The organism is Phaeobacter sp. B1627 (assembly GCF_006265095.1).
In the GTDB taxonomy this organism is placed as follows: Bacteria; Pseudomonadota; Alphaproteobacteria; order Rhodobacterales; family Rhodobacteraceae; genus Epibacterium.
The window spans coordinates 1-57671 of record NZ_VCNK01000033.1 but is presented as its reverse complement, the minus strand read 5'-3'; the positions used below and the strand labels follow the sequence as shown (position 1 = coordinate 57671).

The following is a 57671-nucleotide window of genomic DNA, read 5'->3' as shown; positions in this document are numbered from 1 at the left end:
ACATTCTGAAGATCGTAGAGATAGTTCACCATCGCACCGCCGGACTGGGCCCGGCCTTTGTCGGAGGTATCCGCATCCGCGTGAACCTTGTGGACGATGGCGCCATTGCCAAGGTGGAAGCGGGCGACCGGATCATAGGGCAGGCCGCCGGGGCGTTTGGCGTTGAGCAGGTAATGCGCGGCCAGCGCGCGCAGGGTCTCGGGCGTGGCATCGGGGCCGGTGATATCGCGATCCAGACCCTCGGACTGCGCCCATTTGACCAGACCCGGAATCGGCGAGAGGGTGACGAAGGTCGCCAGTCCCGGCAGTTCCGCTGCGAGGTCAGAGGCCACCTGCTTGATCAGGGAATTGCCAAAGGAGATGCTGGCCAGCCCGGTCTGACAGTTGGAGATCGAATAGAAGGTCGCGGTATCGGCCTCGGCGGCGGGCATTGCCGTGCGGTCCTGCGCGAGCAGCGCCTGCACGGAGCCGGGAATGCCTCTGGTCAGGGCCACCTCGACGAAAATCAACGGCTCATCCGGCATTGAGGGGTGGAAGAAGGCAAAACAGCGCCGGTCCTCCGGTTCCAGCCTGCGGCGCAGGTCGTCCCAGCTGTCGATGGCATGCACCGCCTCATAGGCGATGATCTTTTCGAGGATATGCGCGGGGCTTTCCCAGTTGATCGGGCGCAGCACCAGAAAGCCCCGGTTGAACCAGCTGAGGAAGAGGTGGCGGAAGTCGATATCCAACGCCTCCAGTTCCGGCTCGCCCCGGCCCAGCCGCAGCAGATCCGCGCGCATCCGCACCAATGCGCCGGTGGCGTTCGGCAGCCGGTTGAGGCGACGCACCAGTTCCTGACGGCGGGGTTCCGAGGCGGCCATAAAGGCCCGATAGGAGGCGCGAGACGGATTTTTCTCATATGTATCAAGTGTTTGCCTTACCTCGTCCGGGGCGATATTCATCTCGCTTGCCAGATGCCGAAAGAACGCCAGCTTGCCGTCATCGTCAAGGGTTTTGAACCGGGCGAGGATTTCGCCCGCCAGCGCCAGCCCCGAGGTCTCCCCGGCGGAGCCGACCAGCGCATCGGCCAGCTCCTCCAGCGGGCGCCCGTCGGAAGCGGCGGACTGCACGGTGCGGTGGCGGCGTTCGAAAACGGTGGAAAGGAGTTCCGCCAGAATGCTCATATCGCGGCTCCCATCACCAGGTTCGGAAGCCAGGTCGCCAGTCCGGGCATCAGGCACAGCAGCACGATGGCCAGGATCATGCAGGCCACGAAGGGCAGGGAGCCGGTGAGGATCGTGCGCAGCGAGATATCCGGTGCGATGCCGTTGATGACATAGAGGTTGAGCCCGACAGGAGGCGAGATCAGCCCGATTTCCATGTTGATGGTCAGCACCACGGCGAACCAGATCGGGTCAAACCCGGCGGTGGTGATGATCGGCAACAGGATCGGCGCCGCCATCAGGATCACCGCAACCGGCGGCAGGAAGAAGCCCGCGATCAGCAAAAAGACATTCACCGCCCCCATCAGGACCCAGCGGTTCACATCCAGCGTGCCGATCCATTCGGCAATGGACTGGGTGATGAACAGCGACGACAGCATATAGGAAAACACACCGGCGGCGGCGATGATGAAGAGGATCATCACGCTCTCCTTGGTGCTGTCACGCAGCACAACCCACAGATCGCGCGGGTTCCAGAGCTTGTAGATGATCACCGCGATCAGCAGGCACAGCAGTGCGCCGACGGCGGCGGTTTCCGATGGTGTGGCGATGCCGCCGTACATGGCATAGAGCACGCCGAAGATGATCGCCAGGAACGGCAGCACGCGGGGCAGGATCTCGAACCGTTCGGCCCAGCTGTAGCTGCCCGAGGCCAGCAGCGCCGAATTGCCCGACCGCCAGGTGGAATAGAGCGACCAGGCCATGAACAGGCCCACCAGCAGCAGCCCCGGCAGGACTCCGGCCAGGAACAGACGCCCGATCGAGGTCTCGGTGGCGATGCCGTAGACGATCATGGTGACCGAGGGCGGGATCAGGATGCCAAGGGTGCCGCCGGCCGCGATGGAGCCCGCCGCGACCCCGTCCGGGTAGCCGCGTTTGCGCATCTCGGGGATGCCCATCTTGCCGATGGCTGCACAGGTCGCAGGCGAGGAGCCGGACATGGCGGCGAACAGGGCGCAGGCCCCGAGGTTGGAGATCAGCAGGCCGCCGGGCAGGCGGGTCAGCCAGCGCTCCAGCGCCTCATAGAGATCGGCGCCGGCCCGGGTGGAGGCAATCGAGGCCCCCATGATGATGAACATCGGGATCGACAGCAGCGCAAAATTGTCGAGTTTGCCAAAGAGGATCTCCGGCATCAGCTCCAGCGCGCGGGGGCCGTCAAAGAGGATCAGGAACCCTGCGGAGACGATCAGCAGGCCAATGGCCACCGAGACGCCGGAAAACAGGACAAGGATAGTGACGACGGCAACGATGCCGCCCAGCAGAAGCGGGTCCATGTCCGTTACTCCAGACCAAAGGGTTTATCGGTGCCCGTCAGCAGGGCGATGAAATCGGCAATCAGCTGCAGCAGCAACAGGCCGAAACCGACGGGAATGGAGAGGTAGGGGATCCACAGGCGGACGCCCCAGACGGTATCGGACCGCCAGCCGCGATCCATCGCGTAGTGCCAGTATTCATAGCCGTACCACAGCATGATCGCCATGATGGTGATCGACAGGACGGAGGTGAAAACCGCCAGCACGAACCGCGCCCGCGAGGGCAGGGACAGCGGCACCAGATCGACATTCACGTGGCCCCGGAGCCGCTGCACATAGGGCAGCCCCACGAGGGTGGCCGCGATCACCAGATAGATCACGGCCTCGGTCTGCCAGATGGTGGAGCCGTTCAGCACGAAGCGGATGATGATCATCTGGCAGGTGATGGCAACGGCTGCGACGATCATGGCGGCCGAGCACCAGCCCGCCAGGGTGGAAAGGGCCGCAACAAAGCGGAGAAAGGGGTTGTTGCCCGTATGGGCTATAGCTGCCGAACTGTGGCTTGCCATCTTCGCCTCCAGAAATTTATGGGTCAGAGGATCGGGAAAAGCGGAGCGGCGCGGGGGCCGCTCCGGGATTTGCCGCAGTGAGGGGTCGGTCGGATTGCGTCAGGGGCGCGGGGGCCGGTCTGACGCACTCCGGTCACTCCACTGCCAACGCGAGGTCAAGAAGCGCCTGGCCGTCATTCACATCCTCGACGAACTGCTTGTAGGACGTCTCTTTCGCCAGCTCGCGCCAGGCTTCGAAATCGGCAGAGGACATCTCGGCGATTTCGACACCTGCATCGGCAAAGACCTTGGCAGAGGCCGCGTCTTCCTTTTTGGCCTCTTCCAGATAGAAGGCCTGGGCCTTTTCGGACGCGGCCAGCAGGGCGGCTTGTTGCGCGTCATTCAGACCCTCGAACGCGGTCTTGTTGATCAGCATCGGCTGATACATGAACCACAGCGCGACATCGCCTGCGGGTGTGTAGCAGCTGACCTGCTCGTAGATCCGGTAGGACACGAAGGAGGACGACGAGGTATTGGCGGCCTGCAGGACGCCGGTCTGCATGGCGTTGTAGATCTCGGACGAGGCCATGGAGGCGATCGATGCGCCGGCCCCTGCCAGCATCTGCTCAAAGGACTTGCCAGCCGCGCGGGTCTGCAGACCCGCGACGTCTTCGGGGGCGGTGATGCATTTGTCCTTGCCTGCAAAACCACCGGCGAGATAGCCGTGGACCAGCACCATGACGTCATCCTCGGCCATCTTGGCCTCGAGCGCTTCCATGAAGGGCGAGTCGGACAGGCGGGCGGCGTGGTCGTGGTTTTTCACCAGACCGGGCATCAGTGTCAGGTTGTAGGCGGGCTGCTGACCACCGGCATAAGAGAGCGGCAGCACCGTCATGTCGAGCTGGCCTCGGCTCAGCGGTTTGTACTGCTCGCGCGGTTTGAACAGCGATTTGGAGCCGAAAATCCGGATCGACAGGTCAACGTCAGCCGCGGCAACATCGTCCGCAACCATCTGGGCCACTTTGTGGCGGATGTCATTGTTGGACCATTGATGAGACAGGCGGAGCTCGGTGGCGCTGGCCATGGACCCGGCAGCCGTCATCGCAAGGCCCGCAATCGCGGCCTTCAGAAATCTATTCATGGTATCCTCCCTTTTGGTCCCCCGGGCTGGCCGGAGGTGCCGTAAGGGTAGGCGTCAGGTGTTTTTTAAGTCAATACTTTTGTATACAAGAATAGGTCTCTTGAATTTCAGGGGTGGGGAGGTAATGATCATTCTCCATGGAACACCGCCGCGCAGACACCATTGCCGAAGAATTGGAGGAGCTGATTTTCAGCGGCGTCTACGCCGATGGGGATCGCCTCGACGAGGTCCGTCTGGCTGAACACTTCGGCGTGTCGCGGACCCCGCTTCGGGAGGCGCTCCAGAGGCTCGCGCTTTCCGGCTTGGTGGAGCTGATTCCCCGTCGCGGCGCCTTTGTGCGCCAGCCCGGGCCGGTGGAGCTTTTGGAAATGTTCGAGGTCATGGCGGAGCTGGAGGCGGTCTGTGCCCGCCTTGCCGCGCGCCGGATTTCGGATACCGCCCTGACCGAGCTGCGTGCCGCTAATGAGAGCTGCCAGCAGGCGGTAGAGGCCCGCGACGCGGATGCGTATTATTTCGAGAACGAACGCTTCCACAGCATCATATATCAACAATCGGGCAACAGTTTCCTGGCGCAGGAAGCGGCGAAGCTGCACAAACGGCTGCAGCCGTTTCGCCGTCAGCAGCTCCGGTTTCGCGGTCGCATGGCGCAATCCATGGCCGAGCATGAAGAGATCGTGCGGGCGCTGGAAAACGGCGCGGCCAACCCTGCCGCAGAGGCGCTGCGCAATCACGTGGCGGTTCAGGGCGAGAAATTCCACCAGCTGATGGCCTCGCTGAAGAGCGCCGCCGAATAGGGCGCGGATGTCGACCCGGAGTGCCGCATGGGTTGCGGCGGATGGGAATACGGACGTCGGCGTGGTGAGGTCCTGATTGGCCGGTTGGCTGGCGGCTCTCGGTCTGCATTTCGGGCCGCCCGTTGCCGGGTCTTTTTGTTGGCGCAAACTTGTTGGCGCAAACATTTTTGCGAGCTGGGCGCGATCCGCCTCGGTTGGGGCTGAGAAAAATTGGATAGGTTATATGACCTGAGCGGGTCCGGGTCGGCTCCTGTGGTTCCGGCGCAGTTGCGTGGGACAAATTGTCCACCTACCGCAGATTACCACTGATAAGCCGGACTTTTTTCCACGGGGTTGGGTCCTCATATGAATATGAAAAATTGAATGCATGGGCGCATATTTATCGAAAAAATGATTGTTGGCAGAATTTTCTTACCAATTTTTTCTTTTCGCGCTACCGTGCCCCTGTCAGCCGCAGATCCTGGAGGAGACTGATCTGCCGGCCCGACAAAAACAGGGAGGAACTTCATGAAAAAACTGATCACCAACCGTCGTGCGGCGTTGCGCACGCTTGCGGGGGCAGGGGCCGCCACCGTGGCCGCGCCCTATCTGGCGACCGCGCAGGGCCAGACCAAGACCTGGAAGATCCAGACCAGCTGGCCGGGCGGCGCCGGGCTGCAGATCTTCAAGGAGTGGTGCGCCACAATCGAAGAAAAGACCGGCGGCGAGCTGGCCTTTCAACCCTTTGGCGCCAATGATGTCGTTGGGGATTTTCAGCTCTATGACGCGGTGAAAAACGGCGTTCTGGAGGCGGTGAACCCCTTCACCATCTACGCGCAGGGGATCATTCCGGCGGCGACATTCCTGACCTCGATCCCGCTGGGTCTGCGCAATCCGCACGAATTTGACGTGTTCTACTATGGTCTGGGCGGGATCGATATCGCGCGCGAACTCTATGCCGCTCAGGGGCTGCATTTTGTCGGACCGGTGCATCATGGACCGAACATCATCCACTCCAAGGTGCCGATCCGGTCGATCGATGATTTCGCGGGCCGCAAGATGCGCCTGCCGGGCGGAATGGTTGCGGAAATCTTCAACGCCATCGGCGCCGAGACCACGGTTCTGCCGGGCTCGGAGATCTTCCCGGCGCTGGAGAAGGGCACCATTGACGTGGCCGACTATGTGGGTCCGGCGGTGAACTATGCGCTCGGGTTCAGCCAGGTGACGGATTATATCGTCATGGGCCCTCCGGGTTTCATGTCGCTGTATCAGCCGGTCGACATCATGGATATCACCGTCGGCCGCGCCGCCTGGGATGCGCTGTCACCGCAGATGCAGCAGTTCGTCGAGATGGAAACCCACGTCTACTCCGACATGCACCACGCCGCGATTCAATCCGCCGACCAGGAGGCCTGGCAGAAATTCGAGGCCGACGGCACCGAGGTCACCCGCCTCAGCCAGGACGATGTGGAGCTGATGACCGAAGTGGCCGTACCGATCTGGTTCGACTATGCCAACCGCGATCCGAATGCGGCGCGGGTGTTCAAGATCCAGTTGGACTACATGCTGTCGGGCTCGCTCGGCTATGTGGATCCGGCGCTGATCGAGGGGCTCGAGCTGAAGCTCTGAGGTCCCGGCCCGGAAACGGGCGACCACCATTGACCTTGCCGCCCGACGCCTGCGCGCGTCGGGCGGTCTTTGACACATACCCAGAAAGAGGATCCCAATGCCGGGTCTCAGCTTCACGCTGCCGCATTGGCTGTATTGGGTCGGGCTGATCGTCTTCCCGATCGTGGCGATGGTGCTTTCGCGCCGTCCACAGCCAAAAGAGCGGCGCTACACTCTTGCGCTGGCCTATATGATTGCCGTCACCGGCGGCATCATCGGTCTGCATCGCTTCTATCTGAAAAACCTCCTCGGGATCGTCTATCTCCCGATCTTCCTGTTTGTGCTCTATGCCAATGGCCAGACCCATGACGCGCGGACCGTGCTGTCAAACCATGCCAACCAGATCCGCGTCGCGGAACGGGTGCTGGAGCGCGAGGTCGGCCGGGTCGAGGACGCCCGCGCCGGGCTGTCCGATCTGGAGGCCCGGGTGACGGCCGCCGAGGCAGGCTCCTTTGCGCAGAAGAGTGCGGAAAAGCGTCTGCAGCGGGCGCAGGACACCATTGAAAAGGGCGAGGCGCGGCTGATCGAGGCCCGCCAGACCATGGAGCAGGTGACACCGCTGCGCGATGCCGCCGCCGCCACACGGGCGTTCTGGCAAAATGCTGCGGCCTATGCGTTTTATGCCATCCTCATCCTGCTGGCGGTGGATCTGGTTCTGTTGCCGGGACTGGTGGCGCGGGCCAATGCCGCATTGCCCCCCCATGAGGAGATCAGCGAAGCCGAACAGGCGCTGCTGGCGGCCGAAGCGGCTGACCGGCCGAAACAGGATCACGAATACGCCGAGAACTGGATCGACCGCCTGTCGCTGTTCTGCGGCGAGTATGTCGCCTATTGGGCGGTGATCGCGGTCTTTGTCTACTACTACGAGGTGATCGCGCGCTATGTCTTCGGCTCGCCCACCAACTGGGCGCATGAGGCGATGTATCTGATGTTCGGGATGCAATATCTGATCTCCGGCTCCTACGCGATGATGACCGAGAGCCATGTGCGGGTAGACATCTTCTACGCGCCACTGTCGCGGCCGAAAAAGGCCTGGGTGGATTTGCTGACCTCGATCTTCTTCTTCATCTTTGCGGGCACTCTTCTTGTGACCTCGTGGATCTTTGCGATGGATGCCATTGCGGTGCCGTCGGGCAATGCGGTCATTTCCGCTTGGGCGCGCGATGAGATCGGGTTTGGCCAGATGATCGCGTCGTTGAACGCGGGACAATGGACCGATCCGAACGTCCGCTGGGGCGAAATCAGCTTTAATGAATGGGAGGTCCCGCTGTGGCCGATGAAATGGGTCATGGTGATGGGCGGGGTGCTGCTGGTGCTGCAAGGCGTATCGAAACTGTCGAAAGACATCCGTGAAATCGCACGGGGGAACTGAGCATGGGAATTGATATTGGTATCGAGCTTCTCACGCTCATTATGTTCGGCAGCCTTCTGGCGCTGTTGATGGCAGGTCTGCCGCTGGCCTTTGTGACCGGTGGTCTGGCCTGTGTGTTCCTGTTCGTACTGGGCGATGCGCGGGCGCTGAATATCGTGCCCAGCCGGATCTTTCCGCTGATGACGAACTATCAGCTCTCGGCGATCCCGCTGTTCATCTTCATGGCCGCCATGCTCGAGAGGGCAGGGATCATCAACGATATGTTCGATGTGATCTACAAGGTGCTTGGCGGCGTGAAGGGCGGGCTGGCCTCGGCCACGATCATTGCCTCGACGATCCTTGCGGCGATGGTCGGTGTGATCGGCGCGGCGGTGGTCACCATGGGCATCATCGCCCTGCCAGCGATGCTGAAGCGCCACTATGATCCGAAGATCGCGATGGGGTCGATCATGGCGGGCGGCACGCTCGGCATCCTGATCCCGCCGTCGATCCTGGCGATCATCTACGCGGTGGTGGCCGAGCAGTCGGTGGGCGAATTGTTCATCGGCGCGGTGATCCCGGGCCTGCTGCTGTCGGGGATGTATATCTTCTACGTCACCGCCCGCTGCTACATCAATCCCGACCTCGGCCCGGCGATCCCGGTGGAGGAACGTATCTCCAACCGTGAAAAGGCGCGGCTGGTCGGCAAGATGACAGCGCCGATCACCCTGGTCGTCGTGGTTCTCGGCATCATCTTTTCCGGCATCGCAACGCCGGTCGAGGCCGCGGGCATCGGCACCTTTGGCGCCTTTGTGGTGGCGGCAATCCATCGCAAGCTGGACTGGCCCACGGTGCGTGAGGCCTGCATCACCACGCTGAAGGCCTCGGCCATGGTGATCTGGATCATGTTCGGCGCGACGATCTTTGTCGGGCTCTATGTCCTGGAGGGCGGGCAGCAGTTCGTGCAGGACGCGCTGGCGGCAACCGGGCTAGGCCCCTGGGGGATCCTGATCCTGATGCAGATCCTGCTGGTGGTCCTTGGCATGTTCCTCGACTGGGTGGGGATCTTGCTGTTGTGCGTGCCGATCTTCGTGCCGATCATCAAGGCCCTCGGGGCGCAGGCCTTCGGGCTGGAAACACCAGAGGATCTGGTGCTGTGGTTCGGGGTGCTCTACCTCGTCAACATGCAGATGAGCTTTCTGTCGCCGCCCTTCGGCTATGCGTTGTTCTATCTGCGCGGGGTTGCCCCGCCGGAAATCCCGATGACCGATATCTTCAAGGCGGCGCTGCCGTTCCTGGGGCTGCAGATCTTCGGGCTGGTGCTGTGTATGGTCTTCCCGGAGATCATCACCTGGCTGCCGAGGCTGGTCTACGGCTGACCTGACCTGGGTGAGTTGACCGCGAAAGACAGGAGGGCGCATCCCGGGTGGGTGCGCCTTTTCCGTGGCCGCAGAAGATTTCAAAACCGGGGCTTCATTTCATGATTGACGTTTGCGACCGGTAAGTTAGAGAAGGCGCACATCACCTGTGGGGCAGGTTTCAGGCCGACGGGACAAAGGATGCCTCAATAGCTCAGCTGGTAGAGCAGGTCCTTCGTAAGGACAAGGTCGGGGGTTCGAGTCCCTCTTGAGGCACCACAAAACGCACTGAAGCGCAGCGGAATGCAGGGGGCACACGGCCTTGGCGCGGGGCGCGTCTCAATGGGCGATACGCAACAGATCCGACCCTAGGGCAGGTGAAACACCTCCTGCAGTTCGGCCCACCATTCCCCTTCCGCACGGCTCTGCAGAGGCGCCTGCATCGGGCCGCAGATCTTCCACCACTCCTGTGTCACCGGATCCTCGGCGATCGCGGCGGCGTCTGCCTCAAAATCCGTGCCGAGGTATTCCCAGTAGCTGAACATCAGCATCTCCGGCTCGCGCAGGAAGATGCTGTAGTTGGTAATATGGGACTCCCGGAGGCGCTGCAGGACCTGAGGCCAGACCTCGGCATGCAAACGCAGATACTCTGCGCGGTGTTCAGGCTTCAGGCCGATGACATGGGCCATGCGTTGCATGTTACTCTCCGATCTCCAGATCATAGGCGCGGATTGCTGTTCCAGCAAAAATATCGGCGCGCTCGGTCGCGCTGAGCGCGCTGCAGAGGTCCTGTGCGACCTCCAGCCAGCCAGCATAGGCCCCGGCCAACTCCAGCACCGGCCAATCGCTGCCCCACATCAGGCGGCTGGCACCGAACATGTCGAGCGCCTGGTCAAACACCTGCCGCAGCGTCGCCGACGACCAGCCGGGCCCGTATTCATTGGCCAGGCCGGACAGTTTGCAGGTGACCTGCGGATGTCTGGCGAGGGCGGCAAGGCCGTCACGCCACCCGGCGCCGGGGTCGGTGCCGACAAAGGCGGGCTTGGCGCAATGATCGACGATCAGCGGCAACTCAGGCACCGTCTCGGCCAGAACACCAAGCGCTTCCAGATGGCGCGGCGTCACCAGCGCGTCCATGCGCAGCCCCGCCGCAGCCACCTGACGCAAACCGGCCCGCACATCCGGTCGCAGGATCCAGTCGGTGTCGCCAATGTCCTGCAGCATCGGGCGAATGCCTTTCAGCCGGGGGTGGCGCAGCCGGGCCAGCTGACCCGTCACGTCGCCGGTCAGGTCCAGCCAGCCGACCACGCCGCGGATCAGCGGGTCCCGGTCGCTGAGGGACAGCAGAAACTCCGTCTCCTCCACCGTCGGCGCCGCCTGAACCGCGATGGTGCCGGTCACGCCCGCCGCCCGGGTGAGGGGGCGGAGATCGTCGGGCAGGATGTCCCGGCGGATGGCGGCGACGCTGTCATCCATCCAGGAGTAGTCGCCCCGGTCGATCCGCCAAAAATGCTGATGCGCGTCGATGATCACGGTTTTTCCTTGCAAGCTGAACTGTTCTAAATAATAACAAACCAAAAAGGGAGGGCCGTCAATGTCAAATCCAACGGTTGTGCAGTTCGGCACCAGTCGGTTCCTGCAGGCGCATGCGGATCTGTTCTTTGCCGAGTGCTGGCCGGATGCGCAGCCGGTGACCGTGGTGCAAAGCAGCGGAGACCCAAGCCGGGCAGGGCGGGTTCAGGCCCTGACCCGCGGCTATGACCTGCGCATCCGGGGCCTGCAGGCGGGCGCCCCGGTGGATCAGCTGAGACGGGTGTCGCCGATTGCGCGCGGTCTGTGCTTCGGGCCCGACATGGCAGAGGTCCAGAGGCTGGTGGCCGAGGAGGCGGATATGATCCTGTCGAACACGGCGGATGCAGGGTTTCGCCCCTGTGCGGCGGATGCGGGGCCGAAACTGGACCCTGCCATGTCCTATCCTGCCAAGCTGGCGCATCTGCTGCGGGGCCGGTTCGAAGCCGGGGCGCGGGGACTTCAGGTGATGCCGACCGAGCTGGTACGCAACAATGGCGACACTCTGCGCGGGCTGGTGCTGGACGCCGCCTCTGCCATGGACAGGGCCTATCGCGCCTGGCTGACGGAGGAGGTGGTCTGGGTCAATTCCCTCGTCGACCGTATCGTGTCGGAACCGCTGTACCCCGCCGGCGCCATTGCCGAACCCTATGCGCTCTGGGCGATGGAGGCGCAGCGCGGGTTGCAGGTTCCGTGCCCCCACCCGTCGATTGAGGTGGTGCCGGATCTGGGCGTGATCGAGCGGCGCAAACTGTTTGTGCTGAACCTCGGCCACAGCTGGATGGTGTCCACCTGGCTGGCGGCCGGACGGCAGGGCGCGGTCCATGTGCGGGATGTGATGGCCGATCCGGACTGGGCGCAGAAGTTGCGCAGGCTCTATGCCGAAGAGGTGGTGCCTGCCTTTGCCGCTGCGGGCGAGGAGGCAGGGCTGGCGGCCTATATCGACACCACGATGGAGCGGTTTGCGAACCCGTTTCTGGCGCACAGGCTGGAAGACATCGCGCAAAACCACACCGAGAAACTGCAGCGCCGGATCGGGGCCTTTCTGGCCTGGGCGGCGGATCATGGCGACAGGGGCGCAAAGCCCGGCTTGCACGCCGCGATGGAGGGCGACTGACGATGAAAACGAGACCCGTAGGCCGGACCGGGCTTGCCGTGACGGAGCTGTCCTTTGGCTGCGCGAGCATTGGTAACCTCTACCGAGAGGCGAGCGAAACAGACGTCGATGCGGTGCTGTCCTGCGCCTGGGACGCGGGGATCCGCTACTTTGACACCGCGCCGCATTATGGGCGTGGCCTGTCCGAACAGCGCCTTGGCCGGTTCCTGCGAGACCGCCCGGAGGCGGTGATTTCGACCAAGGTCGGACGAGTGCTGTCGCCCGCCCGTGCCCCCATCGCAGAGGCCGACGGCTTTGTCGCTCCGGCGCAGAATGACGTGCGCTACGACTACTCTGGCGAGGGCATCGAAGAGAGCTTTGAACAGAGCTGCGAGCGGCTGGGGCGCAGTCATCTGGAGATCCTCTATGTCCATGATATCGGGGAATATACCCATGGCGTCGCAGGCAACGCCGGGCACCGGGAGGCCTTTTTCGGTTCCGGCTATGCGCGGCTGGTGCGGCTGAAGGAGCAGGGCCGCATCCGCGCCTTTGGGCTGGGGGTGAACGAATGCGCGGTGTGTCTGGATGTACTGCGCAATGCGGGGCCGCTGGACGTGATTTTGCTGGCCGGGCGGCTGACGCTTCTGGACCGCGCGGCCGAGGCGGAGCTGGTGCCGGAATGCGCCGAGGCGGGCACCAGTCTGGTGCTGGGCGGCATCTTCAACTCCGGCATTCTGGCCACGGGTCCGGTGGCGGGGGCCACCTTCGACTATGGGCCGGCGTCGCCTGCGGTGTTGGAGCGGGTCGGAGCCCTGCAGCGCCAGTCCGAGGCCCTGGGCGTGCCCCTCGCCACGGCGGCGCTGCACTTCGCGATGCGGCATCCGGCGGCGGCGTCGGTCCTGTTGGGCACCGCGCGGCCGCAGTCACTGACCCGCAACCTGAAGGCGCTGCGGGCCAGTGTTCCTGCAGGGTTGGAGGCGCTGTTCGCCTGATCGCCCCTCCCCGTGTGCACCCGGTGATTGCCCCGTGAACACTCGGTGATCAAACTGGGATCACCTAGCCCAGATCGTGGTGCCGCAGCGAGGAGAGCAGCGTCGTCTTCGAGGTGCGCAGATGGCGCAGCGCTGCGGCCTGGGCGGCCTCGGAATCACGGGCCTCCAGCGCATCGATGATCGCGAGATGTTCGTCAATTGCGGCCGCGTTGCGGTGCTTTTCCTCGGTTTTGTCCCACATGTAGTGGTAGTGGAAAATCAGCGAGATCACCTTTTGGAACTCGGCGATGAAGCGGTTCTTCACCACTGAGTTGATGCAGCGATGGAACCGTTCGTCGAGCTTTGAGAACTCGTGAAAATCGGTATCGATCGCCTGTTTCAAGGCCAGGTGATCGGCCCGCAGCTGTGCCAGGGCGGCCCAGACCGGGTGGTCCACCGGCGCATCCGCCACCTGGGCCACGGCGTTGTGTTCCAGCACGGAGCGGAAATCGGACAGCTCTATGGCGAAATCCTTGGTGAAGCCGAGCAGCATCCATCCCCCCTGCGGCCGACGGGACACGAGGCCAAAGCGGCTGAGCCCGGCGAGGAATTCCTTGAGGTCGTGCTGGGCCACGTCGAAGGTGCGCGACAGCTCCGCCACCGACAGGGGCGTGTTGGCCGGCACGTCAAAGCGCAGCACCCAATCGAGGAATCTCTGTTCAAAATCACTCTTGTCGGCAGGCGCATCGGGCACCGCAATTCGGTCATCGGCCAGGGGCGCGCGCAGCAGGTGCTTGTCGCGGCCCTGCCATGAAATCAGCCCCAACTCCTCCATCCGGGCAAGACAGCGCCGGATCACCGTCCGGCTGACGCCTGCAATCTCGGCCAGCCGGGTTTCGGCGGGGATCGGAGCGGCGGTGGGCAGCGTTTCGCAATAGGCGAGGATCTGATTGTAGGCCTCCCGGTATCTGGTGTCGCTGCGCGCCATAAATCTGCCTTTCCTCATGCTCGCCCCAGCGGCGAATTCTGTATTTGTATATTATTATAAAAAACAATTGACAGGAATCAAGTGCATCCTGTTTATGTATTAAATAATTAAATGCAAGACTGCGAAAGGGAGGCGTATGTCACAAGCAATCAAACCCGCAACCGGGCGGGCACCGGCACCGCTTGCGGCCCTGATGCCGGACGCGGCCAGGATGCACCGCCTCTCTGCCTTGCTGACATTGTTGTTGCTGATTGCGGGGTTCTCGCTGGCGAGCCAGGCGTTTTTCTCGGTCAACAACGCGCTGACGGTGCTGCTTCAGACCTCGGTGATCGGCCTTTTGGGCATTGGCATGACGATGGTGATCATCACCGGAGGCATCGATCTGTCGGTCGGCTCGGTGCTGGCGCTGTCCGGGGTCGGCACCGCGATGGCGGTCAAGGCCGGGGTGCCGGTCGGGCTGGCGATGGGGCTGGGCGTGGTGATCGGGGCGGCCTGCGGTGCGATCAACGGTCTGGTGGTGACCCAGGCGAAGATTCCGCCCTTCGTGGCAACCCTGGGCATGATGCTGATGGCGCGGGGCCTGGCGCTGCAACTGACGGGGGCGGCGCCGATTTCACAACTGGGCGAGACCTTTGGACGTCTCGGCAACGGCGCCCTGTTCCGCATGGTTGAAATGCAGCCCAACGGCTTTCCCAAGGTGATCTTTCCCGGCATTCCCTATCCGGCGATCCTGCTGCTGGTGGTGGCGATTGCTGCGGCCTATATGCTGCGCCGTCGCCAGATCGGCCGTCATATCTACGCCACCGGCTCCAACGAGGAGGCGGCGCGATTGTCCGGCGTGCGCGTCGATCAGACCAAGCTCTATGCCTATGCGATGTCGGGCGCCCTGGCAGGGCTTGCGGGCAATGTGCTGATGTCGCGCCTTGTCACCGCCCAGCCGAGCGAGGGGGTGATGTATGAACTCGACGCTATCGCGGCGGCGGTCATTGGCGGCGCCTCCCTGTCGGGCGGCGTGGGCGCGGTCTCGGGCACCATGATCGGGGCCTTCATCATCGGCATCCTGCGCAACGGGCTCAACATGGCGGGGGTCTCCGCCTTTATCCAGCAGATCGTGATCGGCGCGGTGGTGATCGGCGCGGTCTGGATCGACCAGATGCGCAATCGCCGCTGACGGTGGCAAACAGGTTCGGCTCCGCAGAGGAGGGCGGGTCCGGACAGGCAAGACCGAAAGACTGACACAAACCAATATCTCTACAGAGGAGGAATGAGATGCGGTCCTTAAAACTTGGAATGCTTGCGTCCGTGATGGCCCTGTCGGCCGGGATGGCGCAGGCGGGTGAAATCGCGGTGATCGTGAAAACCACCAGCTCGAACTTCTGGCAGAACGTGAACAAGGGCGCGGAGGCGGCGATCGCGGGCCAGTCCGAGCACAGCTTCAGCTTTGACGGCCCGGCCACCGAAAGCGCGGTGGCGGATCAGGTCAACCTGGTGGAAAACGCCATCAACCGCGGCGTGGCGGGCATCGTGCTGGCGCCCTCCGACCCAGAGGCGCTGGCCCCGGTGGTGAAGCGGGCGTTTGAAAGCGCAATCCCGGTGGTGATCATCGACAGCGCCCTGGCTGACAGCGCCAAGGGCACCTACCAGGCCTTTCTGTCCACCGACAATTGCGCCGCAGGCGAGGAAGTCGCCAAGCGCATGATCGCCGAAGCAGGCACCGAGGGCAAAGTGGCAGTGATGTCCTATGTCGCCGGGGTCGGCTCCGAGATCGGCCGGGTGGGGTGCTTCTCCGACTATCTGACGGCGCATTCCAGCCTTGAGATCGTCGGCCCCTACTACTCCCAGAGCCAGATGGCATTGGCGTTGAACCAGACCACCGATATTCTGGCCTCGAACCCGGATCTGGTGGGCATCTTCGGGGCCAACGAACCCACCGCCGTGGGCATGGGCCGCGCCATCATGCAGGCGGGCAAGGCCGGTCAGCTGGTTGCGCTCGGTTTTGACGGCAACGCGGATCTGCAGCAATTCGTCCGCGACGGGCTGATGGCGGCCACGGCCGTGCAGGGCTCCTTTGCGATGGGCGAGATGGGCGTGACGACTGTCATGAACATCCTGTCGGGGGCGACGGTCGATCCGTTCATCAACACCGGCGTGGTGCTGGTGGATCAGGGCAATATCGATTCCGACAAGGCCCGCAACGTGCTCTACTGACCGCGTTTCTCCGGAGGGCGCCCCGTGATGCCCTCCGGTTCCCAATTCCCGATGACGGGCCCCCCGGACGGCCCCGACCACGACCCCGGCAGAAAGGCAGACCATGTCGCAGACCCCCTTGGTAGAGATGATCGGTATCGAAAAGCACTTTGGCGGGGTGCGGGCGGTGGATGGCGTCTCGCTCGATCTGTATCCCGGCGAGGTGGTGGGGGTGCTTGGCCATAACGGGGCCGGCAAATCCTGCCTGATGCGCATTCTGGCCGGTGCGATGATCCCCAACGCAGGCAGCATCCGGGTCAATGGCACGCCGATGCAGTTCAGCGATCCCAATGATGCCCGCGCGGCCGGGATCGAGACGATCTATCAGACGCTGGCGCTGGCTGACCATCTGGATGCGCCGTCGAACCTGTTTCTGGGCCGCGAGCTGAAGACGCGGTTCGGCAATCTCGATGATGCGCGGATGCTGGAGGAAAGCCGCAAGGTGCTGGCGCGCCTCAATCCGAATTTCAAGAACCTCACGGATCCGGTCTCGTCGCTGTCGGGCGGGCAGCGGCAGGTGATCGCGATTGCGCGGGCGATCTATTTCGACACCAGGGTGCTGATCATGGATGAACCCACCGCGGCCCTCGGCCCGTCGGAAACCGCGATGGTCGCAGATCTGATCCGCCAGTTGCAGGCCGAGGGCATCGGCATCCTGCTGGTCAGCCACGACATGCATGACGTCTTTGACCTCTGCAACCGGGTGGTGGTCATGAACAAGGGCCGCCTCGCGGGGGCGCATGGCATCGATGAGGTCACCAAGGACGATGTGCTGAGCCTGATCGTCAAGGGCGAGCTGCCCGCCGACTGGTCCGCCCGCACGCCGGAGGCGGCGCAATGAAGGATCGCGGACAGGACAGGATGACCTGCGGCGTCTGTGTGGAGCCGGGCACCTTTGCGCTGGACCTGCGCGCCCGGCCGCAGCAGGCCCCGGCGGGGCACCGTCTGGTTGATATTGCCGCCATCGGTATCTGCGGCACCGACTTTCATATCTTTGAGGGCAAGCATCCGTTTCTGAACTATCCGCGCGTCATCGGCCACGAGCTGTCAGGCTATCTGGCCGATGGTCCGGATGCGGGGCGGCTGGTGGTGGTGAACCCCTACCTGTCCTGCGGCAGCTGTCGCGCCTGCCGCCGTGGCAAGCCGAACTGCTGTCGGTCCATCGCGGTGCTGGGGGTGCATACCGATGGCGGCATGTGCGCCCGGATCGCGGTGCCGGAGGAGAACCTCTACCCGGCCGAAGGGCTGACCCCGGAACAGGCCGCAATGGTGGAGTTTCTCGCCATCGGCGCCCATGCGGTGGCGCGTTCGGGCTGCGGCGCGGGCGACCGGGTGCTGGTCACCGGCGCCGGTCCCATCGGGTTGGGCACCGCGCTGTTTGCCCGTATCGCCGGGGCGGAGGTACATCTGATGGACCTGAGCACAAAGCGCCTCGCGGCGGCGACCGACCTGTTCGGATTTGCCGCCACCCATCAGCCGGGCGACGACATCCTCAGCGGCGATCTGGCCGAGGGGTTTGACGTGGTGTTCGACGCCACCGGCAATGCAGACGCGATCGAGGCCGGTTTTCCGCTGGTGGCGCACGGCGGCATGACCGTTCTGGTCAGCGTGGTGAAGGAGAGCATCACCTTTGCCGATTCCGAATTCCACAAGCGCGAGAGCCAGATCATCGGCAGCCGTAACGCGCTGCGGGCGGATTTCGACCGGGTCATGGCGGCCATCCGTGCGGGCGAGGTGGCGACCGGCGCGCTTGCCTCTGCGGTGGTGCCGCTGGCGGATCTGCCGACGCAGTTTGCGGCCCTTGCCCATGACCGCGACCACCTGATCAAGGTGTTGGTGACACCGTGAAAGAGACACAGATGACCGACCAGCCCTTTGCGCTTTGCCTGCATGAGGCAGACAATGTCCTCGTCGCGCTGCGGGATATTCCCGACGGCACGCCCCTGCCCGGTGGCATCACCGCGCGCGCATCTGTCCCCGCGGGCCACAAGATCGCCCTGCGCGATGTGGCGGCGGGCGAGACGATCCTGAAATACGGCCAGATCATCGGCACCACCACCGCCCCCATCCCGGCGGGCGGTCACGTGCATGTGCACAACCTCGGCATGGGGGAGCACAAGCAGGATCACGCCTTTGGCGCGGCGGCGCGCCCCCTGCCAGAGCCGGAGGGAGAGGCCCGGTTTTTCGGCTATCACCGCCCCTCCGGGCGGGTGGGGACACGGAACTATCTCGGCATCCTGACCTCGGTCAATTGCGCCGGGTCGGTGGCGCGCTTCATCGCCGAAGCCGCCCAACGCGAGACCCTCCTGACGGCCTTTCCCAATGTCGATGGCATCGTGCCGATCGTGCATGGATCGGGCTGCGGCATGTCCGGCAAGGGCGAGGGCTATGACACCCTGTTCCGCACCCTTGCGGGCTACGGCCACAGCGCCAACTTCGGCGCGATCCTGATGGTCGGCCTTGGCTGTGAGGTGATGCAGATCCCCGATCTGATCGACCGCAAGGCGCTGAAGGACAGCGCCCGCTTCCGCTACATGACGATCCAGCACGAAGGCGGCACACGGGCGACCGTCGACAAGGGCCTGGGCCTGTTGCGAGAGCTGGCGGCAGAGGCGAACAAGGCCACCCGCGCGCCCGCCGCCGCCCGTCATCTGGTGCTGGGCATGCAATGCGGCGGCTCGGACGGATACTCCGGGATCACGGCGAACCCCGCACTTGGGGTGGCCTCGGATCTGCTGGTGCGCCACGGCGGCACCTCGATCCTGTCGGAAACCTCCGAGATCTACGGCGCCGAACACCTGCTGACGCGGCGCGCGGTGGATGCGGCCACGGGCCGAAAGCTGGTCGATCTGATCGATTGGTGGGAGGATTACACCGCCCGCAATTTCGGCGAGATGGACAACAACCCGTCGCCCGGCAACAAGCGCGGCGGGCTGACGACGATCCTGGAAAAATCGCTGGGGGCCGTGGCAAAGGGCGGCAGCGCGCCCCTGTCCGGCGTCTACAAATTCGCAGAACCCATTGATCGGGCGGGGTTTGTTTTCATGGACAGCCCCGGCTACGATCCCTGTTCGGTGACCGGGCAGACGGCCTCGGGGGCGAATCTCATCGCCTTTACCACCGGGCGCGGCAGCGTGTCGGGCTATCAGCCGGTGCCCTCGATCAAGATCGCCTCCAACCCGGATCTGTGGCGGCGGATGCAGGCGGATATGGATGTGAACTGCGGCGATATCCTCGACGGGGTCAGCCTGGAGGCCAAGGGGCAGGAGATCTTTGACCTGCTGCTGCGGGTGGCCTCGGGCGCGGAAACCAAGAGCGAGGCGCAGGGGTTTGGCGCGGTGGAATTCGTGCCCTGGCAAATCGGCGCGGTGATGTGAACACCGCGCGAAGGAGGAAGACATATGACCATTGATCTGAGCGGAAAACGGGTGCTGATCACTGCGGCGGCGCAGGGCATCGGCCGCGCCAGTGCCGAGGCCTTTGTGCGGGCCGGGGCCCGGGTGCTGGCCACCGATATCAACGAAGAGGCGCTGAGGGAGCTGGAGGGCTGTGACACCGCCCGGCTGGATGTGCTCGACGCAGCGTCGGTGGCGCAGGTCTGCGCCGGGGCGGGGCCGGTGGATGTGCTGTTCAACTGCGCGGGCATCGTCCATGGCGGCACCGTGCTGGACAGTACAGAGGCGGATCTGGACTTTGCCTATGATCTCAACGTCAAGGCGATGGTGCGGATGGTGCAGGCGGTCCTGCCGGGGATGCTGGCGCGCAAGTCGGGCGCGATCCTCAACATGTCCTCGGTGGCGTCGTCGGTGAAAGGGGTGCCCAACCGCTGTGTCTACTCGACCACAAAGGCCGCCGTTCTGGGCCTGACCAAATCCATCGCCGCCGATTATGTGGGCGAGGGCATCCGCTGCAACGCGATCTGCCCCGGCACCGTGCAGTCGCCCTCGCTCGATCAGCGGCTGGCAGAGACCGGCGATTATGATGCCGCCCGCACAGCCTTTATCGCGCGCCAGCCCATTGGCCGCATCGCCGACGCCGAAGAGATCGCCGATCTCGCCGTTTATCTGGCGGGCGCCACCTATACCACCGGCCAGGCCTGCTGCATTGACGGCGGCTGGAGCCTGTGACGGACGACTGAAGAGACCAGGGAAAGACATATTATGAAACTGCTTCGCTATGGCGCGCCGGGAGCCGAAAAACCGGGATTGCTGCACACAGATGGCACCATCCGGGACCTCTCCGGCCTGATTGACGATTTCTCCGGCGCGGCGCTGGCGCCCGACAGCCTGGCCGGGCTGGCCGGGGCGGATGCGGACGCGCTGCCGGTGGTGGAGGGCAATCCCCGCCTTGGCCCGCCGGTCGCCGGGACGGGCAAGTTCATCTGTATCGGCCTCAACTACGCCGACCATGCCGCCGAAAGCGGTCTCGATGTGCCGCCGGAGCCGGTGATCTTCATGAAGGCCAGCTCTGCCATCTGCGGTCCCAATGACCCGATCGTGATCCCGCGCGGCTCCACCAAGACGGATTGGGAGGTGGAGCTGGCGGTGATCATCGGCAAGCCTGCGAAATACGTCAGCGAAGCCGACGCGATGGGCCATGTCGCGGGCTATGCGATCACCAATGACGTCTCCGAACGGGCGTTCCAGACCGAGCGGGCCGGGCAATGGACCAAGGGCAAGAGCTGCGATAACTTCGGCCAGATCGGCCCCTGGCTGGTGACGCAGGACGAGGTGCCCGATCCGCAGAGCCTGGACATGTGGCTGACGGTCAACGGTGAAACGATGCAGAACGGCTCTTCCGGCACCATGGTCTATGGCGTGGCCTATCTGGTGCATTACCTGAGCCAGTTCATGACCCTGCACCCCGGCGACGTGATTTCGACCGGAACCCCGCCGGGCGTTGGCCTAGGCATGACACCGCCGCGCTTTCTCAAGGCGGGCGATGTGGTGGAACTGGGCATTGCGGGTCTTGGCCGCCAGCGTCAGGACGTCATCGCAGACGCATAATGACGTAGAATACAACGCCACAGGCGCCCATTCCCGGGCTCGCCTGTGGCGGATCATGAATCCGGGTCTGCCTGTGCCTGTGGCAGATTATGACTCTTCTTGCACGGGTTGCGCAGGCGTCACCGCATCGCGCACCAATCCCCCCTGTTTCGTCGGGGCTGTCTCCTGCGGATCGATCTCGCCCACAAGCTCTTGCAGCGCCAACAGGATTTTCTTCAGATTCTCACCGTTCCCGACGGGAAGACCTTCCTCCTCGGCGACGCTGATTTCCCGCGCGTCATATTCCCAGCGCCGCAGTATTTCAATTTTCTCCTCGCGGGCCAGCCGATCATCGGCCAGTATCTCTGCCGGTTCTGCATAGACGGAGGATGGATCCTGCAGTGCTTTTTCGCGGCGATCTTGGTCCATTTCGAATTCCTTTCATCCGGGTGGATCACGGTGTCTGTGCCAGGGTCTGTATCAGGGTCGCTGACGTGACTTTTTCGAGCGGGTCTTCAGCATCAACGCAGTGCCGGCGTCTTTGTTTCGCGAAATCTCGCTCCCGGAGCCGGCCGCAACCGAAATCACGCAGGCTGCGACCGGTCGGAGCGGGCCGGAGCGGGATCGATCCGGATCAAGTGCCGGGCCGCCCATCTGGGCTCCGCGTTCAAGTACATGCGCCGCTATGGCCGACCCCGGTTTTGACCCTTCGGCGGTTGTGTATACATTACATAATATTGCTTATGGGCCTTCTGTTTTGTAGCCGCACAGCTAAAATAGCACCGATGAGAAAATCAGGAATGGCACTCTGCCCTCAAAAATCAGTGAGGATGAGGATGGCATCAGGCTGTCGCGCAAACAGTGCCGCACTTTCCACCAGCCGCATCTGCGCCGAGAGTGTTTTGACGAGTTAATCCTGATCGACGGGCCAGACCGCCGAGGGTTCGAGGGTCGCTGCGATCCGTGCACCCTGCTCGCCTTTATGGTCTGCACATTGATGGAACTGCGCTTTGTGATCTCAGAAAGCGCGTTCAGCGACTTCGAGGCGCTGGAACGAATTTTGCTGAAGCATGCCTCCTCCTCGCCTTTTACGGCGATAAACACTCGGTGTTTCCGGTTCGCAAGTCCAATGCACATATCACAGGCATGACGCAATTCGGGCGTGCTCTGGCTGAGCTGAACATCGCGCCTCATCACATATGCTTCTGCACCAGCTTCTTCGCAGCTATGCTGATTTGCTCGATGGCGTCGGTTGAGATTTCCCGGTCCGGGTCAAAATAGTGGAAAATCGCGTTATCCTCCCGGTCGGCGACCTCCTGCAGTATGTGATTTACGTGCTGAAGCCGCAGATGCTCCGTATCTATCCCGTATGACCGCGCAGCATCGCGGAGTCTGACTGTGTCCTCTGCCAGGACTTGAACATCATACTCGCAATCCGCGAGCACCAACGGGCATTTAATTCCTTTAAGCATTTCAATGGGATCGATACGAATGAGCTCTCTCAAGAATGTCTTGGCGGGTTCCATAAGTGTGAATTCGTCGGGCAGTGGAGCGTCCGGGTTCGGTTCAAACAAAGCGTCGAGTAGCGCGTTGCGACGATCTTCCACCTCTGCGATCTCACCATCGCTGTAGCCCACATCACCGACCATCCACTCGAACTGAGATTGCAAAACGTCTTTGAGCGGCCTGCCCGGTGCGGCGATAAGAATTAGTCCGTCAACCGAAGGGTCATTGCTTGCAATATTCAATGCGATCAGCGCGCCAAGGCTATGTCCGACAATTAGTTTTGGCAAACCATTGCTGAGAGAAGATGCTGAGGTCCAAGCCTCCGACGCCTGGCTTTGAAGCTCTGAAAAACTGGGGGTGACGGTCGGATCCTGTGGCAATCGATCATAGCGCAAAGAAGCCAGCCCGGACAAAGCCAGTTGGTCCAGAAGCTGGCCGTAGCCAAGATGTTGATTGCCATGGCGGCCATGCATGTCAAATCTGCCCGACCCGCCGATAAAGAGCGCCTCTGCATAAGGGGCCTCGGGGGACACAAAAACCGCCTCCGTGTCCTTTGATCCGAATTGAACCGGACTGACCTTGAGCTGAGGTGGAAACTCATACTCAGCTTCGGTTGCGACTTCGGCAATGCTCCAGTCCGGGCAAGGGCTATCCGTTCGCACAAACGACACGCCAACCGCCGCAGGTTGAAGCTCTTGCAACACCCCATCTTCGAATAAAAACCGCTCGTTTATGTTGGATACCCAGTGAGCTCCGTCTCGCTCGAACACAAGTTCCAGGGTTCTGCAGGCATCAAACAGATAGCAGAGGAGGGAAAACGGCGCGGTGCCCCGGAAACCACTCCCTGGCTGTTGATGTCGTGAAAGGGCCGCAAACTGTCCGATCATGTTGCTCTCAAAAGCAAACTCAGCGCCTTGCATATCGGCCCCATTGAGCTTGTAGGAATTTCCGACATCATCCGAACCGCTTAAGTAAGCGGGGCGAAAATCAGCATCCATCAGCAAATTGCTCCTTCGGCGGTACCCGCGTTGATTGAGCTTCTTGACTTCCAGCAATTCAAGCCAGTTGGTGAGCGCCCATCCCCCCTCTTCACGCCTGCATAGGGTGTGGGTCGACCCTATGACCTCACCGTGAAATACGATATCAAATGCATCGTGTGACATGTGCACTCCAGTTTCTCAGCCTTGCATCCCTACACACGGATCAACCTAGCAGGTGACGCAACTAGAAGGCGAGTTGTAAATAGAGCAACGGAAACAAGAATTATGGAAACGCCCGCGAGCGCGATCAGGCCTGCAAAGGGCACTGAAACCTCGATCACCAAATTCAATCGGCTCCCGAATTTGCTCAAGAACACAGTGGCGAGGGAAACCCCCGCGCAGACGCTCGTGACTGTCAGAAATCCGACTTCAACTATCGTCTCCGCGACCAGGCGAGAGCGGCTCGCGCCTATCGTTAACGCCATACCGAATTGGCGCCGCCTTGACGCGATGCGCGAGAAGAAAAACAACAATGACAGCCCGAGCGCCAATCCCGCAGTGGTGAAAAAAACACTCCCATGGAAAAAATTATAGGCATTGCGTATATTTTGGGCATTCTCAGAAAGTTCGAGTGAATCCGAAACAGAAACAGCCGAAAAAGAGCCGAAGTGGTCATATATTTCATTTCTTGCAGCCATGATCTGATTTGGGTGGGCTGCCCGCACAATGAAAGCATTGATCGGGTCGTCCCGTGCCACATCGAAATTGCCGATTCGCTGGCGCAACGCCTTGCGCGAAAGGTAAACTCCGAGGTCGATGTTCTGTACTCCGATCCAGCCACGATCTGCAAATATCCCTATTATCTCAATTGGCTGGCCTCCAACCCGCAGCGTCGCGGGTAGTCTCATAGGGTCAACGCCCATGCGCCGCGCGGCCTCTGAACCCAAGACCGCCTGCGCTACCGAACTTGAAGCCGTCATGTCGGGCACGCGGCCTGCCTCAACCTGCAGTTTCATTACACTTATGTAGTCATGATCAATTCCATAGATGTCAGTCGGAAGCCGCTCTGCCCCGCCCGCAAGAACGGAAAATTGCCGAACAATTGCAGATGCTGCCGCGATCTCGGATGATTTGCGCAATTCAACGACATCTGACGAATATAGCCTAACCGGCCTTTCCCCCTCGAATCTCTCTGTAGAGACCTCCTCCACCACAAGCAAATCCGCAGCGATCTTATCGATTTGAAAGTCAACCTTTGCGTCTGTAGCAGCACCGACCATCAGGACGGCTACCACTGCGAAGGAGGAAAATACCAAGACTGCGGAGGTAAAAAAATTCCCCCAAAATCCGTGCTTTAGCCGAGCTGTGACAAGATCGAACAAATGTTGGGCCCCCAACTTCAAATACAACTTATGGAATATCTATGACGTCAACTCTTACTTGACAAAGAAATAATATGAGACTTAGGGTTTTAGTACAATAAGGCATTACTGCTAAAATTCAGGGGCACCGCTTTTGAATTTCACATTTGTATTGGAAAGGATTTTACCTCATGCTGCACACCGAACTAGCCAGCGACTCCCTCTCTTTTTGGAAGCTTGCTATGGACGCCTGCAAAGAGATGAATGAAAGCGGAGACGAGTGCGGAGCGATGGACCGTGACTCACTCTCAAGCTGGATTGAGAAGGAAAGCTCTGATCGAAATGTGACCCTTGACGAGGCGAAGCGAGACGCCCTGTTAGACACTCTAATCGCTTGGAATTCTCCTCAGATCAAAAAAGAGGAGCCCGACGACGGTTTGGTTCGTGAAGTCCTTCAAGCACAGTGCACACCTTGCCATGGCAGCGGCGGCGCGGTGGTAAATGCGGCGGCGGCCGTCAATGCTGTGGTGGGCGTAAATGTGGTTGCAGCAGTCAATGTCGTCGCGGTGGCCTTTGTTGCCGTTGTCGCGCATAACATGTTCCCTCTGAGTGAGGAAGAATATGAAGATTTAATCAACGACACCAAGGACACGCTATACAGCTTCTCGTAGTATAACGACCCTCAAATAAACGAAACCCATAGGGCAAAAACGCCTGAAATGGGGTTGTTTCGCAAAATATTTTCAACCTGGCGCCTTCAGTGCTGCGGGGGGATACTGTATGTCGAAAAACGCACCCATTCACTCCATTACGATACTGACAACCAACACCTGCACCGCAGCTTGCGCTCATTGCTGCATGAATTCTGGACCTAAAAGGCGTGGAAAATTAGACGCCGATAGCATAATTAGCACACTAGCGGGATTGGTAGAACACGGATCCCTGAATACTGTTGTTTTTGCAGGCGGTGAACCAACCCTCCTCAAGGAGGACCTGTTGACCGCCATTTCCGCCGCAAGCGACATGGGCCTGAACACCCGAATTGTAACAAACGCGTCCTGGGCCACAACGCCCGAAAAGGCACGCGAGAAACTCTCGCAGCTTCGCGCGGCCGGGCTGAGAGAATTGAACATCAGCGCGGACGATTATCATCTGCCGTTTATCGCCTTTGACCGGGTTAAAACACTTTGGTTCGCGGCCAAAGAATTCGATTTTTCGAGTGTCTTGATTGCGAATTGTGCGGGACCGAATTCCGTGATCACCCCTGAATGGATCAAGAATGAACTCGGTGAGGATCTCCCCACCCGGTTTGATGATGATGGAAATTCGCAAATAAGTGATACTGTTGAGGGCAAGACCTTCTACGGGTTATCAAACGCGAATATTCAGCGCGTTCGTTATGGCTTTGAAGAGGATGTTCAAAGTTGGGAGGTTGGGGATGCGGACCTGAACAGGCCCTGCCCCTATGCGGGGAGATCCATTTCCATGTCGCCTGATGGCCATCTCCTTGCCTGTTGCGGGTTTGAGTTTGACGCGGACTCTCCATTGCGCTTTGGCAGCGTTGAAGAACAACCGGTGGATGAAATCATCAGCGCAGCTTATGACGGTGTGATCCTGAACGCGATCGCATCGATTGGTCCGTTCGGGGTTATGAAGGTCGTGCAATCCGTGGCGCCGGAAGTGCCTTTTCGCGATGATTACAACTCGATTTGCGAGATTTGCTTTGACGTAACTCAGCGGCCGGACGCCAGGAAAGCGCTGATGCGGGCGACCCCCATTCTGGCGCGCTTCTTCATCGATCAACAGGTTGCAGCAGAATGAACGAAAATTTGGCATTGAACGTGGAGGAGCGCAGCCTTCCTGAATCTGATTTGCGCTGGCTGGCGTCCTTTGCCAATGCGTTGTCCAGCGTCGGCTATCAACCGACCATTGCCGCGCTGTTCCCGCTCTATCCTTGGCGGCAAGAGCTGCCTCGGCTTGCAAATATCCCAAGGCCTGCGCTCGCCGCCTGCGTTGACCTGTTCTTTCGCGGCAAGAAGGTGCCGATTGAGGAGCTCCCTGCAGGCATCAGGCCATTTCTACCGAAGCTGGCTGATCTAGGGATGTTGGTCATTTCCCCAAGCGGAGTTGCGTCAGCCGAGCGCTTTGTCTTGAATTGGAGCCATGGGGTCCTCCTCTGGCACGAGCGCCCCAGCGCAACCATGACGCTCTATTTCGGCCCGGAATCCGTGGCGCTTGGCCTGCGCATTGATCCCGAAGTTGGCTCCCGTGTACTCGACCTTTGTGCCGGACCAGGTTTTCAGACCTTGGTCGCTGCGCGCAAGGCGCGCGAAGTCGTGGCCGTTGAAATTAACCCAGCCGCCGCCGGACTGCTGACACTGAACGCTGCACTCAACCAGTTGACCAATATCAAAGTTATCTGTGCCGACCTCGTCGATGTTCAGCTCGAGGGGCGCTTCGACATGTTGATCGCCAATCCTCCGCTCGTTCCAATTCCGCAGGATATCTCTTATGTGTTATGCGGCGACGGGGGGCCCGACGGGCTTTGGGTAACCCGAAAGATCCTCGGGCGGCTGGATGATTGGTTAACAGAGACGGGACGCATCCATTTCGTGGGATATTCCTACGACACGAGCGCCTATGGGCCACTTGCGCAGGACCTCAGCAGCGCCTGTTCTGTCGACATGGATCTGCTCATGGTGGTTACCGGGACCTTTGATTGTGCGGAAGGCACCCCCGCTTTCGCCCAGCTCGTCTCAAGCCTGGTTATGCATGGCAAGGCGGACCGGCAAACCTCATCGGTGGAGATCAGCAATTACATCAAAGCGCATGACATAAAGTGGCTACATTGCTTTCACGTGTCTGGACAGCGGTCATCAGCCCCGCGCATTTCAGTTTTGGACTTCGGCCAGACCGACTACGGAGGCTGGTTTGCTTAAGATAGCTGTCATGGTTTTCAGCTCGGGCACGGCGGTCGCAATGTATTTTCTGGGCAGCAGCATTATGCAACCCGAAACCACGTTCGCCTCAGACGTCCCCATGCCCGCGCGCCCGGCTCTGAGCGCGGCCGTGCAGGAATATGCACCAAAACCACTCATACGGACCACCGCCAAGATCGCGGCTTTGGACCCGGTCCATGTCTGGCCCAGCATTGACGGGCGCATTATATCGGTGACTGCCGACGTAAACGAATTCGTCGAAAAGGGTGACGAACTGGCGCGGATAGACAGTGATACGCTGATGTTGGAGCTACGGGTGCTCCGTGCCCGGTTGACGGCCTCACGCCTCCAGACGAAGCGAAGTGAACTCGAAGTAGACATGCTGCGAAAACTGGCGGAGATGAATGCCTCCAGAATAGCCTCCCTGACCGCACGTCGTTCCGCGACGGTCTCTGATTTGGAGCTCGCACAGAGTGAGCTGAAGAGAGCAACCCAACTGGGCGATCTGGTACGAGAAAGTGAGCGCCGAAAATTGGCGGTCAATGTCGCGAAACTGGAGGCCGCGATCCAGGAAATCGATGCACAGGTCGCGACCGAACGCCTCGATGGGGAAGCGGCGAAACTCAACGCCATTGCCGGCACAATAGATGCCGAGACGAACCGCGCGAATGTCGAGGAACTTGAAATCCAACTGGAAGGCATCGAGGACGAGATCGAGAAATCGATCATCCGTGCACCCGCGAGCGGGTGGATTATGAAGCGTGACGTCGAAGAGGGTCAGATCGTTTGGGGAGAGCGCGAAAACAATATTCTTTTCACTCTGGTGCCTGACATCAAGAAGATCAGAATTATCGCCGCCGTCAACGAGATCGATGTCCTGAAGGTGCAAAGCGCAGCTGCGATCCTCTTCGCAGCCGACTCCTTGCCCGCGCGGCGACTGCAGGCGGAGTTGCTCTCCGTCAGCCCATTTGCAGCGGATCACAATTCCATCGTTTTGTATGACGCCGAACTGGTCGCCACCAATCCTGACGGAGCCTTGTTGCCTGGCATGTCGGCAATCGTTGACTTTTATGAGTTTCCCTTGCTCAGCAACGGTCTTTTTGTTCCTCAACTGGCTGTGTTTCGACAGGAGGATGGTCACTTCATAGTTGTGCAAGACAATGCGGATCAGGAAAATAAAATCGTTCCTGTGAAATGGGTAGGCAATTTCGGGGGCAGCTCAGTCATCCAATCCCCGGATGTACAACCCGGCGATATCGCTTTGATGATCGCTCAGAGCGAATTCGAAAGCTTGCTTCGGAAAAACATGTAAGGAAAGGATGAAAAGTGAAACACAAAAAACTGTCGATAACGTGGCGTCCCGTCGTTGCCGTATTGTCTGTCTATTTGCTCACTCTTGCGCCAGTGACTGCACAGAGTTCAAATTGTGATATGGGACAGCGGAGCGCATTTGAGATATTGTATGCGATCAGCGCAGAGGGTCCTGATCATGTCTACGAGAACTATGCGACAGAAGAGTTCAAAGAAAAAATGAAACGGAGCACATTCAACGGCGATATCAATGGCCTTCACAAGAGTGTTGGAACGCCAGATACAAACATGCGCCAGCTCACGCATACGAATAACATCCCCGAGCAGGAAACGAGCGGGAGCGTATGCCACTTTCGTTTCATTACCCCATATGAGGAAGTTATATTAGAAGAAGACATCTATCTGGAAGGCAGCACAGACTCCTGGGAACTGACCGGTCTGTTCTTTCGGGTCCACAATCCGCATTAATTCATAGGTTGCGCCAACAGATGGCTAATTCAAGGTCACAATCTTATCACAAGCGGCCGCGACCCGCGCATCGTGAGTGGCGATAATGACGCAAGAACGCTGTGACGCGCTCTCGACAAGGAGTCGTGTTACAATATCAGCATTCTTTGAATCCAATGCCGAGGTTGGTTCATCAGCAATAATAATTCTCGGTTGGCTACATAAGGCACGTGCGATTGCAGCTCGCTGGCGTTGCCCCGCAGATAGCTGTTCTGGTTTCCGTCGCTCGAGACCACTCAACCCCAATTCTTCGAGAATTATATTGGACCGTTCTAATGCTCTGGCTCTTGGTATACCTTGGTATAAAAGTGGAAGCCCAACATTATGCATGATCGTTAGCGCGGGGTCGAGGAGATGATCCTGAAATACAAAACCGATATTACTCAACCGCTGCTTCACGCGTGCGCGCTCCGAAAGCGATGCGGTATCTTGACCAAACAAAAGATACTCACCGGAATTTCCACTCTCTATCAAACCCAACACATTCAAAAGTGTAGACTTTCCGCTTCCGGAAGGGCCCATGATTGCGCAGGATTCTCCAATATCAAGATCGAGCGAAAAGTCATTAAAAACCACATTGGGACCTTCCTTTGTGTCCCAACTAAAGCTGACACCCTTCATCAGAATAGCATTTTCCATGACATTTAAACCAATTGGTGACGTGGCGAACAATTCCCCACTATCGCAAAGATGGCTATATAATGCAATTCGCTTCGAAGCAAGCGGAATTGCATTGCGCATCGGGATGCGACTCATCGCGGCAATAGGCAGCCTTATTTCAATCATTATGATCCAAAAGCTATTTGATTCGTTGACGATCGGATCCAGAGCGGAAGCGATCAATGCACTATGGACGCTCGCGGCAGTTGCCATATTTCTGCTCATTTTGAATTACTTGGCGGCTGTCCAACGTGCCGCATCATGCATGCGAATGGGACGGCAGCTGACATCGGAGCTTGTCCACTCGGTAGTATTCGGCGGTGGACAAAATATGCCCGTGGGAGAAATCACGAGCCGAATGCAGGACGTTTCTCAACTTCATATCGGCATAACGGACGCGGCAGTGCGAACCGTTACCGAGGTCCTATTCTTGGTCGCTGCAACCTTCTACGCGTTCAACCTCAATCCGCTTCTCACCGCATTGGCATGGATTGGCTTTCCAGTATCCTTTTACATTGCGCGCCTCAACGGACGTATGGTGCACGGCCCGACACAAAGAACACTACAACGACAGGCTGAGTATGTATCATTGCTGATTTCAGGGATCGAGAACCGGCAAGAGGCCGGGCATTTCGGAGGTGCCCGCTGGATTGAGCAAGCAATCATCAGGCGCCAAGAAGGACTTTTCCGGCGTCAATTTTCCATTCAGAAAATAGCAGCAAAATTCTCCAGCCTTGGCGCCGCAAATACCAAAGTTGTTGAAATTTCTGTATTGGTGATTGGAGCATTTTCAATCCTACAAGACAATCTGACCATCGGAGGGCTGATGGCGTTTTACTTGATGTTGTCACGGCTCACGAACCCCCTTACGTTGGTAGCAGGCTTGGCAGATGACTGGAAACGCGTTCAGATTTCCCTGCTGCGTGCGGAGCCCTTGTTGATGAAAACGGACGCACCGGTCACTGCGACTGAACACCTGAAACCTGAAATTTCACTGACTGCAACAGATTTGCTCATCTCACGGGGGCATAAAAACCCAATTCGCCTGAACGAATTTTCAATCTATGAAAACGAGATGATTTTTCTGAATGCTCCTGTTGGCTCCGGAAAGACTCGCCTGCTTCGAACTCTAGCAAAATACCCTCCTCCGATGAAGGGCGCCGTTTCCCACCCTCATTCACAGCCAGTTCTGTATCTCGGCTCCAGGCCCTTTTTAATGAAAGGCTCCCTTCGCTCAAATATTCTGCTTGGGCTCGATAAGAATGATATCGACATCATAAATATCGCTGAAAACCTGAACATTGCGCATATCCTTTCTGGGATTCCCTCTGGCTTGGATACGAGAATTAATGCTGACGGATCTGGAATTTCAGAAGGGCAACGTCAGATAGTTGGAGTTTTGCGTTGCTTTCTACGGGATCCCAAAGTGGTTTTGCTGGACGAAGCCACATCCCATCTTGATCAGGGAACAGAAGAAGGCTTGCACACGGCAATACTCGGCTGGGGCGGCGGCTTATCAACAATAGTCGCCTCTCATCGAGGTGCGCCCTTTCCGGGGTTCGGGGTCGAATATACTATACACGAGAGCGGCTTACTGGTACTCTGCCCCGCATCCAGTGACCGCAAAGTTCAGGAAAGAGAGGAATGAGGAACCTATGTTTTGGCTTAACCGATCAATACGTTTCCTTACCGGCGCCGGAGCAGCTTTGCTGCTTGTTTCAGGAATAGCGCTTTTTCTAATTGGACCTCTGAGAATAATACCGGTCCATTGGGATCTCACTGGATCCCCTGATTTATTCATGCCTGCTTGGGTTGGCCTGCTTGTGATGCCGCTCGCCCTTTTTCTGAGTGCAGCCCTACTCAGGTGGCGCAGCGACAAATTCATGGCTGCAGCAAAAAGAAACTATTACTTTGTAATTTTCGCAATCGCGGTTCTTTTCGTGGCGAACGGTTTTATCATCTTCAAGGCGATCTGACTGATTCCCATTTGTCACGCGGCGCAGACAGCTGTCGCATCCGTATCGCGCAAGACGCAATGACGGGCGGCCCAAGCGCGACGTCGAACCTCGCGGACCGGCACAGCAAATTACCAGGCCCGAACACCGGCAAGATGCCTCCTCAGCAGCCGGGCTATCCTTAGCTATGGAGGCAGCGAGCGACCACGCGGCGGAACCGCGTCTGGTGTCGTTACATGACCTGCATCCCGGTCGCTGCACATCCCGGAGCGGCGCGGGCTGTATTCTAGCCCCCCCGCGGGAAAAGCCCCGCCGTGATTGCGGCAGACCGGGCTTTCTGGGATCAGATCACGTCTTGTTTGCGCTCCGATCAAGTTCACCCTGGTGAATTTCGCATGGATCAAACGGTTCCGCCGAGTGACCCCTCGAGCTGCGCAAGTTCCTGGCCGCCGGCCATCAGGTCCTGAAGCTCCTCTGGCGTGATCTCGCCGCGCTTCGCTGTACCCAAAGTCTGCCCGCGGTTGAGAACCGTGAACCTGTCCCCCACGGCCAGGGCATGGCGGACGTTGTGGCTGATGAAAACCACACCGATGCCCTGTTTGCGCACCCTGTCGATTGTTGCCAGCACATTCGATGTCTGACGCACGCCAAGAGCCGAGGTCGGCTCGTCGAGGATCAGAATCTTGGCGCCGAAGTGCACCGCGCGGGCGATGGCCACTGTCTGGCGCTCGCCCCCCGACAGGGTCCCGACCGCCTGATCAGGTCCGCGCAGGTTGATGCCCATCTTGCGCATCTCCTCCATGGTCACCTCATCGGCATACTTCTTGTCGAAAAGCGTGATCCCTGCGACCTTTTTCACGGGCTCGTTGCCCATGAAGAAGTTGCGGCTGACGCTCATCAGCGGAATCATGGCAAGGTGTTGGTGCACCGTGGCAATCCCGGCCGAAATCGCATCGCGCGGATCCTCGAAGTGCAGCGGTTTGCCCTCGAAATAGATCTCTCCGGCCGTGGGTTTATGCACCCCGGACATGGTCTTGATGAAGGTGGATTTGCCGGCGCCATTGTCGCCCAGAAGACAGTGGCATTCGCCCGGCTTCACATCAAAACTGACCCCGGCCAGGGCGATGACCCGGCCAAAGTGCTTCTTGATGTTCCGCATCTCGATGATCGGCTGCAGGTCGGCGCGTGGGTCGCCGTGATGAAACGGTGTTACTTCAGTCATTTCAACGCTCCCCTGTGATGATGCGACGGATATAGGTGTTCAGGATAACGGCCCCCAGAAGGATCACGCCCAGGAACACCCGGAACAGCGAGCTTTCGACTCCGGCAAAGAACAGGCCCTGTTGCACCACGCCAAAGATCAGCGCGCCAAGTGCCGCCCCCAGAACCGAGCCATATCCCCCGGTCAGAAGCGCGCCCCCGATGACGACCGCAATGATCGCTTCGAATTCCTTGAGCAGACCGCGGTCGGCGCCGGCAGAGCCAAATTCCATCACCTGACAGACGGCAAAGACAGTGGCGCAAAATGCGGTGAACATGAACATCAGGATTTTGACGCGGTTGACCGGAACACCCGAATTCCGGGCGGCCTCAGCATCGCCGCCAGCCGCGAAGATCCAATTGCCGAACTTGGTCTTGGTCAACAGGACATGGCCAAAGATGATCAGCGCAACGGCCCAGACGATCAGCATCGGGATGCCGTCAACGACCGGTTGGCCCTGTTTGGTGCCCCGCTCGAATGTGGCGATAATCCCGGCGTCGCCAAGCCAGGTGAACACACTGCCAAGGATCTTGCCGCCAAAGACCGCGGCCAGCCAGTCGCCTTCGGACACGTCATTGATGCCGCCAATAATGGTTTTGCGCTCGATGACCTGGGGCAGAAAAATGGTAAAGCCCCGCAGAATGAACAGAAACGCCAGAGTCACAATAAAACTCGGAAGCCCGGTGCGTATGACGATCCAGCCATTCAGCCCGCCAATCGCGGTGCACAGAACGAAGGTTGCGAGAATGGCCATCCAGACCGGCCAGCCATAGGTGACCGAGAAAATCGCGATCATCATCCCGGCAAACCCGATCATCGAGCCGACCGACAGGTCGAATTCCCCGGCGATCATCAGCAGGCAGGCGCCGACGGCGATGATCATGAATTGTGCCGAGACGACAGACCAGTTCATGATGCCCTGGCTGTTGAACATGCCGCTGTCAAACGCGAACAGCAGAAAGAAGGTGAACACGGCAATGGTTCCGACGATGCCGCCCAGTTCGGGACGGATCAACGCTTTGCGAAACGCAGAAATCTCTTTGATGCGTTCGTCGGGTTTTGCCGTGGGTTGGGTCGCGTTTGTCATGCGACATCTCCCCAATGACTAGACTTCAAGGTTCCAAGGCGGAAAGGTGCCGTCTCTGCGGCACCTTTCCGGGGTGAGGATCAGCGGTATTCGCCCGCGAACTCCTCGATTTTCCCAAGACCCTCGGCGGTAATGAAGCCCGGGCCGGAGTTGATGTTGTTGCCCGGCAGAACGCCGTAGCGATGGTAGTTGGTCATGACGACAACCGGCAGGTAGGCCTGCAGGAAGGGTTGCTGGTCGATACCCCATTCGATGACGCCGGACTTGATGCCCTCGACGATCTCGCCACCAAGGTCAAAAGTGCCGAAATAGATGTCACCGGCCATGCCGTTTTCTTCCAGCGCCAGCAGCGTCGGATCGGCCGATGTCGGACCGAGGGTCAGTACCGCATCCGTGTCGGGATTGGACGACAGATAGGCCATGACGCGGTTCTTGATCTCGCCCGGGTCCTGACCTGCATCGATCATCTGATTGCCCAGCTCGACACCGAGACCGTCCGCAAACCCCTGGCAGCGCTCCTGCGATGAGGGTTGAACGATGTAGTGGTTCACGCAGAGGAAGGATTGGATGCCGTCCCCCTTGGCGCGCAGACCAGCGGCATATCCGGCGTCGTATTCGGGTTGCCCGACATACATCAGGGCGCCGATTTCACGCGCCTTTTCGGGGCTGCCGGTGTTCATGATGATCACGTCGATGCCGCTGTCGACAGCGTTCTGGATCGGCCCTGCCAGGATGTCGGGATCGGCCAGGGTGGTGATGATGCCATTGGGGCCAGAGGCTGCCGCCTGATCGATTATTCGCGCCATGTCAGCGAGGTCGCCGGTGGGCGGGTTGCGATACTCGACCTCGACGTCCATCTGCTCGCCAGCCAGCGCGATGCCGTTCTTGATGGTGTTCCACCAGCTGTCGCTGTCGGGCGCGTGGCTGACCAGAATGTATTTCTCGCCTTCGGCCTGTGCGCCGGTCGCCGCAATCATCGGCGCTGCCGCAAAAGTGGTCGCTATCGCGAGCGTTTTGATTATCGAACTCATGTTTTCCTCCCTTAAGTCCCGTCCTGCGAGGCGAGTCATTCCCCGGCCTCGCAGCCTACCGTAACGGCAACCCAGAGTTTTTGCAACCGGTTGCAATTCGGAACTGCATTTTCGGCTGTCGCAGGTTCAAATTTGAAGTAGGTTGACATGATTGCAGTCAAACGCGGGCAGAGATGAATGGCAGTGACATTGAAAGAGGTTGCGGAGAAGGCCGGTGTGTCGCGGTCAGCCGTATCGCGCACCTTCACCGATGGCGCGTCCGTTTCAGAGAGTATGCGGCGCAAGGTCGAAAAGGCCGCGCGAGAGTTGGGATACAGCCCCAATGCGCTGGCGTCCTCCCTGACAACCGGCCGCACCAAGCTGATCGGACTGGTGTCCAACAACTTTCACAACCCGATCTTTCTGCAGGTCTTTGACCTCTTCACCCGTGGATTGCAGGAGCGGGGCCTGCGCCCGTTGCTTGTGAACCTGTCGGAAGAGGTCGATCCTGCGAACTCTGTCCGGATGCTGCGGCAGTACTCTGTCGATGGTGTGATCGTTGCCTCGTCAACCCTGCCACCGGGATTTGGCACCGGATTTCGCGATGCGGGGGTGCCGGTTGTGCATTCCTTTGGCCGATTTTCCGCCGCCCCTGACGTCCATGTGGTCGGCATCGACAACCAGGAAGCCGGGCGACTGGCCGCCCGAACCCTGGTGCAGCGTGGCTATACCCGGGTGGGTTTCATGGGCGGGCCGAAATTTGCCACCTCGACCCAGGACCGTCATGCCGGCTTCAACGCAGAAATGTCAAAGCATCCGAGGGTTGCGCTGAGCTGTTCCTATGCCCGGAATTATTCCTTTGATGCCGGGCGGGAAGAGATGCTGCGCCTGTTGAAACAGGATCCCGCCGAAGCCTACTTCTGCGGCGATGACGTGCTGTCGATCGGGGCGTTGTCAGCGATAGAAGACAGTGGGCTCGAATGTCCGCGCGATGTGGGCATCCTTGGGCTGAACGACATGGAAATGGCCCGGTGGAACAACATCAACCTGACGACGATCCGACAGCCGATCCGGCAGATCATCACCTCTTCCATCGAGCTGATGGCAGCGACGCTGAATGACCCTGACCGATATCCGGAGGCGCGGATATTTTCCTGTTCTGTGGTGGAGCGGGGCACGTTGCGCCCCGCTGCCAAAGCCTAGCGGAACATAGGCGGGCGCGCGTCCATCCAGGCGCCGTTTTGCCGGGCGGAGGCGACAGCGGTATGTACCGCCGCCATCGACCGCACACCGGCCTCTGCACCGGGCAGGCCATCCCGCGCCGCCCCCGAAATTGCATCCGCAAGATCGCAGTATATATTGGCCACGGCGAGCGGGAACCCTTCGGGATGGGCAATCGACACGCGGCTGAGGCGTGTCGCCTCCTCACAAAGGCCGCCCTCGCCTTTTTCGATGATCTGGGTGCGGCCTCCGACCGGCGTATAGATCAGCTGGTTCGGCTGTTCAGACGCCCAACGCAGGCCGCCTGTTTCGCCAAAGATCTGGATGTCGAACCCATGCTGTCGGCCAATCGCCACGGATGAGGTCCAAAGCCTGCCCACGGTGCCGCCAGCCATGCGAAAGTTGACCATCGCATCGTCTTCCAACTCCCGGCTTGCAATGGTTGAGGCGAAATCGGCGGACAGCGTCTCAACCTCGTCATCGCAGACGAAACTCGCCATATGCAGCGCGTGAATGCCGCAATCGGCGAATTGGCCGGAAACACCGGCCATCCTGGGGTCGTAGCGCCAGCGGACACGTGGATTATCCGCATCGGTGGCGTCGCCGTGGTGGCCGTGGCTGAAGTTTGTGACCACCAGGCGGACCTTGCCGATCTCGCCGTTGCGGACCATGGCGCGGGCCTGCCGGACCATGGGATAGGCGGAATAGCAGTAGTTTACTGCACAAATCCTGCCGGTTTTTTCGGCCACGCGGACGATGTCCTCGCCTTCTTCGACGGTCATTGTCATCGGCTTTTCACACAGCACGTTAAAGCCCGCTTCGAGGAAGGATTTGGTTATCTCGAAATGCGTGGCATTGGGCGTCGCGACCGTCACCAGATCGATGCGATCCGCGCGGCCGCGCTCGCCTTCCAGCATCTCTTTCCAGTCGCCATAGGCGCGGCCCGCTTCGATCCCCAGCCGCTGCGCATAGGCCCGGCCCTCTTCCGCGCGATGGTCGAGCGCTCCGGCCACGAAGGCAAAGCGTCCATCCGCCTGTGCACCCAACCGGTGCGCTGGTCCGATCTGGCTGCCTTCGCCGCCCCCGATCATGCCCCAATTCAGTTTTGTCATGTCCTTGCCCCTCAGTTGAAGCCAATGGATTCCAGATATTCGCGGTTCTTGCGGGCGTCCCCCAGCGTGTCGGGATCAAGCGTCGGATCGCAGTCCTGCTCGACCGTGCACCAGCCTTCGAAGCCCGCATCCAGCAGCAACTGGCGAACGGCGGGAAAATTCACGTCGCCCTCCCCCAGGTTGCAAAAGATACCCTGACCACAAGCGTCGTAGAATCCCGTGCGGTTCTCAATCACACCTGCCTTTACCTTTGGGTCAATATCCTTGAAGTGCATATAGGAAATCCGCCCTATGTGACGCGTCATGAAGGCCACGGGATCGAACCCCGCATAGGAGTGGTGGCCGGTGTCAAAGCAGATTTTGAGGATCGATTCATCGACCTCATCCAGCAGTCGCTCCAGCTCCGGCTCAAAATCCATGAACCCCGCAGCATGGGCGTGGATGCCCACGGTCAGCCCGTATTCCTGCGTGCCGATACGCGCGCTTTGCGCAATGCGGTCACGGTAGGCCGTCCATTCGGCGCGGTCCATCTGCTCGGCCTCGCCGACACGGCCGGCGGTCGGCGCACGGCGCGGTGAAATCGAGTCGATCAACACCATGTGTTTGGCCCCATGGGCCTTCAGCACCCTGGCCGTGCGATGCGTTGCATCCAGCACATCGCCCCATGCGTTCGGGTCGTGATAAGGGCGAAAAACCACGCCACCGATCAGCTCCAGACCATTTTCGGCCAGGCCATCGCCCAGCTCGGCAGGATCTTCGGGCATAAAGCCGACCGGGCCGAGCTCGATACCCTTGTACCCGGCAGCGGCGCATTCCTTGAGCACATGCTGCCATGTCGGGTTGCGCGCGTCCTCGGCGAATTCGACCCCCCATGAGCAAGGCGCGTTGCCAATTCTGATCGTCATTATTCGATGTCTCCCATCATCAAAAATCGTTGATGTCTTTCCATGTGTCACTGTCGGCAGAGGCCAGGGTGGCGGCGATGACCCGGTTGACCTCATGCCCGTCGCGGAAGGTGGGCCAGCGGGGTTCGCCGCCTGCGATGGCGGTCAGGAAATCCTTGGCCTCGATGATGATCTGGTCCTGGTATCCGGTGCCATGCCCCGGCCCCTGACAAAAATGTTCATAGTCCGGATGCGCCGGGCCGGTCAGGATCTTGGTAAAGCCGCGGATCTCCTCCGGCCCGTCCATGCGATAGAGCCAGAGCGCATTCTGATCCTCCTGATCAAAGCGAATCGCGCCTTTTGTCCCTGATATTTCATAGGCGTAGCCCATCTTGCGCCCGGTGGCCACGCGGCTGAAATACATCTGCCCCATGGCCCCGTTTTCAAACCGGCACATCATCTGGGCGTGGTCATCATTGGTCACCGCGCCGCCGGGACGGGCGGCGTGAACGGTTTCGTAGAGCCCCATGACTTTTGCAATGGGCCCGATCAGAGCCAGCGCACCATTGATCATATGCGGCGCCAGATCGCCCATGGTGCCATTGGCCATGCCGCTGGTGCGCCAGGTCGCCGGAGCTTCGGGATCAGCATAGAAATCTTCCGTGTGCTCTCCCCGGAAAGCTGTGATCTCGCCGATGGTGCCATCGGCGATCAGCTTGCGCGCGAACTGGCTGGCGGGGGTGCGGATGTAGTTGAATCCCACCATGTTGACCACGCCCGCAGACTCGGCCGCCGCCACCATGGCCGCGCTGTCTTCCAGCGACGCGCCCAACGGCTTCTCGCAGAGCACCGGCTTGCCGAGGCAGAAGGCCGCCTCCGCAATCCGGCGGTGCGTTTCCTGCGGCGTGGCGATCACAATGGCTTCGACCTTCGGGTCTTCCACCAACACCCGCCAATCGTCGGTGGCCCGTGCAAAGCCATAGGCCGCGCGATACCGTTCGGCGCTTTGCTCAGAGGTTGCGCAAACCATCTCAAGCCGCGGCTTGAGGGCGGTGTCAAAAACCGCGCCCACCGCAGACATGGCGACCGCATGCGCCTTGCCCATGTAGCCCCCGCCCAGAATGCCCACTCCGATTTCCGCCATTTCCCTGCCCTCCCCTCGCCGGCAATCACCGGACGCGTTTTCAGTTTGCAACCGGTTGCAAACGGTGTATCTTGAGTCTAGACATCTCGCAAGCGTCATTTCACCGACGTTCAGGATTTCCAGGGGAGGGATCGCTCACATGACGACGACAGACGGCACCATCCGGCTGACCACGGCCCAGGCGATCATTCGCTGGCTCGCCAATCAGTATATCGAAATCGACGGCGAAGAACTCCGGGTCTGCGGGGGCGGTTTTGGCATTTTCGGGCATGGCAATGTGACCTGCCTCGGCGAGGCGCTCTATGGCCTGCGGGAGGAGCTGCCGCTGTACCGGGGCCAGAATGAGACCAGCATGGGATTCGCCGCCGCGGGCTATGCCAAGCAATGGCTGCGCCAGCGTTTCATGTTCTGCACCGCCAGCGCGGGACCGGGGACCGCCAACTTGCTGACCGCCGCCGGGTTGGCCCATGCCAACCGGTTGCCGATGCTGATGCTGTGCGGTGATGCATTCATTACGCGGCTGCCCGATCCGGTGTTGCAGCAGATGGAGAACTACTACGACCCGACCCTCGGCGTGAACGATGCGTTCCGGCCCTGCAGCCGCTATTGGGATCGCATCTGCCACCCGGCGCAGGTGATCCAGTCCCTGCCCGCCGCACTTGCCACCATGCTCGATCCCGCCGATTGCGGCCCCGCCTTCATTGGCCTGCCGCAGGATGTGCAGGGCTGGAGCTATGACTACCCGGAGGTGTTTTTCGAACGTCGCGTCCACCGCATCCGCCGTCAGGCGCCCGATCTGTCCGAGATCCAAGATGCGGTCGCGGCGTTGCAACGCGCCGAGCGTCCGATCATCGTCGCCGGTGGCGGGGTGCAGTATTCGCGTGCGGTCAAGGAGCTGACAACCTTTGCCGAGGCGCATCAGATCCCCGTGGTCGAGACCATCGCCGGCCGTGCCAATATGCTGGCGACACATGACCTCAACATCGGCCCGATCGGCGTGACCGGATCCGACAGCGCCAACGCAATCGCAGAAAAAGCCGATGTGATCGTGGCGGTTGGCACGCGGCTGCAGGATTTCACCACCGGATCCTGGACCGCCTTTGCCAAGGACGCGCAGATTATCGGCATCAATGCCGCGCGCCATGACGCGGCCAAACATCGCTCCCTGACGGTTGTGGGCGATGCCAGGCTCTCTCTGACGGCGCTTGACGCGGCGCTGGCCTACAAGGCGCCGGACAGCTGGGTGGGTTTCGCGCAGGCCGAGCGCCGCAAATGGGATGAATATGTTGCCGAAAACATCGAGCCCGGCAACCGGCCCAATTCCTACGCGCAGGCCATCGGCGTGGTGAACGCGCTTTGCGATCCCCGCGACCGGATTGTGGCTGCGGCCGGCGGTCTGCCTGCCGAAGTCACCGCCAACTGGCGGACGCTGGATATCGGCACCGTGGATGTGGAATTTGGCTTCTCCTGCATGGGCTACGAGATCGCGGGCGCTTGGGGGGCCCGCATCGCGCAGGCCGAGCGGGAACCCGAACGGGACACCATCACCTTTTGCGGTGACGGATCCTACATGATGCTGAACTCGGATCTCTATTCTTCGGCGCTCAGCCGCAAGAAGCTCATCGTGATGTTGCTCGACAATGGTGGGTTTGCGGTCATCAACAAGCTGCAGAACAATACCGGCAACGAGAGTTTCAACAACCTGCTGGAAGATTGCCCGACCATCCCGGAACCGTTCGGCGTGGATTTCGTGGCCCATGCCGCCTCGATGGGAGCCAAGGCCGAGAAGGTCGCCAACCCGGCGGAACTGGGCGAGGCCTTCAAGCGGGCCAAGGCATCGGACAGGAGCTATGTGATCGTGATGGATGTCGACGCCTACGAAGGCTGGACCACCGAAGGCCACGCCTGGTGGGAGGTCGGCACGCCGCATGTGACAGACAGTGACCGGGTGCGCGTGGCACATCAGGACTGGGAATCCTCCCGAGCCAAGCAACGGCGGGGCGTCTAGATGACTGCGCTGATTGACGGGATCCGCAAGGGCAATTTCGCGGTCTTCGGACGGGCGGGCATGGACATGTTCGCGGATCCGCCGGGCACCCGCGCCGACGAGGCCGAGATGTTCAGGGCCGATCTGGGGGGCTCTTCGGCCAATATCTGCGCCGGGCTCTGCAAGCTCGGGATGCAATCGGCGCTGATCACCTCGGTCAGTGATGACAATGTCGGACGCTTCTGCACCAACCGATTGCGCCACTACGGCGTGGATACGCAGTATGTGAAGGTCCTGGGCGGCGAATACCGCGTCTCGCTCGCGGTCTATGAGAGCGTTCTGGAGGAATTCCAGCTCTGCATCTATCGCAACAACGCGGTGGATTTTCAGGTGACGGAGGAGGACGTCGACCGGGTGAACTACGCTGATTTCGGCGCGTTGATCACCGCAGGCACGGTGTTTGCGGCGGAGCCTTCGCGCGGCTCCACCTTCCGCGCGTTTGAGAATGCCCGCAAGGCCCGCTTGCCGGTGATTTTTGACATCGACTATCGCCCCTATAGCTGGCCCTCGGCCGAGGTTGCCTCCGAAGTGCTGACCCGCGCCGGTGAGGAAAGCGACCTGATTGTCGGCAACGACGAAGAATTCGGCTTTATGGCGGGCGGCATTGAGAAGGGGCTGGACAAGGCCCGCGAACTGGCCGCCAAGGGCAAGATGGTGATCTACAAGATGGGCCACGAAGGCGCCCTGACGCTGGCGGATGGCGCGGAAATCCGTACCGGCATCTACCCGGTCACGGCCATCAAACCCAACGGCGCGGGCGACAGCTTCATGGCGGGTTTCCTCGCCTCAATCGCCGGAGGCCGCACCCTGAAGGACGCGGTCCTGCGCGGTTCTGCCTGCGCCTCCATCGTCGTCAGCCAGCCTGGCTGCGCCCCCGCCATGCCCACCACTTCCGAGCTTGACGCCTTTCTGGCAGAGCGCTCGGGCCCTACGGACGTCTGAGAGGAATCCAGGATGCATATCGCGCCGCATGACAACCAGAACAAACCCATCGTTGACGCCAATCACGACCTGGTGCCGTTGAACTATTTCAATATCGTCACCCTCCGGAAAGGCGAAACATTCGACTATGCCGTGCCGGGCTATGAAACCTGTATCGTCCCCGCGACCGGAACCGTCGATGTGGATGTGGACGGGGCGGGCTTTGACAGGCTCGGCAACCGCGGCGTCGATGTTTGGGACGGCGAGCCGGAAGGGGTCTATGTGCCCTCCGGTGCCAGGACCCGGATGACCTGTGTCAGCGACACGGCAGAGGTGTTTGTTGCCGGCGCCAAATATGACAAGGTGCTGGAGCCTTTCGACATTCGCGAGGCCGAGCTTGACCTCGTGCAATATGGCAGCGACGACACCAAGACCCATCGCAAGATCAAGCACATCCTCGGCGCCAACCAGCATGACAAGGTCGGTCGCCTGCTGGTGAGTGAGCTGTACACCGTGGGGGCGGGCGGCTGGTCAGGCTTCCCGAGCCACAAACACGACACCGACCGCCGCGCCGACAGCGGCGCGTTGATTGAAACGCGCCACGACGAGACCTACAATTTCCGCTTCAAACCCAACAAGGGCTCCGGCCTGCAGATGCTGCAGCGCGCGGACAATGAGCCGGGCGATGCCTATCACATCATGGATCGCTCGACGGTGCTGATCGACAAGGGCTACCACCCGTGCTGCGCCCTGCCCGGCTATGAGATGTATTATTTCACCATCCTCGGGGGTCTGTCGCAACGCTCGCTGAAACAATACTTCCAGCCGACCCATGCGGAGCAGTTGCACACGATCCCCGGCATCATGGACATGGTGGCAAAGTTCAAATGACCCTTGTAACCCTTGCAGACGTTCTGAAACCGGCCCTGCGCGAAGGTCATGCTGTGGCAGGCCTGGTGACATTGGGATGGGAAGACATGCGCGCCTATGTGGCCGCCGCCGAAGCCGAGGCTGTGCCGGTGATCCTGCAGGCCGGCCCGTCGTGTCGCGACCACACGCCGCTGCCGGTGCTGGGAGCGATGTTCCGGCATCTGGCCGAAGGCGCGTCGGTGCCCGTGGTGGCACATCTCGACCATGGCTATACAGCCGAGGACTGCCGCATCGCCATCGACAGCGGCTTCACCTCGGTGATGTTCGACGGTTCACGCAAGCCTTTGGCGGAAAACATCGATGAAACGGCGGCGATCGTCGAAATGGCCCGTGCGGCGGGCGTTTCTTGTGAGGGCGAGATCGGCTTTGTCGGCTATTCCGGCGGCGAAGGCTCTGCCGGCACCGACCCCGATGAAGCAGAGCAATTCGCGCGCCAGACCGGGGTGGATGCGATGGCGATCTCGGTCGGCAATGTACATCTGCAGCAGGACAAACAAGGCGGCCTGGACGAGGACCGCATTCGCGCCATCGAGGCGGTCACGCAGGTTCCGCTGGTCATCCACGGCGGTTCCGGCGTGCCGGTGGCTCAGCGCCGGGCGCTCGCGCATGGTTCGGCCATCTGCAAGTTCAACATCGGGACAGAGCTGCGAATGGCATTTGGCACCGCGCTGCGCTCTGCGGTGAACAGCGATCCGGATCGCTTTGACCGGGTTCAGATCCTTCGCGAGACCCACACGCCGCTGGTCGCGGCCACCCGTACCGTGCTGCAGGCCTTCAAAGGGGCATGACATGCTGAATATCGGACTTCTCGGCTGCGGCAGAATTGGGCAGGTGCACGCCCGCTCCATCAGCCAGATCGACGGTGTTCGCGTCACTGCGGTGGCCGATGCCTTTGACGCGCCGGCCAGGGCGCTGGCGGACAGAACCGGCGCGGCGGCGATGGGGGCCGCAGACCTCATTGCCAGCGCCGAGGTGGATGCCGTTGTCATCGGCACCCCGACAGACACCCATTTTGACCTGATCCAGGCCTCTGCGCGCGCCGGCAAGGCGATCTTCTGCGAAAAGCCGGTGGACATGTCGGCCGACCGGATCCGCGCGTGCATCACGGCGGTCGAGACCGCAGGCGTTGCGTTCATGACCGCGTTCAATCGGCGCTTCGACCCCAATTTTGCCAGTCTCCAGACCCGTTTGAAATCCGGCGAAATCGGCGATGTCGAAATCGTGACAATCCAATCGCGCGATCCGTCACCGCCCCCCATCGGCTACATCAAAAGCTCCGGCGGCCTGTTTCGCGACATGATGATCCACGACCTCGATATGGCCCGCTTCCTGCTCGGTGAAGAGCCCGTGACCGTCTATGCGGTGGGCGCATCGCTCGTCGATCCACAGATTGGCCAGTCCGGCGATGTGGACACCGCAGCGGTCACGCTGACCACAAGAAGCGGCCGCATCTGCCAGATCACCAATTCCCGGCGCGCCAGCTACGGCTACGATCAACGGATCGAGGTGCATGGCGAAAAAGGCATGCTACGGGCCGAGAACATGCTGGAAAACACCGTCGAGGTCGCCACGCCTGCGGGCTTTACAAAGGCCCCGGCAAAGCACTTCTTTCTCGAACGATATGAGGCCGCGTTTCGGGCCGAGATGTCCTATTTCGTGGCGGCCGTGGCGGGCCGGACGAAAATCTCACCGGGAATTGAGGATGGCTTGCGCGCGCAGCTTCTGGCGGACGCCGCGACGCGCTCATTCGAGGAGGCCAGGGCAGTCCACGTGGGCTGACTGAGGCGGAGGGCCGGATCTCATCATGGTGGCGGTTGCCAAAGCCTGCAAAACCACCCGCAACCAGGCGCCGGAGCCGCAAAGCTCCGCCTCCCGCAATGTTCTAGGGGCGCGCCATCGTCTGCCGAAATCGCATCAGCGCGATCACAAAGAACAGGATGCTCACCGCAGCCATCTTCAGGATTTCAGGCCAAACCGTCTCAAGCCCCGCGCCACGGTAGAGGATTGCCTGGGAAAAGGCGACGAAATGGGTGGAGGGCGCGGCCTGCATGAGCGTTTGCAGCCAGGCCGGAATACTCTCGATCGGCGTGGTGCTCCCCGACAACAGGTTCATGATCACCAGAACCGGGATCACCAGCAGGCCGAATTGCGGCATCGACGTTGTGAATGTGGCCAACAAAATGCCAAGGCCCGTGACCGAGACGAGGTACAGAACTGTGCCTGCGACAAAGACCGGGACAGAGCCCGCAACGGGCACATCCAGCACCCCCTGCACCACGAAGATAAGCGACAGGATCGCGCCAATCACGATCACGAGGCCATTGGCCCAGATCTTGGCCAGCATGATCTCCGACGCGGTCACCGGCATCACCAGCAGATGCTCGATCGTGCCATGTTCCCGTTCCCGAATGAGGGCAGCACCCGTCAACAAGATGGCCAGAATGGTGACGTTGTTGATGATCTGCATCACAGAGGTGAACCAGATGGATTGCAGGTTTGGATTGAACTGCGCCGTGACCACAAGGTCAATCAGCCCGCTTTCGGAACCGTCATCCCCGGTGATGAACCGCTGGATCTCGGCTGCGATGATCTGTTGCAGGTAGATCGATCCGTTGCCCGCCTGCGTCATTGCCGTTGCATCCACGTTGAGTTGCACAGACGGGTATGCGCCCGAAAGCACATCCGCCTCGAACCGTGGCGGAAAGGACAGGACAAACACGAACGTGCCCCGGTCCATGACCTGCCCCAACTCCGGCAGGGCGATCCGTTGCGGGATCTCGAATTCGGGCGGCAGAATGGCATCCACGATGCGCCCGGTCAGCTCGGACTGATCGAGATCGACATAGGCGACAGCAGCATTGCGGACTTCGGTTCTGGCCCCGGTGGCGACGGCATAAATGGCGAAGCTGAACATATACGCAACCAGCAGCAGCAATATCGGATCGGCCGACAGGCTGCGCAGTTCTTTCACCCCAAGACGCCAGATGTTGATCAGCCAACGTCCCATATCACCTCTCCTGCTTGCTGAGCAAAACGATGGCAGCCGTGAGGAACAGAACCGCAAACAGGCCCAAGGCCATAAAGTTCAGCCAAAGCTCTGAAAAGGCGAGACCTTTGGTGAAGGTTCCGATGCTGATCTGCTGATACCACGCCGCTGGAAAGGCGAGCCCGAAAAGCCGCGCCCCGCCCGAAAGCGATGAGACCGGGACCAGAAGCCCCGAGAAATTGACCGCCGGGATAATGGCGATCACCGCGGTCGCGAAGGTCGCCGCGACCTGCGTTCTGGTGAATGTGGAGACCAGCACACCAAAGCCCGTGGTCGCCAGGATGTAGAGGAACGTCCCCGTGAACAGCGTCACTGCCGAGCCTTTGATCCCGACGCCAAACACGAAGTAGGACATGGCCAGAAGCGTGACAAAGCTGATCATGGCGATGACGATGTAGGGCAATTGCTTGCCCAGAAGGAACTCGCCCCGCGTCACCGGCGTCGAGCGGAAATTGGCGATAGCGCCGGTTTCCTTTTCCCGCACCACACCCATTGCGGCCATCATCGACGGGATCAGCACGAGCATCATCATGATGACCGAGGGCACCATGGCATTCACGCTCTCGAAGGACTGGTTGTAGCGAAATCGTGTCTCGATCCCGGCGCCGGTTGTGCTGATGACCTCGCCATAGGTGCGTTCGGTCTGTTCCTCCATATAGGACAGCGCCAGCCCCTGCAGGTAGCCGCGCGCGGTTTCGGCGCGAAACGGCATGGCCCCATCAATGGCCACGCGGATCTCGGGGGGGTGGTCTGCGCGCAGGATGTCACGTCCAAACCCGGAAGGGATTTCAAGGGCGATGGCGATCTCGCCCGCGCGCAGACGCGCATCCAGTTCCGCCCTGCCGAGGGCGGCGGAGTGTTCCTCAAAGAAACGCGAACCCGAGAAGGCCTGCAGCAACGCACGGCTTTCGGCGCTCTGATCCTGATCCGCAACGGCATAGGGCAGATTTTCCACATCAAACGAAATGCCGTAGCCGAAGGTCAGCATCAGGAGGACGGGCCCAAGCAAGGCGAAAGCAAGCCGGAGCGGATCGCGCATGATTTCTGTCGCCTCCCGCCGCGCGAATGCCCAGATGCGCAACGGATCAAACGGGCCCTCCCCTTTGCGGGTGGCGCGGGGCGGCACCGCCGAAACCGGTTGCGAAGGGTCTCCGGCCTCTGCTCCGGCCACCGGTCCCGCTTCCGCTTCAGCCTCCGATCCAGCCTCGCGCAGGTAGCTGACAAAAGCCGCGTTCAGGCTCTGTGCTCCGCGCGCTGCGACTATTTCGTGCGGGGTGCCGACGGTCAGGACGCGGCCCGCGTGCATCAGCGAAATCCGGTCGCAGCGTTCCGCCTCGTTCATGAAATGGGTCGAGACGAAGATCGTCACGCCCTGCCCGCGGGACAGGTCCACAAGAAGCCGCCAGAAGGCGTCGCGTGCAATCGGATCGACGCCGGACGTCGGCTCGTCAAGGATCAGAATTTCGGGGCGATGGATCACCGCAACCGCCAGCTGCAACCGTTGCCGGATCCCGAGCGGCAAGGCCTCGGGCCGCGCATCCGCCTCCGCGCAGAGTTCGAAGGTCTCCAGCATTTCGGACACCCTCGCAGCCCGTGCGTCGGCGGGAATGCGGTACAGTTCGGCATGCAGTTCCAGGTTCTGGCGCACGGTGAGTTCCGAATAGAGCGAAAAGGACTGCGACATGTAGCCGACGCGCTGACGCGTCCGCATATCACCCGCGTCCAGATGTTCGCCAAAAAGCAACGCTTCGCCCCGGCTCGCAGGCAGCAGGCCCGTGAGCATCTTCATCGTGGTCGTCTTGCCGCAGCCGTTCGAGCCAAGGAAGCCGAAGATCTCGCCCTTGGCAATTTCAAAATCCACCCTGTCGACGGCAGTGAAATCCCCAAACCTGCGCGTGAGCGCGATCGCCTGCACGGCAGGGCCATCACCCGAAGGCACGAAGGGCGGAACCACCACCTCTGCATGACCGGAGCGCATCTCTTCGGGCAGCAGGGCAATGAAGGCTCCGTCCAGGGTCTCCTGTCCGGTCTTTTCGCGCAATTCGTCCGGGCTGCCGGTGGCAATAACCTGTCCGCCGGACATCGCCGCCAGCCAGTCGAAACGCTCAGCCTCTTCCATATAGGCCGTCGCCACCAGAACGCTCATCCCGGGGCGGTCGGCCCGGATCCGGTCGATCAGATCCCAGAACTGCGCGCGCGACAGCGGGTCGACACCCGTCGTCGGTTCGTCAAGGATCAGCAGATCCGGGTCGTGGATCAGCGCGGAACACAACGACAGCTTCTGCTTCATGCCGCCCGACAGCTTGCCTGCGGGGCGGTCGGGAAACGGGTCAAGACCTGTGGCCAGAAGCAGATCCCTGATGCGGGCGCGCCGTTCCGCGGCCGGTTGCGCAAAGAGTCTGCCAAAGAAATCAAGGTTCTCGGCAACCGTCAGCGTCGGATAGAGGTTCCGCCCAAGCCCCTGCGGCATATAGGCGATGCGGTGATTGCACGCCCTGCGATGGTCTGGGTCCCGGATGTCGGCGCCCAAAACCTGCAGCCCGCCGGTCTGGAGCCGCCGCACCCCGGCAGAGAGCGCCAGCAGCGTGGATTTCCCCACCCCGTCCGGACCGATGAGCCCCGCCATGCAGCCTGCCGGAACATCAAGGCTGACATCGTCGAGCGCGGCAATTGCGCCATAGAGATGGGTCACGCCTGACAGCTGAATGGCGGCAGGCCGTGTCATTGCGGCAGCTTCACGGCAAGCTCTGCGGGCCAGTCGGCATCGGTGTCAACGCGCACATACCCCATGCCCGGAACGCCGGCGCGGGCGCGGTCGCGATAGGTCATCAGCAGATCGGGCGCGATGGTCAGATTGACCCGAAACATCAGCCCGTCGCGTTCCTCCTCTGTCTCGACAGAGCGGGGGGTGAACTGCGCCGAGCTGGCAACGAAGGTCACAGTGGCCGGGATGACATATTCGGGAATCGCATCAAGGATGATCCGCGCCTCGGCACCGATGGCCAGCCGGGCGGCAGCGCGCGTCGGCAGGAAGATCGACATATACATGTCCGACAGGTCGGTCAGCGTTGCAACACGCCCCCCCGCCCCCAGAATTTCGCCTTCCTGCGCCAGAACATATTGCACGCGTCCGGCGCGCGGCGCAGTCAGATTGGCGTCGTCGATCAGGGACTGCAGCCGTTCAACAGATGCCTCGGCCGCCGCAATCGTCGCGTCGGCCAGCGGGATGCCTGCCTCCGCCGCCGCAAGGGCGGCCTGGGCCGTTTCCAGAACCGTGCGTTGGCCATCCAGCCGCGCCTCGCTGATAAAACCGTCCTCAAAAAGCTGGGAAACCCGATTGAATTCCGCCTGCACCGTGACACCCTCCGAGCGGCGCTGACGCAACAGGGCCTCTGCCTGAAGTTTCTGCTGCTGCGCCTGACGCACCAGTGCCTGCGCCGCATGCAGCTCGGCCGCCAGCTCCAGCGTATCCATACGCGCAATCAGAGCACCCGCTTCCACCCAATCCCCTTTGTCGATGAACACTTCGTCGATGCGCCCGGAAAGCCGGGTCGCGATCCCGATCCGCCCCGCTTCAATCCGCCCGTTGGATGCGGCGATGCCCTCCGGGAGCGTCGGCGCCATGGCGCTTTGCCACCAATAGGCCCCTGCCCCGGCGAGCAGCAAACCAGCGATCACAAGGATAGACCAAACCCGTTTCATTCTTTGTCACCCATCGCGACCACTCCTGCCCCACCCGGCGAACGAAGCGCCGTTCGCCCTTTCCTGCCCCGCATCTGCCATCTGTAGGCGTTCGCGGATTGACACAGATCAATCGGCGACAGTCCCGCCGCAGTAATCAGAGATCATACGCAACCAGATCGTGCATCTCAGGATTCCCGGAAAGGCCATCACATGGCGAGCGTCACCACACTTCATGAACCGTCCAAGCCCAAAGCAGCGCCCCGCAAGGCCCCGCAGCCTTTGACGCGGTCTTTGGTGCAGCCTGTCGGCGCGGACCCGGACAGCATGCCGGTTTCGCAGGCGCACACAACGCTGGAAGAGGCTCTGGACAAAGGGCTCAAGGCCGCAATCGCAAAGTCTACGGCAGGGCTGTCGCCGATCGCGCTTGCCGCCGCCTGCTCGGACTGGGCGCTGCATCTCGCATCCGCGCCCGGCAAGCAGCTTCAGCTTCTTGAGAAGGCCGCGAAGAAATCTGCGAAACTGGCCAGCTATGCGGCCACCTGCGCCAGCCATCCGGACAGCCCCCGCACCTGTATTCAACCGCTGCCACAGGACAAACGGTTCCGCAGCGATGCCTGGAAGGCCTGGCCCTACAATCTGATCCACCAGACCTTTCTGCTCAACCAGCAATGGTGGCACAACGCCACGACCGGCGTCGCTGGCATGACCAAACAGCACGAAAACGTCATGGAATTCGTCTCGCGCCAGATTCTTGATTTTGTTTCTCCGTCCAATTTCATCCTGACAAACCCCGATGTGCTGCAAAAGACCGCTCAGGACGGGGGATGGAACCTTGTGCGTGGCTGGCAGAACTATCTGGAGGACGCCACCCGGCTGGCCACCGGCGAAAAGCCCGTCGGCGCAGAGGCATTCCGGGTTGGCGAGAACCTGGCGACCACTCCCGGCAAGGTGGTCTATCGCAACCGGCTGATCGAACTGATCCAATACGCGCCAACCACCGACACCGTGCGACCCGAGCCGATCCTGATCGTGCCCGCCTGGATTATGAAATACTACATTCTTGATCTGAGCGAGACGAATTCGATGGTCCGGTTTCTGACCGCTCAGGGCTTTACCGTGTTCATGGTCTCCTGGATGAACCCGGATGCCGGGGACAGAGACCTGGGCATGGACGATTACGTGACCCATGGGGTGATGGACGCATTGGACGCGGTGCAGACCATCCTTCCCGACGAAAAGGTGCATGCGGTTGGCTACTGCCTGGGCGGCACGCTGCTGTCGATTGCGGCCGCCGCAATGGCGCGCGACCAGGACGACCGGCTCCGGACCCTGACGCTGCTGGCGGCACAGACGGATTTTACCGAAGCCGGAGAGCTGCAGCTCTTCATCAACGAAAGCCAGCTGACCTACCTTGAGGATATGATGTGGGACCAGGGCTATCTGGACACATCGCAAATGGCGGGAACCTTTCAGCTGCTGCGCTCCAACGATCTGATCTGGTCCTATATCATCCATGATTATCTGATGGGGGAGCGCACCCCGATGATCGACCTGATGGCCTGGAATTCGGACGCCACGCGCATGCCCTATCGGATGCACTCCGAATATCTGCGCAGGCTCTATCTGAACAACGATCTGGCAGAGGGGCGCTACCAGGTCGGCAAAGCCCCGGTGACCGTCTCCGATATCCGCGCGCCCGTGTTTCTGGTCGGGACAGAACGCGACCACGTGGCGCCGTGGCATTCCGTCTACAAGTTCAACCTGCTGTCCGACACCGACGTCACCTTCGTTCTGACCAGCGGCGGGCACAATGCGGGCATCGTCTCGGAACCGGGGCACCCGCGCCGCCACTACCGCATCGCGTCGGGCACAAAAGACGCGTCCTATATCGACCCGGATCGCTGGATGGCCGAGATACGCCCGACCGAGGGATCATGGTGGCCCGCGCTGACCGACTGGCTGGCCGAACAGTCGGGCGCGCCGACAACGCCGCCGCCCCTTGGGGCGCCCGACCACGGCTATCCCCCGCTATGTGATGCACCAGGCACCTATGTCTTGCAGGAGTAAGCAGCTATGACCCATACTCTCCTGAAGGGCAAACGCGGGCTGGTTGTCGGTATCGCCAATGAACATTCCATCGCTGCGGGCTGCGCCAATGCCTTCCGCAACGCCGGGGCCGACCTTGCCGTCACCTATGCCAACGCGACCTCAAAACCCTATGTCGCGCCCGTGGCAGAGGCGCTGGAGGCCGCCATCTTCCTGCCGCTGAACGTTCAGGATGACGCCGAAACAGCGGCCGTGTTCGACAGGATCGCTTCGGACTGGGGGCGGTTGGATTTCCTCCTGCATTCTGTGGCCTTCTGCCCACGCGACGATCTGCACGGCCCGGTCAGCCAATGCTCGAAAGAGGGCTTCGCCGAGGCCATGGACATCTCGGTCCATTCTCTGATCCGCCTGACAAAGCTGGCCGTGCCGTTGATGACGGACGGCGGCAGCATCCTGACCATGAGCTATTATGGCGCGGAAAAAGTGGTCGACAATTACAACATCATGGGGCCGGTGAAATCGGCACTTGAAGGTACGGTGCGCTATCTGGCGGCTGAGCTTGGCCCGCGACAGATCCGGGTCAATGCGCTGTCCCCCGGCCCGGTACAGACCCGCGCGGGCTCGGGGATCGCCCATTTTGACGCCTTGATCAATGACGCCCGCAAACGCGCTCCGACGCGCAGCCTCGTGTCGCTCGAAGACATCGGCCATGTGGCCACCGGCCTCGTCAGCGATCTGTCCGCCAAGGTGACAGGCGACATTACCTACGTCGATGGCGGCTACCACGTGGTCGCATGACTGCACCACAGAGACACCGTCCCCGGCGCGCCCGGCCGTTCCGGCGCTTCGCCCTGCGTTCCCTGTGAACCCGCGCTCACTGACGCCGCAGGCCTCGATCTGAGCTGCGGTGCCTCCGCTGCCCAGCCATCGCAAGCGGGAGTGTTTTTCTGTGCCGAGGCCAAGGGCGCCCTCGATTTCACGTTGAGTTTCGTTATTTTCCAGTCCGATCCAGCGAAACACCTGCACCGGTTCCGGTGCAGCCATGCGTCAGAGAGTTGAGCCAAATCATTCTGCGAAATGGGCGCAAGCGTTGGGTGGGGCGCCGGATGGGTCACCAGATGCATTCCGGCCACATGGGCCTGTGCTGTCCGTGGGATGCGCGGGCCGTGAAATGGGCGGAAAATCCTCTGGCGTGATGGTCTCACGCTCCAGCAACAATGCAGCCCCTGCCCTGAGCTGTGCCAAATGCGCCGACAAAACCGCCCTCGCCTGGTCATAGGCCTGCTCAAGCAAAGCCCGCACCGCCAGGTCGATCTCGCGCGCGGTCTGTTCTGAATAGTCCCGCGCCATCCGCATCGATCCGCCTTGGTTGAGGTACTGGCCGGGCTTTTCCTCCAGGACAGCCTGACCAACCTCCGGCGACATGCCGAATCTGGTGACGCATTCGCGCGCGATATCAGTCGCTTTGACCAGATCGTCCGATGCGCCGGTGGAGACCTCGTCAAAGATCAGCGCCTCCGCGGCCCGCCCCGCCATCAACACGGCCATGCGGTCTTTCAACTCGCGAAACGTGATCAGAAAGCGATCCTCGGTGGGGCGCTGCATTGTATAGCCCAGAGCCCCGATCGACCGTGGAATGATCGAGACCTTGTGAACGGGATCCGCATGGGACACGTTTGCGGCAACCAGCGCGTGTCCCATTTCATGATGGGCAACGCGAGCGCGTTCGGCCTCCCCCAGTACCCGCGACTTGCGCTCCACCCCCGCCACGATCCGCTCCACCGCTGCCGTCAGGTCCGACATGCCGACCCTGTCGCCATCGCGCCGCGTCGCAACGATGGCCGCCTCGTTCATCAGATTGGCCAGATCAGCCCCGGTGAAGCCGGTCGTAATCGCCGCCACCTGATCGAGGTCCACATCATCGGCGAGGGCTATGCCCTTGGCGTGGACCTTCAGGATTGCCGCCCTGCCCTTGCGCTCGGGCCGGTCAACAACGATCTGGCGATCAAACCGACCCGCCCGCAACAGGGCAGCGTCCAACACTTCGGGCCGGTTGGTCGCCGCCAGAAGGACAATTCCCACCCGAGGATCGAACCCGTCAAGCTCCGACAGAAGCTGGTTCAACGTCTGCTCCTTCTCGTCACCGCCGCCATAGCCCCCGACAGCAGATCGCGCCCGCCCGAGCGCATCCAACTCATCGATGAAGATGATGCAGGGCGCCGCCTGCCGCGCCTGTTCAAAGAGGTCGCGCACCCGGGCTGCCCCGACCCCCACAAACATCTCGACAAACTCCGAACCCGAGATCGAGAAGAAGGGCACGCCCGCCTCCCCCGCCACCGCGCGGGCCAGCAGCGTCTTGCCGGTGCCCGGCGGGCCGACCAGCAAAATACCCTTGGGAATATGGGCCCCAAGCCGTCCGTATTTTTCCTTGTCCTGAAGAAAGGAAACGATTTCCTGCAGCTCGCCCCTGGCCTCATCGATGCCTGCAACATCCGCAAACGTGACGCCGGTTTTGGTCTCCAGATAGACCCGGGCCTTGGATTTCCCGATGTTGACGAGGCTCCCGAACCCCTGAGACCCGGACATGCGCCGCAACAGGATCATCCAGAGGCCGAAGAACAGAAGAACCGGCAAAATCCATGACAAGAGCGTTGTCAGCCAGGTCTGGTCCGAGGCCCCGGTGATGGCGACATCATATTGCGCCATCTCAGACAGGAAATCCGGGTCCACACGGTGCACAACGAAATGGTCACGCCCCTCCACAGGCTCGGTAAAACTGCCTTCGATCAGGGTTTCCGTCACCGTCAGACCGGCAATTGAACCGGCGTCCAGACTGTCGCGGAATTCACTGTACGACAGCGTCATCACATCGCGATATCCGACCCAGGCCTGGATCCCAAGCCAGACCACGGCCGCGACCAGCCAGAAGCTCCAGTTGAACTGATTTTGCTTTTCCATTGTCGTTTTCCTCGGGGCGGCGGCAGCAGAGACCCCTGATTTGCGGGCGGCCTTCTGTCCGGTGATCACACTCTGGACAGTCATGGGGAGATGCGATTGACATTGATCAATCCCCGGACGCGGAACCGGACACTGATCTCAAACAAGAAAACACATCTCGATTTTGCTATATTTTACCATGGGCACGGATCCTGTGTCGGGATCCCGCTCCGCCTATCCGAGGTGGCGTTCAATCAGCGCCAGCAGATCCTCAACCGCTGTTGCGTCCAGTTCGCGCCCTTTCAGATCGATCCGCAGCGCATTGAGGCCGATTTCCGCGCTGAGATCACCACCACCGGGCAGACTGCGCGCGCCCATCCGGGTGACCTGACGCGGGCGCCCGCCGCGGGCGTTTTCTCTGGGCGCCGGGTCCAGGGCGGCCAGGGCTGCCTCCAACAGGCGGGTCTCGGCGCGGGCATCTTCCGGAGCAGACGCCGCCAACGCCTTGCGCAGAGGCCCCTGCCCGCCCGAGCGCAAGGCCGCCGCGAGCTTCAGCCCGACCTTTTCCGACATCATGTTCGGATAGTACAGCAGATCGCCCAGCCCCTCATGCACGGCGGCAAAGCTGCGCACCTTGGACCGTTTCGCCTTGGAGGCGGCGGCAAACAACACCTCGACCGCCTCCTCGACGGTGGCAAACACGCCCTGCCCCGCCACCAGCACCGCAACACGGCCGCGTTCATAGGGGGTCAGATTGGCGCGCAGCTCGTTTTCCTCGACCATCGCCACATAGGCCTCGGCGCGCTCCGTGCCTTGCCGCAAAAAGGCCGGGATCTCCTCGAACCCTTCGCGGCTGCGGTTGAGCCGGGCAAAGGCCTCCAGCCGCCGGAATCCCGACACCAGACCATAGGCGCCGTCCTCCAGCGCCACCACCTCGATCGGGCTGCGCAGGCCGTTGTCGCGAATGGAGCCGATCAGCTCCTGCAGTTCCTCCTCGGCCAGCTGCATCCGGTCGCGGCGCAGATAGTCGCGGTCGATCCGGACCAAAGGCACCATCACCACGGCCTGACCCGCGTCCTCGGCGTCGCGCCATTTGCGGGCGTCCGCCTTGTCGCGGGCCTGCTCGACCCGGTCGGCCACCGCTGTCATCCCGTGCAGCTGCGCCGCCTCGGCCGAAACTTTGGCAATCGGCGGTGCCTTGGCCAGCGCCCCGGGCAAGCTCCCGGATTGCGGGTTTTCAAAGGGGTTCACCCCCGGTTTCGCGGCGAAACCTTCCTCGATCTTTTCGATTTCGGCGGCATCCGGGGCGCTCAGTCGTCTGCGTTTTGCCATTTTACTCTGCCCCTTCCATCTGAACGTCGCGCCACCAGCTGCCGATAAGCAGCTCTTTGAACTCGGCATAGGTCCGGTCGAAGGTTTCACGCCCGCGTACATAGGTATCGCGGTTGAAGTCGCGATAATCCGCCTCATAGATCCCATTCACCTGCTCTCCCGCCTGGCCCACGAGGGCCGTCACATCCTGACGGTAGGCATTCATGAAATCGCCAAAATAGGCCTGGATCACATTCGCCATGTCCGTCTGCTGACTGGCGTCAAAGCGCGTGATCAGCGCCCGTACTACATCCCATTCGAACTTAATTTCAGGCAAACCGGCCGCACGCTGCGCAACGTTCTCGCCCTCCTCGATCGAGGCGAAGGTGGAATAGAGCATGTCAAAGAACCGCCCCGTCGAGTCAAATTCCAGAAAAGACGCCCCCAGCGGCACCAGCAGGATATCGGCGGCGGCGAGCGCATTGATGGTCAGATAGCCAAGCGCGGGCGGGGTGTCGAGGAACACGATGTCATAGTCGTCCAGCACGCCATCGTCCTGCAGGAAATTATTCAGCGCATCCCACAGCGGCCAGCTGCGCAGCCCCATCCGCCAGACCGGGATCTGGAATTCGGCCCAATAGAGGTTCAGCTGCGCGCCGAT

General features: G+C 61.0%; 51 protein-coding genes, 1 tRNA gene and 1 pseudogene (1 of these 53 running past the window's edge). 30 read left to right on the top strand and 23 right to left on the bottom strand.

Going from position 1 to position 57671, the window contains the following annotated elements:
• The 4 genes from FGE21_RS16485 to dctP (FGE21_RS16470) all read right to left on the bottom strand — a co-directional run.
• On the bottom strand, positions 1-1163 hold the 5' portion of the coding sequence (locus FGE21_RS16485; protein WP_139664518.1) for a malonyl-CoA decarboxylase. 97 nt of this gene lie to the left of the window's left edge; only the first 1163 of its 1260 coding nucleotides appear in the window; it begins with the start codon at positions 1161-1163; the stop codon falls past the left edge of the window.
• Entirely contained in the window at positions 1160-2476 is a 1317-nt protein-coding gene (locus tag FGE21_RS16480) for a TRAP transporter large permease (protein WP_139664517.1), read from the bottom strand. The genes FGE21_RS16485 and FGE21_RS16480 overlap by 4 nt, the downstream gene beginning before the upstream one ends.
• A gap of 5 nt (positions 2477-2481) precedes the next feature.
• Positions 2482-3024, bottom strand: a complete 543-nt coding sequence (locus FGE21_RS16475) for a TRAP transporter small permease (RefSeq protein WP_139664516.1) — start codon at positions 3022-3024, stop codon at positions 2482-2484.
• Between the two features lie 133 nt (positions 3025-3157).
• Positions 3158-4144, bottom strand: a complete 987-nt coding sequence (gene dctP / locus FGE21_RS16470) for a TRAP transporter substrate-binding protein DctP (protein ID WP_139664515.1) — start codon at positions 4142-4144, stop codon at positions 3158-3160.
• A gap of 137 nt (positions 4145-4281) precedes the next feature.
• Between dctP (FGE21_RS16470) and FGE21_RS16465 the strand changes: the two genes are divergently transcribed.
• The 5 genes from FGE21_RS16465 (at position 4282) to FGE21_RS16445 (ending at position 9573) form a co-directional block, all read left to right on the top strand.
• Positions 4282-4938, top strand: coding sequence for a GntR family transcriptional regulator (locus tag FGE21_RS16465; RefSeq protein WP_139664514.1), 657 nt, complete (start codon positions 4282-4284; stop codon positions 4936-4938).
• A 507-nt stretch (positions 4939-5445) separates the two neighbouring features.
• On the top strand, positions 5446-6546 hold the full coding sequence (dctP, locus tag FGE21_RS16460) for a TRAP transporter substrate-binding protein DctP (protein ID WP_139664513.1): 1101 nt from the start codon (positions 5446-5448) through the stop codon (positions 6544-6546).
• A gap of 97 nt (positions 6547-6643) precedes the next feature.
• Positions 6644-7957 carry a TRAP transporter small permease subunit gene (locus FGE21_RS16455; RefSeq protein ID WP_139664512.1) on the top strand — a complete coding sequence of 438 codons (1314 nt, stop codon included), beginning with the start codon at positions 6644-6646 and terminating at the stop codon, positions 7955-7957.
• 2 nt (positions 7958-7959) lie between these two features.
• Complete coding sequence (locus FGE21_RS16450) at positions 7960-9315, top strand: TRAP transporter large permease subunit (RefSeq protein WP_139664511.1); 1356 nt, start codon at positions 7960-7962, stop codon at positions 9313-9315.
• Positions 9316-9497: 182 nt separating this feature from the next.
• Positions 9498-9573, top strand: a tRNA-Thr gene (locus FGE21_RS16445).
• An 89-nt stretch (positions 9574-9662) separates the two neighbouring features.
• Here FGE21_RS16445 and FGE21_RS16440 read toward each other — a convergent pair.
• Entirely contained in the window at positions 9663-9992 is a 330-nt protein-coding gene (locus tag FGE21_RS16440; RefSeq protein ID WP_139664510.1) for an L-rhamnose mutarotase, read from the bottom strand.
• A gap of 1 nt (position 9993) precedes the next feature.
• Positions 9994-10827, bottom strand: a complete 834-nt coding sequence (locus FGE21_RS16435; RefSeq protein WP_139664509.1) for an amidohydrolase — start codon at positions 10825-10827, stop codon at positions 9994-9996.
• Positions 10828-10888: 61 nt separating this feature from the next.
• Between FGE21_RS16435 and FGE21_RS16430 the strand changes: the two genes are divergently transcribed.
• Both FGE21_RS16430 and FGE21_RS16425 read left to right on the top strand, forming a co-directional pair.
• Positions 10889-11980: a mannitol dehydrogenase family protein gene (locus tag FGE21_RS16430; RefSeq protein WP_139664508.1), complete on the top strand. Its 1092-nt coding sequence runs from the start codon at positions 10889-10891 to the stop codon at positions 11978-11980.
• A 2-nt stretch (positions 11981-11982) separates the two neighbouring features.
• Entirely contained in the window at positions 11983-12951 is a 969-nt protein-coding gene (locus FGE21_RS16425; RefSeq protein ID WP_139664507.1) for an aldo/keto reductase, read from the top strand.
• Positions 12952-13015: 64 nt separating this feature from the next.
• Here the strand turns inward: FGE21_RS16425 and FGE21_RS16420 are convergent, their stop codons facing one another.
• Positions 13016-13918: a GntR family transcriptional regulator gene (locus FGE21_RS16420; RefSeq protein ID WP_139664506.1), complete on the bottom strand. Its 903-nt coding sequence runs from the start codon at positions 13916-13918 to the stop codon at positions 13016-13018.
• A 136-nt stretch (positions 13919-14054) separates the two neighbouring features.
• Between FGE21_RS16420 and FGE21_RS16415 the strand changes: the two genes are divergently transcribed.
• The 7 genes from FGE21_RS16415 to FGE21_RS16385 all read left to right on the top strand — a co-directional run bounded on the left by FGE21_RS16415 (position 14055) and on the right by FGE21_RS16385 (position 21171).
• Positions 14055-15089 (top strand): ABC transporter permease, encoded by a 1035-nt coding sequence (locus tag FGE21_RS16415; RefSeq protein ID WP_218062785.1) that lies wholly within the window; start codon positions 14055-14057, stop codon positions 15087-15089.
• A gap of 98 nt (positions 15090-15187) precedes the next feature.
• Positions 15188-16126 (top strand): ABC transporter substrate-binding protein, encoded by a 939-nt coding sequence (locus FGE21_RS16410; protein ID WP_139664505.1) that lies wholly within the window; start codon positions 15188-15190, stop codon positions 16124-16126.
• A 103-nt stretch (positions 16127-16229) separates the two neighbouring features.
• Positions 16230-17006: an ATP-binding cassette domain-containing protein gene (locus FGE21_RS16405; RefSeq protein ID WP_218062784.1), complete on the top strand. Its 777-nt coding sequence runs from the start codon at positions 16230-16232 to the stop codon at positions 17004-17006.
• Positions 17003-18013: a zinc-binding alcohol dehydrogenase family protein gene (locus FGE21_RS16400; RefSeq protein ID WP_255731631.1), complete on the top strand. Its 1011-nt coding sequence runs from the start codon at positions 17003-17005 to the stop codon at positions 18011-18013. Before FGE21_RS16405 ends, FGE21_RS16400 begins: the two co-directional genes overlap by 4 nt.
• An 11-nt stretch (positions 18014-18024) precedes the next feature.
• On the top strand, positions 18025-19542 hold the full coding sequence (locus FGE21_RS16395; protein WP_139664504.1) for a UxaA family hydrolase: 1518 nt from the start codon (positions 18025-18027) through the stop codon (positions 19540-19542).
• 24 nt (positions 19543-19566) lie between these two features.
• Complete coding sequence (locus FGE21_RS16390; protein WP_139664503.1) at positions 19567-20292, top strand: SDR family oxidoreductase; 726 nt, start codon at positions 19567-19569, stop codon at positions 20290-20292.
• 33 nt (positions 20293-20325) lie between these two features.
• Positions 20326-21171: a fumarylacetoacetate hydrolase family protein gene (locus FGE21_RS16385; protein WP_139664502.1), complete on the top strand. Its 846-nt coding sequence runs from the start codon at positions 20326-20328 to the stop codon at positions 21169-21171.
• A gap of 87 nt (positions 21172-21258) precedes the next feature.
• Here FGE21_RS16385 and FGE21_RS16380 read toward each other — a convergent pair whose 3' ends face one another.
• Positions 21259-21579: a hypothetical protein gene (locus FGE21_RS16380; protein ID WP_139664501.1), complete on the bottom strand. Its 321-nt coding sequence runs from the start codon at positions 21577-21579 to the stop codon at positions 21259-21261.
• A 403-nt stretch (positions 21580-21982) separates the two neighbouring features.
• Here FGE21_RS16380 and FGE21_RS20480 point away from each other — a divergent pair.
• A pseudogene (locus tag FGE21_RS20480) lies at positions 21983-22335 on the top strand (ISNCY family transposase); the annotation flags it as partial.
• Between the two features lie 8 nt (positions 22336-22343).
• On the opposite strand, the gene FGE21_RS16375 reads toward FGE21_RS20480, so the two are convergent.
• Positions 22344-23819, bottom strand: coding sequence for an alpha/beta fold hydrolase (locus FGE21_RS16375; protein ID WP_139664500.1), 1476 nt, complete (start codon positions 23817-23819; stop codon positions 22344-22346).
• A 29-nt stretch (positions 23820-23848) separates the two neighbouring features.
• Positions 23849-25018, bottom strand: coding sequence for an ABC transporter permease (locus FGE21_RS16370; RefSeq protein WP_139664499.1), 1170 nt, complete (start codon positions 25016-25018; stop codon positions 23849-23851).
• A gap of 170 nt (positions 25019-25188) precedes the next feature.
• Here FGE21_RS16370 and FGE21_RS16365 point away from each other — a divergent pair, with 170 nt between their 5' ends.
• From FGE21_RS16365 to FGE21_RS16345, 5 genes are all read left to right on the top strand, one after another.
• Positions 25189-25668, top strand: coding sequence for a hypothetical protein (locus tag FGE21_RS16365; protein ID WP_139664498.1), 480 nt, complete (start codon positions 25189-25191; stop codon positions 25666-25668).
• 109 nt (positions 25669-25777) lie between these two features.
• Positions 25778-26818, top strand: coding sequence for a radical SAM/SPASM domain-containing protein (locus FGE21_RS16360; RefSeq protein WP_139664497.1), 1041 nt, complete (start codon positions 25778-25780; stop codon positions 26816-26818).
• Complete coding sequence (locus tag FGE21_RS16355) at positions 26815-27936, top strand: methyltransferase (protein ID WP_139664496.1); 1122 nt, start codon at positions 26815-26817, stop codon at positions 27934-27936. The genes FGE21_RS16360 and FGE21_RS16355 overlap by 4 nt, the downstream gene beginning before the upstream one ends.
• 10 nt (positions 27937-27946) lie before the next feature.
• Positions 27947-29248 (top strand): efflux RND transporter periplasmic adaptor subunit, encoded by a 1302-nt coding sequence (locus FGE21_RS16350; RefSeq protein ID WP_139664495.1) that lies wholly within the window; start codon positions 27947-27949, stop codon positions 29246-29248.
• 14 nt (positions 29249-29262) lie between these two features.
• Positions 29263-29715 (top strand): hypothetical protein, encoded by a 453-nt coding sequence (locus FGE21_RS16345; RefSeq protein WP_139664494.1) that lies wholly within the window; start codon positions 29263-29265, stop codon positions 29713-29715.
• A gap of 24 nt (positions 29716-29739) precedes the next feature.
• Here FGE21_RS16345 and FGE21_RS16340 read toward each other — a convergent pair whose 3' ends face one another.
• Complete coding sequence (locus FGE21_RS16340; RefSeq protein ID WP_255731630.1) at positions 29740-30627, bottom strand: ABC transporter ATP-binding protein; 888 nt, start codon at positions 30625-30627, stop codon at positions 29740-29742.
• Between FGE21_RS16340 and FGE21_RS16335 the strand changes: the two genes are divergently transcribed.
• Positions 30542-32062 (top strand): ABC transporter ATP-binding protein, encoded by a 1521-nt coding sequence (locus tag FGE21_RS16335; RefSeq protein WP_255731629.1) that lies wholly within the window; start codon positions 30542-30544, stop codon positions 32060-32062. The genes FGE21_RS16340 and FGE21_RS16335 overlap by 86 nt on opposite strands.
• Positions 32063-32069: 7 nt before the next feature.
• On the top strand, positions 32070-32390 hold the full coding sequence (locus FGE21_RS16330; protein ID WP_139664491.1) for a DUF1648 domain-containing protein: 321 nt from the start codon (positions 32070-32072) through the stop codon (positions 32388-32390).
• A 379-nt stretch (positions 32391-32769) separates the two neighbouring features.
• Here FGE21_RS16330 and FGE21_RS16325 read toward each other — a convergent pair whose 3' ends face one another.
• From FGE21_RS16325 to FGE21_RS16315, 3 genes are all read right to left on the bottom strand, one after another.
• The gene (locus FGE21_RS16325) at positions 32770-33591 is read right to left on the bottom strand and encodes an ATP-binding cassette domain-containing protein (RefSeq protein ID WP_139664490.1); all 822 of its coding nucleotides are present in this window, start codon (positions 33589-33591) and stop codon (positions 32770-32772) included.
• A gap of 1 nt (position 33592) precedes the next feature.
• The gene (locus FGE21_RS16320; protein WP_139664489.1) at positions 33593-34717 is read right to left on the bottom strand and encodes an ABC transporter permease; all 1125 of its coding nucleotides are present in this window, start codon (positions 34715-34717) and stop codon (positions 33593-33595) included.
• 80 nt (positions 34718-34797) lie between these two features.
• A complete protein-coding gene (locus FGE21_RS16315; RefSeq protein ID WP_139664488.1) occupies positions 34798-35748 on the bottom strand; it encodes a sugar ABC transporter substrate-binding protein in 951 nt (316 codons plus the stop codon).
• Positions 35749-35925: 177 nt separating this feature from the next.
• Between FGE21_RS16315 and FGE21_RS16310 the strand changes: the two genes are divergently transcribed.
• On the top strand, positions 35926-36930 hold the full coding sequence (locus FGE21_RS16310) for a LacI family DNA-binding transcriptional regulator (RefSeq protein WP_139664487.1): 1005 nt from the start codon (positions 35926-35928) through the stop codon (positions 36928-36930).
• Here the strand turns inward: FGE21_RS16310 and FGE21_RS16305 are convergent.
• Genes FGE21_RS16305 through FGE21_RS16295 form a run of 3 tightly spaced genes read right to left on the bottom strand, consistent with a single transcriptional unit; the run spans position 36927 to position 40088 of the window.
• Positions 36927-38060, bottom strand: a complete 1134-nt coding sequence (locus FGE21_RS16305; protein ID WP_139664486.1) for a Gfo/Idh/MocA family protein — start codon at positions 38058-38060, stop codon at positions 36927-36929. The genes FGE21_RS16310 and FGE21_RS16305 overlap by 4 nt on opposite strands.
• An 11-nt stretch (positions 38061-38071) precedes the next feature.
• Positions 38072-38965, bottom strand: coding sequence for a TIM barrel protein (locus FGE21_RS16300; RefSeq protein ID WP_139664485.1), 894 nt, complete (start codon positions 38963-38965; stop codon positions 38072-38074).
• 19 nt (positions 38966-38984) lie between these two features.
• Positions 38985-40088 (bottom strand): Gfo/Idh/MocA family protein, encoded by a 1104-nt coding sequence (locus FGE21_RS16295; RefSeq protein WP_139664484.1) that lies wholly within the window; start codon positions 40086-40088, stop codon positions 38985-38987.
• A 139-nt stretch (positions 40089-40227) separates the two neighbouring features.
• Here FGE21_RS16295 and iolD point away from each other — a divergent pair, with 139 nt between their 5' ends.
• From iolD to iolG, 5 genes are read left to right on the top strand one after another with little or no spacing between them, the layout of a single operon-like run.
• Entirely contained in the window at positions 40228-42096 is a 1869-nt protein-coding gene (gene iolD, locus FGE21_RS16290) for a 3D-(3,5/4)-trihydroxycyclohexane-1,2-dione acylhydrolase (decyclizing) (protein ID WP_139664483.1), read from the top strand.
• On the top strand, positions 42097-43077 hold the full coding sequence (iolC, locus tag FGE21_RS16285) for a 5-dehydro-2-deoxygluconokinase (RefSeq protein ID WP_139664482.1): 981 nt from the start codon (positions 42097-42099) through the stop codon (positions 43075-43077).
• A 12-nt stretch (positions 43078-43089) separates the two neighbouring features.
• Positions 43090-43947: a 5-deoxy-glucuronate isomerase gene (locus FGE21_RS16280; protein WP_139664481.1), complete on the top strand. Its 858-nt coding sequence runs from the start codon at positions 43090-43092 to the stop codon at positions 43945-43947.
• Complete coding sequence (locus FGE21_RS16275; protein WP_139664480.1) at positions 43944-44774, top strand: class II fructose-bisphosphate aldolase; 831 nt, start codon at positions 43944-43946, stop codon at positions 44772-44774. The genes FGE21_RS16280 and FGE21_RS16275 overlap by 4 nt, the downstream gene beginning before the upstream one ends.
• 1 nt (position 44775) lies before the next feature.
• Positions 44776-45765 carry an inositol 2-dehydrogenase gene (gene iolG / locus FGE21_RS16270; RefSeq protein ID WP_139664479.1) on the top strand — a complete coding sequence of 330 codons (990 nt, stop codon included), beginning with the start codon at positions 44776-44778 and terminating at the stop codon, positions 45763-45765.
• 103 nt (positions 45766-45868) lie between these two features.
• Here the strand turns inward: iolG and FGE21_RS16265 are convergent, their stop codons facing one another.
• The 3 genes from FGE21_RS16265 to FGE21_RS16255 are packed head-to-tail and all read right to left on the bottom strand — an operon-like array spanning position 45869 to position 50734.
• Entirely contained in the window at positions 45869-46993 is a 1125-nt protein-coding gene (locus FGE21_RS16265) for an ABC transporter permease (RefSeq protein WP_139664478.1), read from the bottom strand.
• A 1-nt stretch (position 46994) separates the two neighbouring features.
• On the bottom strand, positions 46995-49757 hold the full coding sequence (rbbA, locus tag FGE21_RS16260; RefSeq protein ID WP_139664477.1) for a ribosome-associated ATPase/putative transporter RbbA: 2763 nt from the start codon (positions 49755-49757) through the stop codon (positions 46995-46997).
• Positions 49754-50734 carry an HlyD family secretion protein gene (locus FGE21_RS16255; RefSeq protein WP_139664476.1) on the bottom strand — a complete coding sequence of 327 codons (981 nt, stop codon included), beginning with the start codon at positions 50732-50734 and terminating at the stop codon, positions 49754-49756. Before FGE21_RS16255 ends, rbbA begins: the two co-directional genes overlap by 4 nt.
• Positions 50735-50926: 192 nt before the next feature.
• Here FGE21_RS16255 and FGE21_RS16250 point away from each other — a divergent pair, with 192 nt between their 5' ends.
• Together FGE21_RS16250 and fabI are read left to right on the top strand one after the other, a co-directional pair.
• A complete protein-coding gene (locus FGE21_RS16250; RefSeq protein ID WP_139664475.1) occupies positions 50927-52783 on the top strand; it encodes an alpha/beta hydrolase in 1857 nt (618 codons plus the stop codon).
• 6 nt (positions 52784-52789) lie between these two features.
• Entirely contained in the window at positions 52790-53560 is a 771-nt protein-coding gene (gene fabI / locus FGE21_RS16245) for an enoyl-ACP reductase FabI (RefSeq protein WP_139664474.1), read from the top strand.
• A 267-nt stretch (positions 53561-53827) separates the two neighbouring features.
• Here the strand turns inward: fabI and ftsH are convergent, their stop codons facing one another.
• From ftsH to FGE21_RS16230, 3 genes are all read right to left on the bottom strand, one after another.
• On the bottom strand, positions 53828-55720 hold the full coding sequence (ftsH, locus tag FGE21_RS16240; RefSeq protein WP_139664473.1) for an ATP-dependent zinc metalloprotease FtsH: 1893 nt from the start codon (positions 55718-55720) through the stop codon (positions 53828-53830).
• Positions 55721-55933: 213 nt separating this feature from the next.
• Positions 55934-57031 (bottom strand): ParB N-terminal domain-containing protein, encoded by a 1098-nt coding sequence (locus tag FGE21_RS16235; protein WP_139664472.1) that lies wholly within the window; start codon positions 57029-57031, stop codon positions 55934-55936.
• Between the two features lies 1 nt (position 57032).
• Positions 57033-57671, bottom strand: a 639-nt coding sequence (locus FGE21_RS16230; RefSeq protein WP_176695468.1) for an AAA family ATPase, incomplete at its 5' end; no start/stop codon positions are given.

Coding starts and splice junctions, on each gene's coding strand:
- FGE21_RS16385 (WP_139664502.1), top strand. CDS start 20,326: ATGAAACTGCTTCGCTATGGCGCGCCGGGAGCCGAAAAACCGGGATTG.
- FGE21_RS16475 (WP_139664516.1), bottom strand. CDS start 3,024: ATGGCAAGCCACAGTTCGGCAGCTATAGCCCATACGGGCAACAACCCC.
- FGE21_RS16265 (WP_139664478.1), bottom strand. CDS start 46,993: ATGGGACGTTGGCTGATCAACATCTGGCGTCTTGGGGTGAAAGAACTG.
- FGE21_RS16415 (WP_218062785.1), top strand. CDS start 14,055: ATGTCACAAGCAATCAAACCCGCAACCGGGCGGGCACCGGCACCGCTT.
- iolC (WP_139664482.1), top strand. CDS start 42,097: ATGACTGCGCTGATTGACGGGATCCGCAAGGGCAATTTCGCGGTCTTC.
- FGE21_RS16280 (WP_139664481.1), top strand. CDS start 43,090: ATGCATATCGCGCCGCATGACAACCAGAACAAACCCATCGTTGACGCC.
- FGE21_RS16255 (WP_139664476.1), bottom strand. CDS start 50,734: ATGAAACGGGTTTGGTCTATCCTTGTGATCGCTGGTTTGCTGCTCGCC.
- FGE21_RS16375 (WP_139664500.1), bottom strand. CDS start 23,819: ATGTCACACGATGCATTTGATATCGTATTTCACGGTGAGGTCATAGGG.
- FGE21_RS16440 (WP_139664510.1), bottom strand. CDS start 9,992: ATGCAACGCATGGCCCATGTCATCGGCCTGAAGCCTGAACACCGCGCA.
- FGE21_RS16420 (WP_139664506.1), bottom strand. CDS start 13,918: ATGGCGCGCAGCGACACCAGATACCGGGAGGCCTACAATCAGATCCTC.
- iolD (WP_139664483.1), top strand. CDS start 40,228: ATGACGACGACAGACGGCACCATCCGGCTGACCACGGCCCAGGCGATC.
- FGE21_RS16400 (WP_255731631.1), top strand. CDS start 17,003: ATGAAGGATCGCGGACAGGACAGGATGACCTGCGGCGTCTGTGTGGAG.
- FGE21_RS16275 (WP_139664480.1), top strand. CDS start 43,944: ATGACCCTTGTAACCCTTGCAGACGTTCTGAAACCGGCCCTGCGCGAA.
- FGE21_RS16425 (WP_139664507.1), top strand. CDS start 11,983: ATGAAAACGAGACCCGTAGGCCGGACCGGGCTTGCCGTGACGGAGCTG.
- iolG (WP_139664479.1), top strand. CDS start 44,776: ATGCTGAATATCGGACTTCTCGGCTGCGGCAGAATTGGGCAGGTGCAC.
- FGE21_RS16305 (WP_139664486.1), bottom strand. CDS start 38,060: ATGACAAAACTGAATTGGGGCATGATCGGGGGCGGCGAAGGCAGCCAG.
- FGE21_RS16360 (WP_139664497.1), top strand. CDS start 25,778: ATGTCGAAAAACGCACCCATTCACTCCATTACGATACTGACAACCAAC.
- FGE21_RS16410 (WP_139664505.1), top strand. CDS start 15,188: ATGCGGTCCTTAAAACTTGGAATGCTTGCGTCCGTGATGGCCCTGTCG.
- FGE21_RS16455 (WP_139664512.1), top strand. CDS start 6,644: ATGCCGGGTCTCAGCTTCACGCTGCCGCATTGGCTGTATTGGGTCGGG.
- FGE21_RS16355 (WP_139664496.1), top strand. CDS start 26,815: ATGAACGAAAATTTGGCATTGAACGTGGAGGAGCGCAGCCTTCCTGAA.
- FGE21_RS16325 (WP_139664490.1), bottom strand. CDS start 33,591: ATGACTGAAGTAACACCGTTTCATCACGGCGACCCACGCGCCGACCTG.
- FGE21_RS16480 (WP_139664517.1), bottom strand. CDS start 2,476: ATGGACCCGCTTCTGCTGGGCGGCATCGTTGCCGTCGTCACTATCCTT.
- ftsH (WP_139664473.1), bottom strand. CDS start 55,720: ATGGAAAAGCAAAATCAGTTCAACTGGAGCTTCTGGCTGGTCGCGGCC.
- FGE21_RS16335 (WP_255731629.1), top strand. CDS start 30,542: ATGATCCAAAAGCTATTTGATTCGTTGACGATCGGATCCAGAGCGGAA.
- FGE21_RS16465 (WP_139664514.1), top strand. CDS start 4,282: ATGGAACACCGCCGCGCAGACACCATTGCCGAAGAATTGGAGGAGCTG.
- FGE21_RS16330 (WP_139664491.1), top strand. CDS start 32,070: ATGTTTTGGCTTAACCGATCAATACGTTTCCTTACCGGCGCCGGAGCA.
- FGE21_RS16315 (WP_139664488.1), bottom strand. CDS start 35,748: ATGAGTTCGATAATCAAAACGCTCGCGATAGCGACCACTTTTGCGGCA.
- fabI (WP_139664474.1), top strand. CDS start 52,790: ATGACCCATACTCTCCTGAAGGGCAAACGCGGGCTGGTTGTCGGTATC.
- FGE21_RS16300 (WP_139664485.1), bottom strand. CDS start 38,965: ATGACGATCAGAATTGGCAACGCGCCTTGCTCATGGGGGGTCGAATTC.
- FGE21_RS16295 (WP_139664484.1), bottom strand. CDS start 40,088: ATGGCGGAAATCGGAGTGGGCATTCTGGGCGGGGGCTACATGGGCAAG.
- FGE21_RS16310 (WP_139664487.1), top strand. CDS start 35,926: ATGGCAGTGACATTGAAAGAGGTTGCGGAGAAGGCCGGTGTGTCGCGG.
- dctP (WP_139664513.1), top strand. CDS start 5,446: ATGAAAAAACTGATCACCAACCGTCGTGCGGCGTTGCGCACGCTTGCG.
- FGE21_RS16380 (WP_139664501.1), bottom strand. CDS start 21,579: ATGGACCAAGATCGCCGCGAAAAAGCACTGCAGGATCCATCCTCCGTC.
- FGE21_RS16250 (WP_139664475.1), top strand. CDS start 50,927: ATGGCGAGCGTCACCACACTTCATGAACCGTCCAAGCCCAAAGCAGCG.
- FGE21_RS16390 (WP_139664503.1), top strand. CDS start 19,567: ATGACCATTGATCTGAGCGGAAAACGGGTGCTGATCACTGCGGCGGCG.
- FGE21_RS16350 (WP_139664495.1), top strand. CDS start 27,947: ATGGTTTTCAGCTCGGGCACGGCGGTCGCAATGTATTTTCTGGGCAGC.
- dctP (WP_139664515.1), bottom strand. CDS start 4,144: ATGAATAGATTTCTGAAGGCCGCGATTGCGGGCCTTGCGATGACGGCT.
- FGE21_RS16365 (WP_139664498.1), top strand. CDS start 25,189: ATGCTGCACACCGAACTAGCCAGCGACTCCCTCTCTTTTTGGAAGCTT.
- FGE21_RS16405 (WP_218062784.1), top strand. CDS start 16,230: ATGTCGCAGACCCCCTTGGTAGAGATGATCGGTATCGAAAAGCACTTT.
- FGE21_RS16340 (WP_255731630.1), bottom strand. CDS start 30,627: ATGGCAACTGCCGCGAGCGTCCATAGTGCATTGATCGCTTCCGCTCTG.
- FGE21_RS16395 (WP_139664504.1), top strand. CDS start 18,025: ATGACCGACCAGCCCTTTGCGCTTTGCCTGCATGAGGCAGACAATGTC.
- FGE21_RS16430 (WP_139664508.1), top strand. CDS start 10,889: ATGTCAAATCCAACGGTTGTGCAGTTCGGCACCAGTCGGTTCCTGCAG.
- FGE21_RS16235 (WP_139664472.1), bottom strand. CDS start 57,031: ATGGCAAAACGCAGACGACTGAGCGCCCCGGATGCCGCCGAAATCGAA.
- FGE21_RS16320 (WP_139664489.1), bottom strand. CDS start 34,717: ATGACAAACGCGACCCAACCCACGGCAAAACCCGACGAACGCATCAAA.
- FGE21_RS16450 (WP_139664511.1), top strand. CDS start 7,960: ATGGGAATTGATATTGGTATCGAGCTTCTCACGCTCATTATGTTCGGC.
- rbbA (WP_139664477.1), bottom strand. CDS start 49,757: ATGACACGGCCTGCCGCCATTCAGCTGTCAGGCGTGACCCATCTCTAT.